This window comes from Thermus hydrothermalis (assembly GCF_022760925.1).
Classification (GTDB): domain Bacteria; phylum Deinococcota; class Deinococci; order Deinococcales; family Thermaceae; genus Thermus; species Thermus hydrothermalis.
On the sequence record NZ_JAKTNT010000006.1, the window covers coordinates 1 to 51937 of the forward strand.

Annotated in this window: 70 protein-coding genes and 1 other RNA gene (1 of these 71 cut by a window edge); 36 read left to right on the plus strand and 35 right to left on the minus strand. The window is 67.4% G+C overall.

Translation table 11 applies throughout. The features are described 5' to 3' along the window. Positions 1 to 381: 381 nt before the first annotated feature. Positions 382 to 852, plus strand: a complete 471-nt coding sequence (locus tag L0C60_RS04915) for a DUF488 domain-containing protein (RefSeq protein WP_234503285.1) — start codon at positions 382 to 384, stop codon at positions 850 to 852. On the opposite strand, the gene L0C60_RS04920 is transcribed toward L0C60_RS04915, so the two are convergent. From L0C60_RS04920 to L0C60_RS12970, 27 genes are all read right to left on the minus strand, one after another. Next, positions 812 to 1714 (minus strand): hypothetical protein, encoded by a 903-nt coding sequence (locus L0C60_RS04920; RefSeq protein ID WP_234503283.1) that lies wholly within the window; start codon positions 1712 to 1714, stop codon positions 812 to 814. The genes L0C60_RS04915 and L0C60_RS04920 overlap by 41 nt on opposite strands. A 15-nt stretch (positions 1715 to 1729) precedes the next feature. Then, positions 1730 to 2101, minus strand: an RNA gene (gene rnpB / locus L0C60_RS04925) — RNase P RNA component class A. 232 nt (positions 2102 to 2333) lie between these two features. Then, a complete protein-coding gene (locus L0C60_RS04930) occupies positions 2334 to 2624 on the minus strand; it encodes a hypothetical protein (RefSeq protein WP_243092554.1) in 291 nt (96 codons plus the stop codon). Next, a complete protein-coding gene (locus L0C60_RS12795; protein ID WP_326491115.1) occupies positions 2585 to 3772 on the minus strand; it encodes a phage head morphogenesis protein in 1188 nt (395 codons plus the stop codon). The genes L0C60_RS04930 and L0C60_RS12795 overlap by 40 nt, the downstream gene beginning before the upstream one ends. After that, positions 3756 to 5255 (minus strand): phage portal protein family protein, encoded by a 1500-nt coding sequence (locus tag L0C60_RS04940; RefSeq protein ID WP_234503280.1) that lies wholly within the window; start codon positions 5253 to 5255, stop codon positions 3756 to 3758. The genes L0C60_RS12795 and L0C60_RS04940 overlap by 17 nt, the downstream gene beginning before the upstream one ends. Further along, positions 5255 to 6535 (minus strand): terminase large subunit domain-containing protein, encoded by a 1281-nt coding sequence (locus L0C60_RS04945; protein WP_243092555.1) that lies wholly within the window; start codon positions 6533 to 6535, stop codon positions 5255 to 5257. Before L0C60_RS04945 ends, L0C60_RS04940 begins: the two co-directional genes overlap by 1 nt. After that, a complete protein-coding gene (locus tag L0C60_RS04950) occupies positions 6525 to 7079 on the minus strand; it encodes a phage protein Gp27 family protein (RefSeq protein WP_243092556.1) in 555 nt (184 codons plus the stop codon). Before L0C60_RS04950 ends, L0C60_RS04945 begins: the two co-directional genes overlap by 11 nt. Next, positions 7067 to 7249: a hypothetical protein gene (locus L0C60_RS04955; protein WP_243092557.1), complete on the minus strand. Its 183-nt coding sequence runs from the start codon at positions 7247 to 7249 to the stop codon at positions 7067 to 7069. The genes L0C60_RS04950 and L0C60_RS04955 overlap by 13 nt, the downstream gene beginning before the upstream one ends. Continuing rightward, a complete protein-coding gene (locus tag L0C60_RS04960) occupies positions 7249 to 7584 on the minus strand; it encodes a hypothetical protein (RefSeq protein ID WP_243092558.1) in 336 nt (111 codons plus the stop codon). Before L0C60_RS04960 ends, L0C60_RS04955 begins: the two co-directional genes overlap by 1 nt. A gap of 7 nt (positions 7585 to 7591) precedes the next feature. After that, positions 7592 to 7879 (minus strand): hypothetical protein, encoded by a 288-nt coding sequence (locus L0C60_RS04965; RefSeq protein WP_243092559.1) that lies wholly within the window; start codon positions 7877 to 7879, stop codon positions 7592 to 7594. Positions 7880 to 7899: 20 nt separating this feature from the next. Further along, a complete protein-coding gene (locus tag L0C60_RS04970) occupies positions 7900 to 8343 on the minus strand; it encodes a hypothetical protein (protein WP_243092560.1) in 444 nt (147 codons plus the stop codon). Further along, positions 8336 to 9151, minus strand: coding sequence for a helix-turn-helix transcriptional regulator (locus tag L0C60_RS04975; protein WP_243092561.1), 816 nt, complete (start codon positions 9149 to 9151; stop codon positions 8336 to 8338). The genes L0C60_RS04970 and L0C60_RS04975 overlap by 8 nt, the downstream gene beginning before the upstream one ends. After that, on the minus strand, positions 9148 to 9408 hold the full coding sequence (locus L0C60_RS04980; protein WP_243092562.1) for a hypothetical protein: 261 nt from the start codon (positions 9406 to 9408) through the stop codon (positions 9148 to 9150). The genes L0C60_RS04975 and L0C60_RS04980 overlap by 4 nt, the downstream gene beginning before the upstream one ends. Beyond that, a complete protein-coding gene (locus tag L0C60_RS04985; protein ID WP_243092563.1) occupies positions 9408 to 9638 on the minus strand; it encodes a hypothetical protein in 231 nt (76 codons plus the stop codon). Before L0C60_RS04985 ends, L0C60_RS04980 begins: the two co-directional genes overlap by 1 nt. Further along, on the minus strand, positions 9635 to 9826 hold the full coding sequence (locus L0C60_RS04990; RefSeq protein WP_243092564.1) for a hypothetical protein: 192 nt from the start codon (positions 9824 to 9826) through the stop codon (positions 9635 to 9637). The genes L0C60_RS04985 and L0C60_RS04990 overlap by 4 nt, the downstream gene beginning before the upstream one ends. After that, positions 9799 to 10011, minus strand: coding sequence for a hypothetical protein (locus L0C60_RS04995; protein ID WP_243092565.1), 213 nt, complete (start codon positions 10009 to 10011; stop codon positions 9799 to 9801). Before L0C60_RS04995 ends, L0C60_RS04990 begins: the two co-directional genes overlap by 28 nt. Further along, the gene (locus tag L0C60_RS05000) at positions 9995 to 10381 is read right to left on the minus strand and encodes a hypothetical protein (protein WP_243092566.1); all 387 of its coding nucleotides are present in this window, start codon (positions 10379 to 10381) and stop codon (positions 9995 to 9997) included. Before L0C60_RS05000 ends, L0C60_RS04995 begins: the two co-directional genes overlap by 17 nt. Beyond that, positions 10378 to 10731 (minus strand): helix-turn-helix domain-containing protein, encoded by a 354-nt coding sequence (locus L0C60_RS05005; protein ID WP_243092567.1) that lies wholly within the window; start codon positions 10729 to 10731, stop codon positions 10378 to 10380. The genes L0C60_RS05000 and L0C60_RS05005 overlap by 4 nt, the downstream gene beginning before the upstream one ends. Continuing rightward, complete coding sequence (locus tag L0C60_RS05010; protein ID WP_243092568.1) at positions 10718 to 10963, minus strand: hypothetical protein; 246 nt, start codon at positions 10961 to 10963, stop codon at positions 10718 to 10720. Before L0C60_RS05010 ends, L0C60_RS05005 begins: the two co-directional genes overlap by 14 nt. Beyond that, positions 10953 to 11231, minus strand: coding sequence for a gag protein (locus L0C60_RS05015; protein ID WP_243092569.1), 279 nt, complete (start codon positions 11229 to 11231; stop codon positions 10953 to 10955). The genes L0C60_RS05010 and L0C60_RS05015 overlap by 11 nt, the downstream gene beginning before the upstream one ends. Further along, positions 11228 to 11506 carry a hypothetical protein gene (locus L0C60_RS05020; protein ID WP_243092570.1) on the minus strand — a complete coding sequence of 93 codons (279 nt, stop codon included), beginning with the start codon at positions 11504 to 11506 and terminating at the stop codon, positions 11228 to 11230. The genes L0C60_RS05015 and L0C60_RS05020 overlap by 4 nt, the downstream gene beginning before the upstream one ends. Beyond that, positions 11496 to 11678 (minus strand): hypothetical protein, encoded by a 183-nt coding sequence (locus L0C60_RS05025; protein ID WP_243092571.1) that lies wholly within the window; start codon positions 11676 to 11678, stop codon positions 11496 to 11498. Before L0C60_RS05025 ends, L0C60_RS05020 begins: the two co-directional genes overlap by 11 nt. After that, positions 11678 to 12112, minus strand: coding sequence for a hypothetical protein (locus tag L0C60_RS05030; protein ID WP_243092572.1), 435 nt, complete (start codon positions 12110 to 12112; stop codon positions 11678 to 11680). Before L0C60_RS05030 ends, L0C60_RS05025 begins: the two co-directional genes overlap by 1 nt. Further along, positions 12096 to 12449, minus strand: a complete 354-nt coding sequence (locus L0C60_RS05035) for a hypothetical protein (protein ID WP_243092573.1) — start codon at positions 12447 to 12449, stop codon at positions 12096 to 12098. Before L0C60_RS05035 ends, L0C60_RS05030 begins: the two co-directional genes overlap by 17 nt. Continuing rightward, positions 12446 to 13228: an AAA family ATPase gene (locus L0C60_RS05040; protein ID WP_243092574.1), complete on the minus strand. Its 783-nt coding sequence runs from the start codon at positions 13226 to 13228 to the stop codon at positions 12446 to 12448. The genes L0C60_RS05035 and L0C60_RS05040 overlap by 4 nt, the downstream gene beginning before the upstream one ends. A gap of 24 nt (positions 13229 to 13252) precedes the next feature. Then, on the minus strand, positions 13253 to 15097 hold the full coding sequence (locus tag L0C60_RS05045; protein ID WP_243092575.1) for a DDE-type integrase/transposase/recombinase: 1845 nt from the start codon (positions 15095 to 15097) through the stop codon (positions 13253 to 13255). Continuing rightward, positions 15078 to 15368: a helix-turn-helix domain-containing protein gene (locus tag L0C60_RS12970; RefSeq protein ID WP_423247973.1), complete on the minus strand. Its 291-nt coding sequence runs from the start codon at positions 15366 to 15368 to the stop codon at positions 15078 to 15080. Before L0C60_RS12970 ends, L0C60_RS05045 begins: the two co-directional genes overlap by 20 nt. 32 nt (positions 15369 to 15400) lie before the next feature. On the opposite strand from L0C60_RS12970, the gene L0C60_RS05050 reads away from it, so the two are divergent. From L0C60_RS05050 to L0C60_RS05105, 12 genes are all read left to right on the plus strand, one after another. Then, complete coding sequence (locus tag L0C60_RS05050) at positions 15401 to 16051, plus strand: LexA family protein (RefSeq protein ID WP_243092576.1); 651 nt, start codon at positions 15401 to 15403, stop codon at positions 16049 to 16051. A gap of 88 nt (positions 16052 to 16139) precedes the next feature. Beyond that, entirely contained in the window at positions 16140 to 16415 is a 276-nt protein-coding gene (locus L0C60_RS05055; protein WP_243092577.1) for a hypothetical protein, read from the plus strand. Positions 16416 to 16495: 80 nt separating this feature from the next. Beyond that, positions 16496 to 17506: a phage protease gene (locus tag L0C60_RS05060; RefSeq protein WP_243092578.1), complete on the plus strand. Its 1011-nt coding sequence runs from the start codon at positions 16496 to 16498 to the stop codon at positions 17504 to 17506. A 3-nt stretch (positions 17507 to 17509) separates the two neighbouring features. Then, entirely contained in the window at positions 17510 to 17899 is a 390-nt protein-coding gene (locus tag L0C60_RS05065; RefSeq protein WP_243092579.1) for a capsid cement protein, read from the plus strand. Next, entirely contained in the window at positions 17899 to 18795 is an 897-nt protein-coding gene (locus L0C60_RS05070; RefSeq protein ID WP_243092580.1) for a Mu-like prophage major head subunit gpT family protein, read from the plus strand. Before L0C60_RS05065 ends, L0C60_RS05070 begins: the two co-directional genes overlap by 1 nt. Further along, entirely contained in the window at positions 18795 to 19232 is a 438-nt protein-coding gene (locus L0C60_RS05075) for a gp436 family protein (protein WP_243092581.1), read from the plus strand. The genes L0C60_RS05070 and L0C60_RS05075 overlap by 1 nt, the downstream gene beginning before the upstream one ends. Continuing rightward, positions 19232 to 19726: a phage virion morphogenesis protein gene (locus tag L0C60_RS05080; RefSeq protein WP_243092582.1), complete on the plus strand. Its 495-nt coding sequence runs from the start codon at positions 19232 to 19234 to the stop codon at positions 19724 to 19726. Before L0C60_RS05075 ends, L0C60_RS05080 begins: the two co-directional genes overlap by 1 nt. Next, positions 19705 to 20214, plus strand: coding sequence for a hypothetical protein (locus L0C60_RS05085; RefSeq protein WP_243092583.1), 510 nt, complete (start codon positions 19705 to 19707; stop codon positions 20212 to 20214). The genes L0C60_RS05080 and L0C60_RS05085 overlap by 22 nt, the downstream gene beginning before the upstream one ends. A 1-nt stretch (position 20215) precedes the next feature. Then, positions 20216 to 20416 carry a hypothetical protein gene (locus L0C60_RS05090; RefSeq protein WP_243092584.1) on the plus strand — a complete coding sequence of 67 codons (201 nt, stop codon included), beginning with the start codon at positions 20216 to 20218 and terminating at the stop codon, positions 20414 to 20416. Then, positions 20416 to 21831 carry a DUF2586 family protein gene (locus L0C60_RS05095; protein WP_243092585.1) on the plus strand — a complete coding sequence of 472 codons (1416 nt, stop codon included), beginning with the start codon at positions 20416 to 20418 and terminating at the stop codon, positions 21829 to 21831. Before L0C60_RS05090 ends, L0C60_RS05095 begins: the two co-directional genes overlap by 1 nt. A 12-nt stretch (positions 21832 to 21843) precedes the next feature. After that, positions 21844 to 22239 carry a hypothetical protein gene (locus L0C60_RS05100; RefSeq protein WP_243092586.1) on the plus strand — a complete coding sequence of 132 codons (396 nt, stop codon included), beginning with the start codon at positions 21844 to 21846 and terminating at the stop codon, positions 22237 to 22239. A gap of 8 nt (positions 22240 to 22247) precedes the next feature. After that, entirely contained in the window at positions 22248 to 22493 is a 246-nt protein-coding gene (locus L0C60_RS05105; protein ID WP_243092587.1) for a hypothetical protein, read from the plus strand. A gap of 260 nt (positions 22494 to 22753) precedes the next feature. Here the strand turns inward: L0C60_RS05105 and L0C60_RS05110 are convergent, their stop codons facing one another. Further along, entirely contained in the window at positions 22754 to 22957 is a 204-nt protein-coding gene (locus tag L0C60_RS05110) for a hypothetical protein (RefSeq protein ID WP_243092588.1), read from the minus strand. A gap of 1102 nt (positions 22958 to 24059) precedes the next feature. Here L0C60_RS05110 and mraZ point away from each other — a divergent pair. The 16 genes from mraZ to L0C60_RS05190 are packed head-to-tail and all read left to right on the plus strand — an operon-like array spanning position 24060 to position 38602. Further along, positions 24060 to 24494: a division/cell wall cluster transcriptional repressor MraZ gene (mraZ, locus tag L0C60_RS05115; protein ID WP_234503219.1), complete on the plus strand. Its 435-nt coding sequence runs from the start codon at positions 24060 to 24062 to the stop codon at positions 24492 to 24494. Positions 24495 to 24500: 6 nt separating this feature from the next. Beyond that, entirely contained in the window at positions 24501 to 25361 is an 861-nt protein-coding gene (gene rsmH, locus L0C60_RS05120) for a 16S rRNA (cytosine(1402)-N(4))-methyltransferase RsmH (protein WP_243092589.1), read from the plus strand. After that, positions 25358 to 25603, plus strand: coding sequence for a hypothetical protein (locus L0C60_RS05125; protein WP_234503215.1), 246 nt, complete (start codon positions 25358 to 25360; stop codon positions 25601 to 25603). The genes rsmH and L0C60_RS05125 overlap by 4 nt, the downstream gene beginning before the upstream one ends. After that, positions 25600 to 26919, plus strand: coding sequence for a peptidoglycan D,D-transpeptidase FtsI family protein (locus tag L0C60_RS05130; RefSeq protein ID WP_234504109.1), 1320 nt, complete (start codon positions 25600 to 25602; stop codon positions 26917 to 26919). Before L0C60_RS05125 ends, L0C60_RS05130 begins: the two co-directional genes overlap by 4 nt. Then, the gene (locus L0C60_RS05135) at positions 26903 to 28213 is read left to right on the plus strand and encodes a UDP-N-acetylmuramoyl-tripeptide--D-alanyl-D-alanine ligase (RefSeq protein ID WP_234503214.1); all 1311 of its coding nucleotides are present in this window, start codon (positions 26903 to 26905) and stop codon (positions 28211 to 28213) included. The genes L0C60_RS05130 and L0C60_RS05135 overlap by 17 nt, the downstream gene beginning before the upstream one ends. Further along, the gene (locus L0C60_RS05140) at positions 28201 to 28896 is read left to right on the plus strand and encodes a hypothetical protein (RefSeq protein ID WP_234503211.1); all 696 of its coding nucleotides are present in this window, start codon (positions 28201 to 28203) and stop codon (positions 28894 to 28896) included. Before L0C60_RS05135 ends, L0C60_RS05140 begins: the two co-directional genes overlap by 13 nt. Then, positions 28887 to 29744, plus strand: coding sequence for a phospho-N-acetylmuramoyl-pentapeptide-transferase (locus tag L0C60_RS05145; RefSeq protein WP_234503208.1), 858 nt, complete (start codon positions 28887 to 28889; stop codon positions 29742 to 29744). The genes L0C60_RS05140 and L0C60_RS05145 overlap by 10 nt, the downstream gene beginning before the upstream one ends. Beyond that, positions 29741 to 30994 (plus strand): Mur ligase family protein, encoded by a 1254-nt coding sequence (locus tag L0C60_RS05150; protein WP_234503205.1) that lies wholly within the window; start codon positions 29741 to 29743, stop codon positions 30992 to 30994. The genes L0C60_RS05145 and L0C60_RS05150 overlap by 4 nt, the downstream gene beginning before the upstream one ends. After that, positions 30973 to 32031 carry an FtsW/RodA/SpoVE family cell cycle protein gene (locus tag L0C60_RS05155; protein WP_234503203.1) on the plus strand — a complete coding sequence of 353 codons (1059 nt, stop codon included), beginning with the start codon at positions 30973 to 30975 and terminating at the stop codon, positions 32029 to 32031. Before L0C60_RS05150 ends, L0C60_RS05155 begins: the two co-directional genes overlap by 22 nt. Continuing rightward, positions 32019 to 33038 (plus strand): UDP-N-acetylglucosamine--N-acetylmuramyl-(pentapeptide) pyrophosphoryl-undecaprenol N-acetylglucosamine transferase, encoded by a 1020-nt coding sequence (locus L0C60_RS05160; RefSeq protein WP_234503200.1) that lies wholly within the window; start codon positions 32019 to 32021, stop codon positions 33036 to 33038. The genes L0C60_RS05155 and L0C60_RS05160 overlap by 13 nt, the downstream gene beginning before the upstream one ends. After that, entirely contained in the window at positions 33035 to 34375 is a 1341-nt protein-coding gene (murC, locus tag L0C60_RS05165) for a UDP-N-acetylmuramate--L-alanine ligase (protein WP_234503198.1), read from the plus strand. Before L0C60_RS05160 ends, murC begins: the two co-directional genes overlap by 4 nt. Then, positions 34365 to 35162 carry a UDP-N-acetylmuramate dehydrogenase gene (locus tag L0C60_RS05170; protein WP_234503188.1) on the plus strand — a complete coding sequence of 266 codons (798 nt, stop codon included), beginning with the start codon at positions 34365 to 34367 and terminating at the stop codon, positions 35160 to 35162. Before murC ends, L0C60_RS05170 begins: the two co-directional genes overlap by 11 nt. A 33-nt stretch (positions 35163 to 35195) precedes the next feature. Next, a complete protein-coding gene (locus L0C60_RS05175; protein WP_234503186.1) occupies positions 35196 to 35780 on the plus strand; it encodes an FtsQ-type POTRA domain-containing protein in 585 nt (194 codons plus the stop codon). Beyond that, positions 35777 to 37018: a cell division protein FtsA gene (ftsA, locus tag L0C60_RS05180; RefSeq protein WP_234503184.1), complete on the plus strand. Its 1242-nt coding sequence runs from the start codon at positions 35777 to 35779 to the stop codon at positions 37016 to 37018. The genes L0C60_RS05175 and ftsA overlap by 4 nt, the downstream gene beginning before the upstream one ends. A 26-nt stretch (positions 37019 to 37044) precedes the next feature. Further along, the gene (gene ftsZ / locus L0C60_RS05185; RefSeq protein WP_234503182.1) at positions 37045 to 38100 is read left to right on the plus strand and encodes a cell division protein FtsZ; all 1056 of its coding nucleotides are present in this window, start codon (positions 37045 to 37047) and stop codon (positions 38098 to 38100) included. Position 38101: 1 nt separating this feature from the next. Beyond that, on the plus strand, positions 38102 to 38602 hold the full coding sequence (locus L0C60_RS05190) for a crossover junction endodeoxyribonuclease RuvC (RefSeq protein ID WP_234503172.1): 501 nt from the start codon (positions 38102 to 38104) through the stop codon (positions 38600 to 38602). Here the strand turns inward: L0C60_RS05190 and L0C60_RS05195 are convergent. From L0C60_RS05195 to L0C60_RS05205, 3 genes are read right to left on the minus strand one after another with little or no spacing between them, the layout of a single operon-like run. Then, on the minus strand, positions 38599 to 39228 hold the full coding sequence (locus tag L0C60_RS05195; RefSeq protein WP_234503169.1) for a response regulator transcription factor: 630 nt from the start codon (positions 39226 to 39228) through the stop codon (positions 38599 to 38601). The two genes, L0C60_RS05190 and L0C60_RS05195, sit on opposite strands and share 4 nt — an antisense overlap. After that, positions 39225 to 40913: a sensor histidine kinase gene (locus tag L0C60_RS05200; RefSeq protein WP_243092590.1), complete on the minus strand. Its 1689-nt coding sequence runs from the start codon at positions 40911 to 40913 to the stop codon at positions 39225 to 39227. The genes L0C60_RS05195 and L0C60_RS05200 overlap by 4 nt, the downstream gene beginning before the upstream one ends. Then, positions 40910 to 41737, minus strand: coding sequence for a PhnD/SsuA/transferrin family substrate-binding protein (locus L0C60_RS05205; RefSeq protein WP_234503165.1), 828 nt, complete (start codon positions 41735 to 41737; stop codon positions 40910 to 40912). Before L0C60_RS05205 ends, L0C60_RS05200 begins: the two co-directional genes overlap by 4 nt. A gap of 141 nt (positions 41738 to 41878) precedes the next feature. Here L0C60_RS05205 and L0C60_RS05210 point away from each other — a divergent pair, with 141 nt between their 5' ends. The 6 genes from L0C60_RS05210 (at position 41879) to L0C60_RS05235 (ending at position 48493) form a co-directional block, all read left to right on the plus strand. Then, positions 41879 to 42718 (plus strand): 4Fe-4S dicluster domain-containing protein, encoded by an 840-nt coding sequence (locus L0C60_RS05210; RefSeq protein ID WP_234503163.1) that lies wholly within the window; start codon positions 41879 to 41881, stop codon positions 42716 to 42718. Positions 42719 to 42728: 10 nt separating this feature from the next. Continuing rightward, positions 42729 to 45914 (plus strand): molybdopterin-dependent oxidoreductase, encoded by a 3186-nt coding sequence (locus L0C60_RS05215; RefSeq protein ID WP_234503160.1) that lies wholly within the window; start codon positions 42729 to 42731, stop codon positions 45912 to 45914. Between the two features lie 148 nt (positions 45915 to 46062). Then, complete coding sequence (locus tag L0C60_RS05220; RefSeq protein ID WP_234503146.1) at positions 46063 to 46434, plus strand: hypothetical protein; 372 nt, start codon at positions 46063 to 46065, stop codon at positions 46432 to 46434. 10 nt (positions 46435 to 46444) lie between these two features. Beyond that, the gene (locus L0C60_RS05225; protein WP_234503145.1) at positions 46445 to 46888 is read left to right on the plus strand and encodes a hypothetical protein; all 444 of its coding nucleotides are present in this window, start codon (positions 46445 to 46447) and stop codon (positions 46886 to 46888) included. Between the two features lie 12 nt (positions 46889 to 46900). After that, entirely contained in the window at positions 46901 to 47455 is a 555-nt protein-coding gene (locus L0C60_RS05230; RefSeq protein ID WP_234503143.1) for a DOMON domain-containing protein, read from the plus strand. Between the two features lie 147 nt (positions 47456 to 47602). Beyond that, entirely contained in the window at positions 47603 to 48493 is an 891-nt protein-coding gene (locus tag L0C60_RS05235; RefSeq protein ID WP_243092591.1) for a DUF72 domain-containing protein, read from the plus strand. A gap of 5 nt (positions 48494 to 48498) precedes the next feature. Here the strand turns inward: L0C60_RS05235 and rimM are convergent, their stop codons facing one another. The 4 genes from rimM to ffh are packed head-to-tail and all read right to left on the minus strand — an operon-like array spanning position 48499 to position 50847. Then, positions 48499 to 48996, minus strand: coding sequence for a ribosome maturation factor RimM (gene rimM, locus L0C60_RS05240; protein WP_234503140.1), 498 nt, complete (start codon positions 48994 to 48996; stop codon positions 48499 to 48501). Positions 48997 to 49005: 9 nt separating this feature from the next. Then, entirely contained in the window at positions 49006 to 49224 is a 219-nt protein-coding gene (locus L0C60_RS05245; protein ID WP_071676348.1) for a KH domain-containing protein, read from the minus strand. A gap of 56 nt (positions 49225 to 49280) precedes the next feature. Beyond that, positions 49281 to 49535 carry a 30S ribosomal protein S16 gene (rpsP, locus tag L0C60_RS05250; RefSeq protein ID WP_071676349.1) on the minus strand — a complete coding sequence of 85 codons (255 nt, stop codon included), beginning with the start codon at positions 49533 to 49535 and terminating at the stop codon, positions 49281 to 49283. Positions 49536 to 49542: 7 nt separating this feature from the next. Next, a complete protein-coding gene (gene ffh, locus L0C60_RS05255; protein WP_234504106.1) occupies positions 49543 to 50847 on the minus strand; it encodes a signal recognition particle protein in 1305 nt (434 codons plus the stop codon). A gap of 207 nt (positions 50848 to 51054) precedes the next feature. Here ffh and mgtE point away from each other — a divergent pair, with 207 nt between their 5' ends. Beyond that, positions 51055 to 51937, plus strand: partial view of a magnesium transporter gene (mgtE, locus tag L0C60_RS05260; RefSeq protein WP_234503138.1) — the 5' portion only. Its footprint extends 467 nt past the window's final position; only the first 883 of its 1350 coding nucleotides appear in the window; it begins with the start codon at positions 51055 to 51057; the stop codon falls past the right edge of the window.

A 51937-nucleotide genomic window follows, 5' to 3' on the forward strand; every position in this document is an offset into this window, starting at 1 on the left:
CTACACCCCTTGGCCTCTCTCTTGGGGTGGTCCAAATTTGGGGCAGCACTTCATCTCGCCTTCACCCGACACGGCACGCCAGGCAAAACCTGGCCCAAGTGGTGCATACCCTGAGTTTTCGCCAGTAAAGCGAACCCCCGGTCATATGGCCGGGGAGCTCCTTTCAACGAGGAGAAGCGCTATGCGCCTACTTCCGGCTCAGAAAGCCCCCAAGCCAACCCAACAACCCGCTTAGGAAACTGGCCATCTTCTCGGGAACGGTCATTATAGCGAAAAAGACCGACCCCACAAGAAAGTGCTCAAATGGTATCGGCAAGAACTGAACCATCAGGCGTCAAGGGCTTGCCAACCTCCGTATTGGAGGAGTAGGATTTCCCCACAATGAGGGTTGTTTATACCATCGGCTACGAGGGCCTGAAACTTCCGGAGTTTATCAGCTTTCTTCGCGGGAAGGGGATCGTTGTCGTAGCCGATGTGCGGGAACTCCCTTTGAGCCGAAAACCCGGTTTTTCCAAAGTCAGCTTGAGAGCCGCCCTTGAAGACGCCGGCATCTACTACCGCCATATCCGCGAGCTCGGTGCTCCGAAACCTCTAAGGGACTATCTCAAGAGGACGGGAGACTGGCCCACTTATCGTCAGAATTACCTCCAGTTACTCCAACAGCGCCCCGGTGTGCTGGAGGAGTTGGGGATGCTCGCGTGCGAATACCCAACCGCGCTCTTGTGCTTTGAAGCAGACCCAGCGACTTGCCATCGGTCCATTATTGCCGAAGCATTGCTAGCCACTGGTTGGGTTCAGGAGGCCCTAGACCTCAGAAAAGAGGCGTACAAGCTTGCTTCTTCGGCCAGATGAACCCAATCACCGCGTAGAGGGTTGGGCGAGCATATCGGTAGTGGATACTCCCTACCACAAGGTAAGGTTCCCTTTCTAAGGAGAAGATTTCCCGCTCAACCTTTTGGCGCACGCTATTGACCGCCCTTTCCCTGCTACCAAGGCGTTGCTCCTCTTTGAAGTAAAGCCGGTAGATCTCCCAGTCCAAAACCACCTTCTCATACCTTTTCCCGGTGGCGTCCAGAAAGGAAAGGCGAAACTGGTAAGGGCAAAAGCGCAGTGGTGTTTTAGGCAAAGAAAAAGCCGGCTCTATATCTTCAAAAAGCCCCTCGGCGAGTATCTGAGGCACAGCCAACTTTGCCTTCTCCTTTTCGCTCCAATCTTCCCCTCGGTACTGAGCTACCAGCTCGGCACTACCCGGCACAGCCGCTACAACCCCGATCGTACGCCCCCAAACCCGTCGCCAAACTACCTCCCTTTGTTCCCCCGCGAAGAGGCTTTGTTCCTGGATCGGCTTTCTTTCCCTACGGATCATTTGTTCTTCAAAAGCCGCCAAGCTGGGAAATAGGGTGGGGCGGATAAACTCCATTCTTCTGTGCCAAGTCCCCTCATCCGTGCCGATGTGATCTACTTTCCGAATGCTCCGATGGTCCACCAGTCGGAAGCTTTCAGGGCGGGGGTCGTTTTGAGCCCGCTCTAAAGGCATCTCTAAGATGTCATACTTTTGGAACCTATAGTCTCCCTCTAACAAACGGAAAGGGTAGGGATAAATACGCACCCACTGTCCATCCCTGAGCCTTATTCCTGCCGTACAAGTGATCTCACCGTACTTCCGGCTCGGGCTAGGGTAGGTTTTAACAACCATCAAGACCCGCTCGGTCATAGCAGCGCTTTATAAGCCCCGGGACAGGGCGTAAGCCGGGTTCTGTTTCTGCGGTCATCTCTCTGGGACCGGTGTCGCCACCGGCCTCAAGCGGCCCATCCCAGGGGTTCTGGCGGGCCGGGCAAGCCCTTCCCCTCTACTGGGCCTTGCACCGGGTGGGGTTTGCCGTGCCCCAGCCTGTTACCAGGCCAGGCGGTGGGCTCTTACCCCACCGTTCCACCCTCGCCCGCACCGGGCCTTGGGCCCGGCCGCTCGCGGTCTCTTCTCTGTGGCACCTTCCGTCGGGTTACCCCGCCCAGCCGTTAGCTGGCACCCTGCCCTATGGTGCCCGGACTTTCCTCACCCAAGGGGGTTCGGACCCTTGAGCGCGACCGCACCCCTGACCCGGGGCACTTCCTATTGTGAAAGCATTGAGCGTTTCGGTCAAGTTCAGGGACAAAAATGGGCCATTTTCCCCATCCCCAAAGCCCAAGCACCTGCGAACGCACCCCAAAACGGGCCCTAAAACGGCCGATAAGGCGGGGGGTCCGAGGCGCAAAGGGGAAATCCGTGGCACCCCCCGCCAAAGCCTTCTAGGGGGGTTACAGGGGCTCAGAGACCCCTTCCGGGGACGCCATCCCTAGCCCGTAAGACCCAGCAGGGCCTCCAGGGTCTCGGGCACGCGGATGCCATGAGCCGAGAGGCGCTCCCGCTCGGCCAGGATTTCCCGCGCCAAGGCTAGGGCGGGCTCAGGGTCATCCTGATAAGCCCGCCTCAGGTAGCGCTTCAGGCAGGGGAACTCCTCTATGAGGGCCAGGACCTCATCGGGGTTGTAGTCCTCGGGATTGCCCAGAAAATCCTTGAGCTCCGACCACGACCAGGAGGCCAGCTCTAAGGGGGTAAATTCAACCAAGCGGGTTTCCTGAGCCATTTCACCTCGTTCCAGGGTATGTCCAGCTTGGAGAGGTCTTCCTCGGCGTATCCCGTGACCAAAGTTCCGCTCCAAAACGAGTATACCACGAACCAATACCCGCTGAGCGTGGGGCCGCGCAGGGGCTCGGGCACGGCCCACTCCACAGGGAGGAGCGCCGCCAAAACGGGCCCTGGGGCCCGCCGGTAGGCCATGAGCGCCGCTTCGGGGGAAAGAGGAGCGTGCTGGCAGATCCGCTCGTAGTCCTCGGCGGTGGCGTCTCCAGCCAGTTGCCCGTCGGCAATCCGCTTGAGCCTGTGGACCTCCAAGGAGCTCCCCCAAGTGATACCCAAGCGTTCCCGTTCCTCTTCGGGCACCTTCCGGGTCCAGCGGTTGAAGGGAGCCCGGCCCATTGCCCCGGCCGCCCAAAGCCAGTCGCGGGGCTCGGGCTCCGCCTGCCCCTCGGCTATGGCCCGCAAGCGGGCCAGCGCCTCAGGATGCGCCTGGGGCAAGGCGGTCACGTAGGCCCGCCACAGGGCGGGGTCGTAGTCCCTAGGGTCCGGGCTCCACTCCTCCTGGCCCGGGGGCCGGCCGAAGCCCGCCTGGGGCTCGTGCTCCGGCGCCTCCTTCCAGGCCCGGCGTTCCCCCTCCTCGCGGGTGTAGGTCACCAGGGCGGTGCGGCAGTTGTGGTGGAGGGGCGGGATATGGTTGCGCCAGAAGGGGTGGTCGGCGGGCAGGACCACCCCCGCCAGGGGGCGGCAGACGCCGGAGGTCCGCCCGTCCAGGACCACGGAGAGGCCCCAGTAGGGCCTGAGGGCCTTGGTCTCCTCCGCTTGCCGGTGCCGCCCCGCCCCATAGGCGAGCTGCAGGTTGGTGCGGAAGACGGTGTCCAGGCGGTGCCGGGTTCCCTCCCCCCAGGCGCCCCTCACCCGCTCGGAGAGGCGCTGGCGGAAGTCCTCAAAGGGCAGGCCCTTGGCCAGGGCCTCCTCCAGGGCGTCCTTCGCCTCCTGCACCATGTCCAAGGCGGCGAGGCCCGCCACCCAGAAGGCCCGCCTCCGGGCCTCCTCCCGCAGGGCCCGAAAGGCGGGGTCCGGCAGGGAGAGGCGGCGCCGGAACCAGGCGATGGCCTCGTCCGGGTTCAGGGGGTTGGGCTCAACCGTCCAGGCCACTGTCTTGGCGCTGGGCGAGGCGGCCCGCCAGCTCGGCGAGGGTCAGGGCGGCGTCCAAGAGCTCCGCCAGTTCGGCGAAGGGGATGTTGGGGAAGAGGGCGAGGAGGCGGCGGCGGAGGTCCTCGTAGTCCGCCGCCTCCTCAATCGCCTTCAGGAGCTGCGGGAGGCCAGGCATGGGCGCCTCCCGCAGGAGGCGGTCCCCCAGGGCGTCCACGAAGGCCTGGCCGGCCACCAGCCCCCTTCGCTTCCTCTCCTGGGGGGCCAGAACCGGGGCCTGCGGCTCGGGGGCGGGGACGCCGAACTCTTCCCTGAGCCATGCCTCCGGGATGGAAAGCCCCATCTGCAGGAGGGTCTGGAGGACGCGGGCCCGGGCCTCGAGGTCCTTCTCCTCCTCCACCTCGGGGACCACGTGGGGGGCCAGGTCCAGGTACTCGGGGCCGAAGTTGAAGGCCACGAAGGGCTTCAGGAGGCCCTCCCGCAGGGTCCGGGCCAGGGCCCGGGCGTCTGCCTTGAGGAGATCGATACGAACCCGCTCGTGGACCTTGGCCAGGGCGTAGCTCCCCCCTTCCCCCTCCGAGGAGGTGAGGGTCTGGCCCAGGACCGCCTGGGTCATCTCCCGATTGGCCAGGCGGATGAGGCGCTCGTAAACGTCGGGGCCCTGGCCCTTGGCGGCCTCCACGATCTCTATCTCGGTGTCCTTGGAGATGACCCCGGCGGCGTCCGCCCCCAGGCTCCTCACCGCCTCCTCCAGACGGCGGCGCTCCTCCTCCCCGGCGGCGGGGTCGTACTTGCCGATGCGGTAGGGCTGCCCGTACACCTCGGCGAAGACCACCCAGTCCTTGAGGGCGAAGTGCTTGAAGAGATAGAGCCAGGCCAGGCTCCGCATGAGCCCGGCCCGCGTGGGCAACCCCGAACGGGCCCGGTAGCGGTGCTCTATGGCCCCGCCGTAGGGGAAGGCCTCCTCCCGGCCGGGGCCCAACACCAGGTAGAAGCGGTCTTCGGGCTCGCGGTAGGCCAGGAGGCCGGGATGGACCCAGCGGAAGGCCTTGGGGCGCCACAGGAGGCCGTCCCACTCCCAGGCCACCGCCACCACGCTCACCCCCTGGGGGATGGCGGAGAGGAGGTCGGTCATCAGGTCCTCCAGGGGCAGGCCCCACCAGACCTCCTCCACCGCCCGCAGGATGCGCCGGGCGTCCCGGCCCTCCTCGGCGGGCTCCAGGCGCCAGTCCAGGCCCACCACCGCCAGCTTGCGCGTCTGCAGGAGGGAGAAGAGGAGGGCGTCCCGCTCCTCCATCTCCTCAAAGAGCTCGGCCTGCGCGCTGAGGTCGCCCGCGTCCGCCTCCCGCAGGATGCGGGCCAGGCGCTCGGGGGTGAGGCCCCGGGCGGGGTACACCCGGAAGGGGGCCTCCAGGGCCAGAGCGCCGCGGGCGGCGGGCGGGGGCTCCTTGGGGATGGGGTTCCCGTAAGGGTCCAGGATGGGCATCAGAAGGCTCCTTTCCAGCCGGCGAAGAGCCGCCGGGCCACGCTCCGGTACTCCACGGGGCCCCTACGGGTCTCGGCGGCGTGGAGGGCGAGGGCCAGGGCCCAGAAGCGGTCGGCGTGCCCCCGTTCGGAGCGCTCGGCGTCGTAGCGGACGTTCCCGCTCGGGGTCACGATCCGCCGCACGCTGTGGAGGTCCTCCCGCAGGGCGCGGTCGCTCGGGATGCGCACCCGGCGGTCCTCAAAGAAGAGCCGGAGGCGCTGCGCCAGGTCGGCCTTCACCTCGGGGGTGAACTTCACCGGCTCCACCTTGTAGCCGAACGCCCGGCGGGCGTTCTCCGCCAGCATCTCCCCGAGGCCGGTGGCGTCCACGCAGGCCCGGCGCACCCGGGGGAGGAGGGCGTGGAGCCGGGCCTCCTGGTGGGCGAAGGGGGTGCGCTCCAGGACCTCCAGGAGGCGGAGGTAGTACACGTCCCCCACCCGCTCCAGAACCGCTAGGACGGTGAGGTCCCGGTGCCGCCCCACGTCCATGCCCAGGTAGGCCCGGTCGGGGTCCCAGTCCCCCCGGGGGTCCTCCCGGGCCTCCGCCTCGAGGATGAGGCTCCAGGGCAAGAAGGCCTCCTCCTCGGAGAGGAACTCGCAGAGGTACTCCTGCCGCCAGACCCATTCATCGGCGAGGGCCTGGCGAAGCTCCTCGGGGTCCACGGGAAGCCCGTCCCGCACGGCGTCGTAGATGGTCACCTTGTGGCGGGACCACATCGCCCCCCCTTTCTCCCAAAGCTCGTAGAACTTCCCCTGGGGGCCGGCGGGGGTGCTCATGATCCGCAGCTTGAGGTCGGGGCGGCGGGTGACGATGGGGAAGAGGGCCGCCCAGATGGCGTGGGAGTCCTGGTGGAAGGCGAACTCGTCCAGGAAGACGTTCCCCGTGTAGCCGCGGGCGGTGCGGGGGTTGGCGGGGAGGAAAATGAGCCGGCTCCGGTTGGGGAGGCGGATCTCCAGCTGCGTCACCGCCTCGCCCCCCTCAAAGAAGCGGCTCTCCATCCACTCCCCCACCTGGCGCATGGCCTCCAGGTGGACCTTCGCCTTCTCCGCCAGCTCCCGGCTCTGCCGCTCGCCCGCGGAGAGCATCACCCAGAGGGTACCCGGGCGCTCCACGGCGTCTATGACGGCCTCGAGGGTCCCGGCGAAGGACTTCCCGGTCTGGCGCGACCAGAGACCGATCTTGAAGCGGCTCCTGTCCAGGAGCCAGCGCCTTTGGTAGGGAAGGAGCACCTCAGAGGCCATAGAGGTCCCGCTTAATGGCTTCGATCACCTCAGGCTCAATCTGCCGGGCCCGTAGGCGCTCCTCCACCACCTGGGCCGCCTCCTCCTTCACCCGGCGGTCCACCCGCTCCAGGCTCAGGAGGGTCTGGGCGGCGTGGAGGCCGATGCGGAGCATCTTCTCGGGCTCCACCTGGTCGGGAGTAAGCTCCACGGCGTCCAGGTAGCGGAGGGCCCGGTGGACCACGATGTTGGCCAGGGCGTGGGCGAAGGAAAGGCGCTTCCCCGTGGCCCGCTCCACGGCGTCCACGAGGCGCTCCATCTCCAGAGCCCGCTCCAGGGCTGGGGAGAGGTGGCGGACGTGGCGGCGGACGCTGGACTCGGAAACCTCGTACCCTCGCGCCTTGAGCCAGGCGGCGATGCCCGCGTGGGAATAGGGGCGGCCGTCCGCCTCCACCTCCTCCCCCAGGAGCATGTCGTCCACCCGGTCCCGCACCTCCTCGGGCAGGGCGCACACCTTGCAGAGCCGGTGCCGGGGGTACTGCCACTTCACGTTCACGGCCGCCACCACCCCATGAGCCCCACCGCCAGGGCCAGGATGAGGAGGGCCCGCTCCCAGAGGCGGGCCCGGGCCTCCCGTTCCCGCTCCTCCCGCAGGGCCCGGAGCTCCGCCAGGATCTCCTCCGTGTTGCGGCGGAGGGCCACGTGGAGAGCGGCGAGCTCCTCGCGGAGGTCCATCACGCCCTCGGCAGGAGGATGCCCTCGTCCCGGAGGGTCCCTTCCACGAGGTCAATCCCCCGGGTGGTGAGGCGCACCCGGGTGAACTCGCCCTCCTCGTCGTAGGCCGCCTCCAGGTAGCCCTTCTCGCTCAGGTAGCGCACGGCGGCGTTCAGCTCGCTCCGAACCGGTAGGAGGCCGTTGAGCTCCAGGATGCGGGCCAGGACGCCCCGGGGCAGGGTCATGGGGTCCTCGGCGTTGATGGGGGTCTCCGAGCCCATCACCGCCAGGTAGACGGTCCGCATCACCGCTCCGCGGAGCAGCTTGTGCTTTAGGGGGTCTGCGCGCCGAAACATCGTCTCCTCACGGGAAAAGCCGGTGGACGGGGAGCCCCATCAGGGCCCCGATTAGGGCCAAGAGGAGGGCCACCACCGTCCAGAAGAGGGGGCGGCTCCAGGGGGGCGTGGGGGGCGGGGTTTCCTGCCACATCAGCCGCGCCACGCGCAGGGCCCAGAGGCGCTCCCTGAGGGGCCGAAGGCGCTCTTCGGGGGCGCCCAGGCGGGCGAGCTCCTCCACCAGACCTTCCAGGATCTCCGCCACCAGCTTGTCCACATCCGGGAAAGGCGTGCCCCCGGGTTTCCCCGGGGGCACTTGCGCACCTTAGCCGCAGTTTAGCCCATATCTTGGGGCTTGTCCAGGGGCTCGGCCAGGCGCGCCACCCGCACCAGGACCCCCACCACGTCCTCGGGGAAGTTGAGGCGGAAGGTCTTGGAGGGGGCGTGCCAGTAGCAGAGGCGGGAGTGGCGGCCCCGGCCGAGGAAGGCCTCGAGGGCCATCCGCTCCCCGGGGCTCATCCCCCGCACCAGGCCCCGGTACGCCTCACGCCATAGGCGCAGGTCGTGCCCCGGTATGCCTGCTTCCGGCAGGGCCGGCACCCGAACCGGGAGGAAGGCGGGGAGGTCCACCCGCCCCCCCGAAGGGGGCGTGCCGGTCCACCCCCGGGGGGCGTCATGGGCCGTGGCCGGTACCCAGTCCGCCTCCCCCCGGGCCACCCGCCACAGGGCCAGGCCCACCCAGTTGGCCCGCCAGAGATCCAGGGGGGTCCACTCAGGCATGGGACACCCCCTCCGACCGGACGGCATGGTCCAGGTCTACCAGGCTCCACCCCTCCCCGGTCCGGCACACCACCCCAGAGGCCTCCAGGCGGTCCAACCACCGGCGGACCGTGGTTTTGGGCCAGCCCAGTTCCCGGGCTAGGGCCCCCAGGGTCACTGGGCCGCGGTGCTGCGAGAGGGCCGCCACGAGCTCCTCGCCCCGGCCCTCCACCCGCCACTCCACCGTGCGGGACTCGGTGTACCGCAGGGTAGCGCCCTCGGGCTCCGCAGGCGTAACACCCCCGCCCACCGGTACCGCCCCCTCCGGAACCCCTCGGGGCCTTTCGGTGGCCAGGGTGTTACCCCCCGGTGCCGCTTGAACCCCTTCGGCGGCACCCCCCGGTACCATCTGAACCGCCTCAGCGGTACCCGTGGGCGCCGCCCGGACCACGGGGGCGGAACCCCGCAGGAGCTCCCCCACCACCTTGCCCACCACGTAGGTCCCCACGGGGACGAAGAGGCTCATGGCGCCCACCTCGGCCCACGAGAGCCCTGGGGCCGAGCGCAGCATGGAGAGGGCGTTCCCCACCCAGACCAAGCCCAAGGCCGCCAGGGCCCCGCCCCCCGCCCAGGCCGAGCCCCGCAGGTAGGAGTTGGAAAGAAGGGAGAGGAGGAAGGCGGTGAACTCCAGACTGGCCGCCAGGCCCCAGGCCAGCCACCCGGGAAGCGCCCCCAGGGAAAGGGCGTACCACTGGGCGAGGTGGCCGGCGCTCATGGCCAAGGTGCTCACGTACGCTAGCAATAGCATCCCCACCAACGCGTTCCTCATAGCGACCTCCTGAATAGGCGCTCCGCCTCCACCAGCAACAGGTGCACCCGGCTACGGGTTTCCTCCAGGGCCCGCAGGCGGGCCTCCAGGGTGAGGAGGCGGGACTCCAGGGCGGCCAAAGCCCGCTCCTTGGCCTCCAGGTCCCGAATGGCCCCGGCTAGAACCTCCTCCGCGCGGTAAACCCGGAGGATGTCCCCACCGGACGCCCCGTCCAAAGCCGCCTGCACCAGCGCGGAAAGGGCCTCCCTCGCGTCCATCACTCCCCCGGCCGGAGGGGTTGCCACATCCAGTGGGCGCAGCCCCCCTCCTCCCGCCACCAAATGAGCCCCCCGGGGACCCGCAAGGCCCGGTCCAGCCGCCCCACCCCCGGGCAGTAGGGCCAGCCCTGGGCGGTGATGCCTCGGAAGATGGGGTAGCGCTTGGCCTCCCGTTTAACGAGGAGGCGGAGCTCCTCGCAGGTCAGGAAAAAGGGGACGAAGTGCGTCACACCCACCTCCAGGCCACGGCCAGGGCCACCCCGAGAAGGCCCACCAACGCAGCCAAAAGCAAGAGGCCCACCGAAGCCCCCTCGGGCAGGGGGCCCCGGCGGGCAAAGGCCAAATAGCCCAAAAGACCCAAAAGGCCCAACTGGGCCGCCAAAACGTAGATCAGGACGAGCTTGAGTAGCGCCGGCATACGCGCCACCTCACTTCCTCCGGGGAGAAATCCCAGTCCAGGTCCACCAGGACCCCCTCCAGGAAGAGCGCCCCCGTCCAACGGCCTTCCTCGTCCACGAAGAGGAGGAGCTCCCACCCGGGGGGCAAGGGGGAAGGCGAAAGAAAGCCCTCCAGGAAGGCCAGGACCTCATCGTCCTCCTCCACCGGGCACCTCCCCGAAGAGGTCGGGCTGCCGGAAGCAGGGCGCGCGGTGGGCCTTCCAGTACGCCCAGGCGTTGTCCAGCCCCCGCACCGCCTCGTGCAGCTCCTGGATGCGGGAGAGGAGGGAGCGGCGGAAGCTCTGAAACTCCTCCTCCGTCTTGGCCACCCGGTAGCACTCGTCCCCCGCCGGGGACTCGGCCACCACCACCGGGAGGATGCCCCGCTTCCTGAGCTCGGCCATCACCGCCCGGCCCCGGCGGTCCCCGCCGAAGTGGCGGTGGAACTCTTCCCGCCCCACCCCCCACTCCCCCCGCCGCAGGAGGAGTTCGGCCGCAAGCCTAAGCTCTGTTTCCGTGATCTGCACCCTCTTCACAACGGCACCTCCCCCACCAATTTCCGAGCCAGGGCGATCACCGCCCCCGTGGGGGTGGGGTCCGTGGCCTCCACACCTCCCGCCCGGGCCACGAACCCCTCCTCCATCGCCCCCAGCCGGGGGGAAAGCCCCGCCCGCTCCATAAGCCCCAGGAGGAGGCGGGCAACCTCCCGGGCCTCCACCACGGGGTTGAGGAAGGCCTCGAGGGAGGAGGCGGGCACGTAGAGGCGCCGCCCTACCCGCACGGCCTGCAAGCGGCCCGAGCGGATGAGCTCCTCCACCGCCGGGCGCCCCACCCCCAAGGCGAAGGCCACCTCTTTGGGCGTGAGGAGCGGCTTATCGGGCCCCATCCTCCCCCTCCAGGCGGACCTCCTGGATCCGCCACCCGCGCATCACCTCCAGGGCCCGGGGTTCGGACTGGGGCTCGGTCCACTCCCCCCAGGGGCGCACAAAGAAGCGCACGCCTCCCCCCTCCCACTTCAGGGCCAGGTGGTGCTGGGCGCCCCGGAAGTCCAGAACCCGCAAGGCCACCACCCGCCCGGGGTTGGACCGGGCGTAGCGGATCACCGCCTCAGGCGCCACGCCGCACCTCCCGCACCTTTCGCCCCGCCAGCTCCGGGTGGCAACGCCAGCAGGGGATGTCATCGGCGATCCGGCCGGTATCGCCGCAGAGGGCGCACGGATGGGCCACCCGCAGGGCCACCTCCTGGGCCTCCGCCTCGTCCAGGTAGAGCTGGGCCAGGAAGGCCTGGCCGTGGCGCTCCGCCAGGCGGGCCCTCTGCCGGAGCTCCGCCGGGGTGAGGCCGTGGCCCCGGATGGTGTCCAGGACGCTGCGAAACGGCCGCTTCACGGGCACTCCACCCCCCGCAGGCGATGGGGGTTTGCCAGGACCTCCCTGGCCCCCAGGTCCGTATCGGCGTGCAGGGCCACGTAGGCAGCGAAAAGCCGCCGCGTCAGCCGCGCCAGCTCCGCCTCGTCCACCTCCTGGGTGTCCTGGATCTCGTTGGCGAAGCGCACCAGGTCCCGCGAGAGGTCGTAGAGGTGGTAGGCGATGCGGGTGTGCCGCGGAAGGCCCTCCGCCAGTTCGTCCACAATCTCCTTTACCTCAGGCTTCCTATTCCTCATGGCGTGCCTCCTGTTTCCTGAGCCATTCCCTTTCCGCCTCGGCCAAGGCCTCGGCGATGCCCCTAGCCGCCACCTCCAGGGGGCGGGGGCGCACCCCCTGGAGGGCCTCCTGAAGGGCGGCCCGGACCTCCGGGTCCTCCCTGAGAAGCCGAATGAGCTCTTCCCGCGTCATCAGTTCCCCCTACCGGGCGCAGGCGGGAGGCCGTGGGGGGTGATGAACCGTTGGGCCAGGGCGGCCTCCAGCACCTCGGCGTGCCGGGCGACGATGGCCCCGTAGATGGCCTTCCGCTCGTGCTCCAGGGCCTCCCGCTCCGCCTGGAGCCGGTCAATGGCGGCGGCGAGCTGCTCCAGGCGGGTCTGCATCCGGTTCCACCCCGGATCGGCGGCGAGGGCGAGCCGAGCCTGGGCCTCCCGCAACTCCATCGCCTTCCCCGGGGCCTCGGCCAGAGCCCTCGCCCACGCCTCCGCCGCCCTACGTTCCAAGGCCCTGCGCTCCGCCCGCAGGGCGGTGAGCTGCCGGCTCACTTCCCCAATGAGCCCGGGGAGCTCCACCAGACGGCTCACCAAACGGGCGGTGTCCAAGCGCCGGTCAAGGTCTTTCGTCATCCTTCACCTCCAGCTCCGCCTTCACCGAAGCCTCCACCTCATGCCAATCCGGCACCCGGCATACCAACGCCCGGCGCCGGACCTGGCCGTAGAGGCCTCGAGGCTGGTGAAGCTCCACCTCGTACTCCACCTGCACGACCTGGTACAGGGCCTTCTCGCCTCGGCGGTTCAAACGGAACTCCCGCCCCTCCTCCACCCAGGACCCGTCGCCCAGAAGCATCACCAAAGGCTTCCGGCTCAGCAGGTTCCCCTCGGCGTCCACCTCGTACAGCTCCGTGGCCTCCTCTCGGCGTATAGGGATACGCTGGCCCTCGAAGTCAAAGAAGTGGCGCCTCACCGCACACCTCCCGCCAGGTTCAAGCGCCCCGCCACCCTACGGACATGAGCGGGCCGGAACGAGGCCTTGGGTACGCCGTTCTGTTCGGCAACCTGGTCCATGAGGCGGAGGAGCCGCACCACGTCTCGGAGGATGCCCCCCGTGAGGGCGTGGACCTCTCCCAGCACCTCCGGGGTGTAGCCCGCATCGGCGAATATGACCCGAAGCTCCTTGAGGGACACCGGGCCTATGGTGGCCACGGTGCCGATGCGGCTCTCAATGTCCCGGTGACGGCGGATGAGGGGCGCGAACTCCTCGGAGGTGATCAGGACGAAGGTGGAGCCCGTTTCATCCCCCAGGAACTTGATGGTCTCCAAGGTGGGGCGGTCGCAGAGCTGCGCCTCGTCCACAAACACCACCCGGGGGCGCAAGAGCAGGGCGTCCCGCACCATGCTGAGGAGCACCCGGAAGGTCTTCGTGCGGGTAATCCGCAGCTCCACGGCAAGGTCCTCAAGGAGCGCCGCCGGGCTGTAGCTGGGCTGCGCCCGCACCCACGGGGCCTCATGGGCCACCGCCCAGTAGCGGCAGGTATGGGTCTTCCCCACCCCCGCCGGGCCCACCACCAGGGCGAGGGGGAAGCGCTCGCGGGCGGCGAGCTCCAGGTGCCCGATGAGAGCCCGCGCGCCTTCCGTGGGGATGAAGCCATCCCGAGGGTCGCGGAGGTCCCACTCCCCCAGGAGCCCCGCCCCTAGGGCCTCGTCAATGAGCCTGCTGATGTCCTCTGGCCGGATCTCCGTCACGCTACCACCTCCCTTTCCACCCCCTCAGAGGAGCCCCTGCCGCCGCAGGAACTCGTCCCCGAGGGAGATGGGGTCCAGAACGAGGTCGTCGTCCCCGTCCAGCTCCTCCAGGGCCTGCCGCAGTTCGGTATCGGAAGGCTTGGGGAGCTGAGTCTGAGTGGGGGCTGTGGGAAGCACCCGTTCACGCCGCGCGAGCGGCGTGAGGCCGGAAAGGCGCTCCAAAACGGCTTCCAACCGCATGGCGGGGACCGCAAGCTCCTCCCGCAAGCGCTCCGCCTCCTCGTGCAGGGCCCGCATGGCCGCCCGGTCCAAACGGCGTTGCACCGCCGCCTCCAGGGAGTCCGCCCGAAGAGGCTCGGGGGCTAGGTTGCCGAGGACCTCGAGGGTGCCATCCGGGTTCTCCAAAGCCACCTTGAGGGGTTGGCCGGGGAGGACGGAAACCTCCAACACCCACACGGGCATCCCTTGCCAGGGGATGAGGCTCCCGCCCTCCAGCACGTAGGAGCGGTTTTTGTACTGGACAGCTCCGTTCTTGCGTACGATGCGCTTGGTTTTATACGCGGTGAGTAGATACAGGTCGCCCAGTTCGTACTGGATGAGCGTCCGCCGTGGGACGCACATCCGGAAAATGTCCACCCGCGAAAGCCCGTCCTCCAAGGGCCTCCGGTGCCAGTCCTCCAGAAACCACGCCAGGGCCTTGCGCTTGTACTCGTCCTCCAGGAGCAAACGGTTTGGGTAGGGGTCACGCTCAGGAGGCATGCCCTCCATCACCCATCGGCGGGTGTTCTCCAGGAGGCGCTGTAGCTCGCTGGAGTCTCGTTCGGTGGCGTCCTGGCCGGCGTAACCCGGTAGCGCCCGCTCAAACTCTTGGTGGAACACGCCGAAAAGGCGCTCCACCTTCCCCCGGGTGTGCGAGACCCGGGGCCGAGAGTAAACGAGCTCAATACCCAGGCGCTCGGCGATCTGCTCCGAAAGCTCCGAACGGTACACCCGGCCGTTGTCCCAGTAGATGCGTTCGGGGCGCCCCCACACATCCCAGCCCGGGACCAGGGCCTCTTTGGGGCTGAGCCCCAAGATCAGGAGCTGGTTCGTGGGGGCCTGCCCTTCCTCGCGGCTAAAGACCACACTGGGCACGGCCCCGCTGAACACATCCACCGCCAGGTGAATGCGTAGCCGCACCGCGCGGTCCTCCTCGGGCACGTACACGAAGGTGTCGCAGCGGGTCATGTCCACGATCCACATCTGGTTGGGGTACTCGGCCAGCACGTGCCCGTGCCAGGTGCGCATGGCTTCGCGCCGACCCTCCTCGGAAAGGAGGGCGTAGCGCAGGGCCGGGTTCCGCATGGCCCAGCGCAGGACTCGCCGCGCGGTGGCCTCTGAAACCTTGCCCATCCTCCACTGGAGGAGGTTGGGGTCGTTGAGCTCCATGATGCGCAAAAGCCGGCGCACACTGGCGTTGGGGTGGGCGAGGCGGAGGCCCACCAGAATGCGGCGGAACTCCGCCGGCACCCGAAAACCTCCCCGGTCCCGCCGGCGGCGCTGGAGGCCCGTCTGCCCGAACTCCCGAATGCGACGGGCCAGGTAGCCCTCAGTAACCCCGAGTTTGGGCGCCCATTCCCGCACAAGGTCCCACCGAGCCCCCCTAGGAAGGGTGGACCACTCTTGGTGGAGTTTCGGGAGGGTGGCCTCGAGGGTGGGGCGGTCTGTTGAACCCACCGCTTCCCCTTCGTCAAGCCAGACGTACGCCCGATAAACCCGCCCCTCCTTGCGTTTCTCCACTAGGTACTTGCCTTTGCTTGCGAAGCGCTCCAACGTGCGCCGGGATACACCCAAGCGCTTGGCAGCCTCGTCAATTGGATACCAAGGCATCGGGCTCCTCCCCACGTGTGGTGCCCACATTTGTTGTTTCTGCGGGCAAAAAATCACCCAAGAGGTCTTCCGGCCTCAATCCCAGCGCATTTGCAAGCGCCAAAATCACCGAAAATGACGGGCGCTTTCCGCGTGCTCCCGACAGATAGGCCCGGACAGTGCCACTACTCAAGCCCGCTTTGTGGGCTAGCTCGGCAGGCTTCAATCCTGCTCTTTCCATCGCCCGCCGAAGTTTCGCGGGATCCAATCGGGTTGTCAACATATGTCGCATCTTGTACTTTACCTTAGCAGGGGGTGCTACATATGTCAAGTGAGCTTAAAGGGCCTTTCAATGACCTCATCTTCAAAAAGATGAGGGAAATGGGCGTGCAAAGCCTGGAAGAGTTCGCCCGCCGAACCGGCATCTCTCGCGGAACGCTGTACTACCTCGTGAAAGGCAGGCAAACGGCGACCGGCACCTGGGTCAAACCCAGCGTGGATACCATCATTGCCCTAGCCAAGGTTTTAGATGTCCCCGCTCATGAGCTTTTGTACCGGCTAGATCCTGATGCCCCAGGTAGCGAAGTTAGGACCGAGAAGCACGTGCCCATCCTCGGCTACGTAGGGGGTGGCCCCTCCCAAATGGAGGCCATTGAGGAGCGCACCGTCCCCGTCCGGGTGAAGGGCAATGCCGCACACCTCGTGGCCTTTAAGGTGCGCGGCAACTCCATGTGCGCCGGACGCCGGCCCATCTGCGACGGCGACGTCGTGATCGTCAATACCCAGGACAAAGGGCATCCTGGGGCGATCGTGGTGGCCCGTCTGGAAAACGGGGAGTACGTGGTCAAACTTGTAAAAAACGGCATGCTCGTGTCCACAAACCTGGACGCCAACAACGGCCCCCCTGTGATCCCCGCCGACCAAGTGGCCGAGATCGTGGGCAGGGTGGTGGAGGTTCGGAGCCGGCTGGATTGACAAAGCCCCAAAACATGCCCTAGACTTGGGCTAAGGTGCGTAAGTGCCCCCGGGGAAACCCGGGGGCAAAGCCTTTTGGGAGGCGAGCATGCTAAAGCTCATCCGCATCGTATACTTCGCCACCGCCCTGGCGGTTCTGGTAACCGAGGACCTGATGGACGGCGTGCCGGGCATTCAGAAGAAGGAGGAGGCCATCAAGCGCATCCGAGACTTGGTCGCCTCCATCCTGGGCTTTTGGCCCGCGTGGCTGCCCGACAACGTGGTGGGCTGGGCCATTGACCTTATCGTGAGCATCTTCAACCGGGACGGCACCTTTCGCAAAGCAGAAGGCGCTCAAGGCGCCCCCGCGGGGGCAGGAGCCTAGCACCCCCTCCTGGCCCCTCTCCCCCGAAACCGCCCGCCTGGAAAACCGCGCCTACTGGGGAGTGAAGCTAGGGAGGCCCTATGCCGAATTTGACCGCCTTCCCCGCGAGTACCAGTACCTCCACCCCGACCTTTTCCGGCACGCTGCGCGCCGCCTTGCAAGAGGCGCCTGAACGCATCCCCCTCCACCCCTTTGGGGAGTTCGTGGGGAACGGGGTCCTCTTCCTCTTTGACGAGGCATCCCTGGCCCAGGTCCTGCGAGAGCTGGCGGAGAGGGGCGTGCCCTGGGTCCTGGACTTCCATCACCAGACGGTGCGGGTGGAGGAAGGGGAGGCCCAGGAGGCCCCGGCGGCGGGCTTCGTGGTGGGTATTGAAGTAGGGGAAGACGGCTTCGTCTATGGCCGTGTGGAATGGTCGGAAACGGGGCGGGAACGGGTCAGCCGGGGAGAGTACGCCTATGTGTCCCCGGTCTTCTACTACGACCCCACTCCCGACGCGTCAGGCCGGCACCGGGTGCTGGGCTACCACTCCTTCGCCCTCACCAACAACCCCGGCATCCGGTTCCAAAAGCGCATTGAAGCGGAGGCGGACATGCTGGAAAGGTTTAGGCAAGCGCTGGGGCTGCCGCCCCAGGCCGGTGAGGATGAAGTTTTCACCGCTCTGGAAAACCTGCGGCGGGAAGCGGATGTGGGCCGGGTGGTCCTAGAGCTCGGCCTCGGGGCAGGAGATGCCACGGAGCTCAAGGCCACGCTCCTCCGGCTCCTGGCAGCCCAGGAGGCCCTCGCGGAGCTGGAGCGCACCCGCCAAGAGCTCGCGGCGCTCCAAGCCCAGACCCGCGAGGAAAGGGCCCAAGCCCTGGTGCGGGCGGCGCTGGAAGAGGGGCGCATCCTGCCCCACCAGCGCGAGTTCTGGCTGGCCCAAGCCCGGGCGGATCTGGAGGCCACCGAAAAGGCCCTCGCGGGCCTGCCCCGACTGGTACCCACGGAGCTCCCTAAAGCGGAAGCGCGCTCCAGCCTAGAGCGCGACCCCGCCGAGGAGCTCCGGCGAAAGCTAGGGGTCAGCGACGAAGCGTGGAGGAAGTACGGAGGCTGAACCATGTTTGACACGGAATATTGGGCCGACGAGCGCGTTCTCTCCCTGCCGGTAAAGGCCGGCGCCGTCATCCGGCAGGGGGCTCTCGTCATGGTGAGCGGGGGCTACGCCGAGGAAGCGGGGCCCGGCACGGGGAAGATCGCCCTGGGCGTGGCCCAGGAGAGCGTGGACAACACCGGGGGCGCCGACGGGGCGAAAAAGGTCCTCGTGCGCCGTGGGGTCTTCCGGTTTGAAAACGACCCGGCGGACCCCGTGGGGCCCACGGAGCTGGGGAAGGACGTCTACGCTACCGGGCCCAACACCGTGGCCAAGACGGGCACCGGCCGTTCCAAGGCTGGGCGCCTCCTGCGGCTTGACCCGGACGGCGTTGGCGTTTGGGTGGAGGTGTGGTAATGCTCCTGAACCGCGAGAATCTGCAGTCCCTGAGCCGGACCCTACGCGCCCTGGTCTTCCAGACCCGGGACAGCTACACCCCCTTCTGGCCCCGCATCGCCCTGGAGGCGCGCACCGAGGGGCGGGTGGGCGTTTACTCGTGGATCGAGGACTTCCCCGTGATGCGGCCTTGGGAGGGGGAGCGCCAGGTGCAGAACCTCTCCCTGCGCACCGTGGAGCTCGTGAACGGCGACTGGGAGCTAACTTTCGCTGTCAACCGCAACGACGTGGAGGACGACCTACTGGACCAGATCAGTGCCAACGCCCGCGAGTACGCCTTCCGCTGGGCCCAGCATGACGACTACCTCATCACCACGCTCCTGGTGGAGGGATTCCAGCGCAAGGGACCGGACGGAGCGAACTTCTTCGGCACGCACCGGGTGGGTAAGGGGCAGTTCTCCAACGCTGGCACCGCGCCCCTTTCCCGGGAGTCCTTCCGCGCCGCCCTCACCCAGATGCGGTCGCTCACGGATAGCCGGGGCTACCCCTTGGGGTTCTTCTACGGCAAGCCCATCCTCATGGTGGGGCCCTCCCTGGAGTACGCCGCGAAGGAGATCGTGGAGCTCCCCACCCTGCCCCAGGGCGGGGCGAACCCCGACTACGGGGCGGCGGAAATCCTCGTGAACCCGTGGTTGGCGGGCCCCTACGCCAACTACTGGTTCCTGGTGGACGGCACCCGGCCCATCCGGCCCCTGGTCCTGCAGCGGCGCCGCGACCCCGAGTGGGTGGCCAAGGTGGACCCCGAGGACGAGAACGTCTTCAAGCACAACCAGTTCGTCTTCGGGGTGAGCGAGCGGAAGGCGGCGGGCTACCTCTACTGGCAGCTCGCCTACGGGTCCACGGGCGCCGGTAGCTGATGATCACCCTGGAGGACCTCCGCCACGCCTTACCTGAGGACGTCCTCCTCCAACTGGTGGACGAGGAGGGAGCGGGGGCCCTCACCCCCGAGGGGGAGGCCCGGGCCCAGGCCGCCCTCCGCGAGGCGTGGGGGGAGGTGGAAAGCTACCTGGCCCAGCGGTACGCTCTCCCCCTCCCTGCCTTGCCGGAGGTCCTCCGGGCCAAAGCGGTGGACATCGCCGTCTACCGCCTCATGATGCGGCGGGGCATCCGGCCCGGCACCGCCGACGAGGCGGTCATCGGGCGGTACCGGGACGCCGTGGCTTTCCTGAAGGACGTGGCCTTGGGCAGAGCCTCCCTCCCCTTACCGCCCGCCGGGGAGCCGGTGAGGCCCCGGGGAGGCGCCAGCCTCCGAGGGAAGCGGGTCTTCAGTCGGGAAAGCCTGGAGGACTTCTGATGGGCGTGCGGCTCACGGGGGACTGGCAGGAGCTCCACCGGGCCCTGCGGCGGGTTGTCCGCGGGGTGCCCGAGGAGGTGAAGCGGGCCATCGCCGAGGGCATCACGTCCCGGACCCTCCGGCGCTTTGACGAGCAACGGGCCCCCGACGGCTCCCCCTGGCCCCCCCTCTCCCCCGCCACCCTAATGGCGGAGGTGGGGCCCCGGGACCGCCTGAAGCGGGGAGGAATCTCGGCCCGGGCCCAGCGGCGCATGGCCTTGCGCAAGGCCCTCGTCCGCACCGGACGCCTGAAGAACTCCATCTCCTGGAAGGTGGCTGGGAACGCCATCGCCGTGGGCACGAACGTCCTCTACGCCCGGATCCACCAGTTCGGGGGACTGGCGGGACGGAACCGGAAGGTGCCCATCCCCGCCCGGCCCTTCCTGGGCATATCCCGTGAGGACCAGGAAGAGGCGGCGGAGCTCCTGCGGGCGTGGCTGAGGAGATCCCGATGATCGCCCCCGTGATCGGCTACCTGGCCGCGGCCTGCCGCCACGCCGGCCTCCCCCCGCAGCGGGTGCTGGTGGGGAAGACCCGGGAGGAGGCCTACCGCACCTCCCCCGCCGCCCTCATCCAGCCCATCACGGGGAGCCTCCGGCGGGACGGGAGCCGGGTGGTGGCCGGGCCTCCCCAAGCCCGGCGCCGGCTCTACCGCGGCCTAGCCCGCTTCCGGGTGGAGCTTTACGCCCGTACCCCGGAGGAGCGGGACCACATGCTGGCGGGGGTCCTCCACTACCTCTGGAACACCCCCCTGGTGGTGGGGGATGACCCCCAGGCCAAGCTGAACGACATCACCCTCTCGTTCATAGACGAGGAGGGCATTCTGGTGGGCGAAAACGCCGTGGCCTTGGAGGTCCCCGTGGAGATCGCCCTCTACGAAGACACCCCTTGGGTGCCCATCACCGTGGAAGTGGAGGAGATGGGCTTCGCAACGGAGGTCTAAGATGCCGGAAAAGGAGAAGGAACCGCCCGTGGAACACCCCACCGTGGAGGAGCACGCCGAGGCCCTGAAGGTGCCCGCTTGGGCCTTCGCCGGCCTCCGGGTGCGCATGGGATGGGCCGTGGGGACCCGCATCCCCCGCGCCCAGTTTGAACGGGCCCTGAGGGAGTTCCTGGAGGGGCCCACCGCAAAGGAGGGTAGCTGATGGCCCGTCTACCCGGCGTATACCCTGAGATCTTGGATGGCGGCCTGGGCATCGTGGCCCCGAGCGGCGAGGGGCAACGCGTGGTCGTGGGGGTGAGCGCCCAAGGACCCGTGGAGCAAATCCTGGGGTTCGCCGACCTGTCCCAGGTAGCCGCTACCCTGGGCTCGGGCCCGCTGGCCCGCGCCGTGGCCGACCAGCTCGCCTATGGGGGCGGACCCGTATACGCGGTGCGCGCCCGGGGCGACATCGCCGGTTCCGTGACGGCGGACAGCGCGAATCCCACCAGCCCCGGGGTGACCCTCACAGGGGACCCCCTGGACGCCTACGACATCGTGGTGAGGATCGTCCGGGGAGGGGCCCTGGGCACGGCCACCTTCACCTGGAGCCTGGACGGCGGGGATACGGTCAGTCTGGAAACCGTCACCGCCCCCACCTTCGCCCTGACCGGCACCGGGCTCACACTGAACTTCGCCACGGGCACCTACGCCGCCGGGGCCACCTACCGCTTCCGGACCACGGCTCCGAAGGCGAGCGTGGCGAGCGTCCAGGACGCCATTCGGGTCGCGCTGGACTCGCCCTTGAAGTACGAGTACATCCAGGTGGCTCAGCCCACGGACGCCGCCATGTGGGCGGCTTTGGACGCCCTCGCCCAGGAAGCCCTTAGCCGCTTCCGCTACATGTGGTTCCTCACGGAGACCGTTCCCCCCGGGAACGACGCGGACGCCTGGGTCAACGCTCGGCTCGCCGAGAAGCAGAACTTCACCTCGGACCGGGTCATGATCGTGGCCGCCTGGGCCGAGGTGGTGGACACCCTCACCGGCAGGCTGGAGGTGCAAAGCCTGGCCTCCCGGGTGGGGGCCCGCATCAGCAAAATCAAGCCCCACATCTCCCCCGCCTGGGTACGGCTCGGCCCCCTGCCGGGCGTGGTGCAGATGGCCCCCTTCGTGGAAACCTCCTTCGGCAAGCAGAGCCTTTTCAACAACGCCCACGCCCTGGCCTTGGACCAGGCCGGCTTCACCACCATGTACCGCCTGATCGGCCGCGACGGCTGGTACCTGGTGGAAGGGCGCATGGCCGCCGCGCCCACCAGCGACTTCAAACTGGTCCAGAACCGGCGCGTGATGGACAAGGCGGCTACCCAGGTCCGGGAGAGCCTCCTGGACTTCGTGCAGTGGCACGTGGACCCCTTGGTCCTGGACGCCAGCCTGGCCAGCCTCATCGCCCGGGCCTCCGCGCCCCTCCGCCTCATGCAGGCCGGTGGGGAGATCTCCCGCGGGCGGGTGGTGGTACCCCCCGGCCAGGATATCCTCGCCTCCCAACGGCTACGGCTTCAGGTGCGCATCGTGCCCCTCGGGTACCTGCGGGAGATCGAGGCCGAGCTCAGCTTCGAGAACCCCTTCCTCCAGGTGGCGTAAGGGAGGTGAAGCATGCCCATTAACGGCCGGTACTACGACTGGGAAAGCATTACCATCCAGGTGAACGGCGCCACCTTGGCGGACGTCCTTTCCATTGAGTACGAGGACTCCGAAAAGGTCAACGCCGTCTACGGGAAAGGCCGTACGCCGAGGGGCTACACCAAGGGGAACTGGGAGGGCTCTGGGAAGCTCACGCTCCTCCGGGAGGAGTACGAGCGGCTCGGGAACCCCTTCGCCCTAAAGCCTTTTGACATCGTGGTCTCCTACGCCAAAGAGGGGGGTACCAAGACCGATACCCTGAAGGAATGCCTCTTCACCAAGCGAAGCTTCAGCGGCGTGGAGCAGGATACCGAGCGCATCACCGTGGAGCTGGAGTTCACCATCCTGGGCGGCATTGAGCACAGCTAGGAGACGTTATGGCGCAAACCTTCTTTTCCCTCACCCACGGGGACCAGACCTACACCTTCCGCAAGCCCGACATCGCCCAGGTGGACCGCCTCCTGGCGCGCATGCCCAAGGCCCCCCTCTCCGCCGCCATTGACTTCACCCGGGAGTTGGCCTTGGAGCCCGAGGCCTGGGCCGCCGCCATCACCGCTTCCCCGGCCCTGGCCCTCACGGCCGCCAATGGCATCCTGGAGGCCCTGGGTTTCCAGGCCGGCTAGCTGAGCTGGAGCGGGACCCACCGCCCCTCGCCCAGCTCTCCGCCCTCATCCGGCACTGGCTACACCGCGAGCCCCCTGATGACCCCGAGGCCTTCCTAGAGCTCGCCCGCCAGGCCCTCTGGCTGGAAAGGCGCTACCACCCCCGCTCCTCTTAGGAGCGGGGTAAGGCTTTGCGGATTTGTGGCCAACCCCTTGGCCACAAATAAGCGCTCAGGCAGATCGGCCCCAGGCGCGTGGAGAACGGGGGAAAGCGCATAGGGCTAGTCAGTTACCCTCCGCCACTTCCTCCCCCTCGCCCGTTTCCGGGCCTCCTCGTGGACGGCCTCGAGGGGGAGCGTCCCATCCAAAAACCGCTCCACCACGTGCCCCGGCACCACGTACCGCTTGCCCAGCTTGAAGCCATAGACCTTGGCCAGGGCATAGGCCAGATGCGGGCTTATCTTGTCCCACCCCACCGCTTCCATCACCTCTGGTACCGTGTAAAGCTCCAGGATAAGGGTTCCCCACCCAAGAGGGGAGGGAGGCCTTCCCCCCTCGCCCTCCCTCCCCGCCGCGGGGGTAAAGGTGGTACAATATTAGTCCCCCAAAATCGCGCGCATCGTGGGGTGGAAGTCCTCGAGGACCGCCACGTAGCCGGCCTCGAGGAGGGACCGCCCGGGGTGAGTTGATGGAGAAAATATTTTAGCGACGTTCATTAGTATTGGATTAGCATATTTGTACCGCTACTTTAGATACCGTGTCGCAGCGTCATGACGCTGCGTCAATCCCATCCCCCTTTATGCAATGCATGCATAACCCTGTTTCTAACGATCTTCTCGCCACCTCCCATAGAAAATTTCAACTTGACAATGTGTGTCGCAACGTGAAACAAAGGGTGCGTTTCACGCCCCAACGCTCCGACACTGCTTTTGTCGCAGGTGAATACTGGGTTTTCTTGCTTGCTATCGCTATTCTTCACTCTCATCAACCTTGCGCCTCATCTTATCAATCAAGAACACTTTTTAAGCGTGCCACAGGGCACACATACCATCTCCCCATTACTGACCTCCAATTTGACGAATATGCACGCTTAATTTGACTGAACTTAGTTAATACAAGTAGCGGTCAGCCCTTCCTTATCGCCCGAATGAACTTGTCGCAGATTACCAAAGCCCTCCACAACGGCACTGACCGCATTTTACTGTACAAAAACGTGACGAACGCCTTCCTTCGCCTCATTTCACTTTCCGCCGCCTAAGCTTCGCCTTCCGCCGCGTCTAGGAGCGGGTTCCTTCGCCTCCTTCGCCTTCCGTCGGGTCGCCGGATCTACTGCACACCTAATTTGGCGCATTACAGCATTACAACCGCAGAAACAGAACCCGGCTTACGCCCTGTCCCGGACCCCGAGCTTCGGCTCGGGGGTTTTTTCTTGGGCGAGGTGGGATACAGGTGGGTGATAAGTGGGAGGTGGTGGAAAACTGTGGGACTTCCGTGGTATACTGCCGCCAGCAAAGCCTTCCATGGGCACGGTGGCCACATCCCCCGGCACCTTGGGCCTAAGCCCCGGAAGGTGGGAGCAGGTGGGAGATGCCCTTCGGCGAGTACCAGTACAGCCTGGACGACAAAGGGCGGGTGGTAATCCCCGGCCCTTTTCGCGATTTCCTCGAGGACGGCCTGGTGCTCACCCGGGGCATGGAGGGCTGCCTCTACGTATTCCCCTCCGACCGCTGGCGCAAGATTGAGGAGCAGCTGGTCAACCTGCCCCTCACCGACAAGGAGGCCCGGGCTTTCGTGCGCTTCTTCTACTCGGGCGCCCACAAAACCCGCATGGACAACGCCTCCCGGGTCCTCATCCCTCCCCCCTTGCGCCAGTTCGCCGGGCTTACGGAAGGGGGCGAGGTGGTCATCGCCGGTGCGCCGGGAAGGCTGGAGATCTGGAGCCTGGAGCGCTGGTGGAAGGCCATTGAGGAGATCCTGCACAACCCGCCGGCCCCCGAGGCCCTGCGGGGACTTATTGGCTAGGGATTTATGGAGGGCATTACCGCGCACGTTCCCGTGATGTACCAAGAGGCCTTGGACCTCCTGGCGGTGAAACCAGGAGAGGTCTACGTGGACGCCACCCTGGGCGGGGCGGGCCACACCCGGGGAATCCTGGAACGGGGGGGGCTGGTCATCGGCCTGGACCAGGACCCCGAGGCCGTGGCCCGGGCGGAAGCCTTGGGGCTTTCGGGGCTGAGGGTGTTCCAGAAGAACTTCCGCCACCTGGAGGAGGTCCTGAAAGAAGCCGGCGTGGGCCAAGTGGCGGGCATCCTGGCGGACCTGGGGGTTTCCAGCTTCCACCTGGAAGACCCGAAGCGGGGCTTTAGCTACCACAAGGAAGGGCCCCTGGACATGCGCATGGGGCTGGAAGGCCCCACGGCCATGGAGGTGGTGAACACCTTCCCCTTGGAGGAGCTTTACCGCATCCTGCGGGACCTAGGGGAAGAGAAGCAGGCCTACCGCATCGCCAAGGCCATCGTGGAGGCGAGGAAGAAGGCCCCCATCCGCACCACCACCCAGCTGGCGGAGGTGGTGCAAAGGGCCGTGGGCTTCCGCAAGGCGGGACACCCCGCCCGCAAGACCTTCCAAGCCCTGCGCATCTACGTGAACGACGAGCTTGGGGCCTTGGAAGACTTCCTCCACCAGGCCAAGAAGGCGCTAAAGCCCGGGGGCAGGCTGGTGGTCATCACCTTCCACTCCCTGGAAGACCGCTTGGTCAAGCGCTTCCTAAGGGAAAGCGGCCTCAAGGTGCTCACCAAAAAACCCCTCACCCCAAGCCCTGAGGAGGTGGCCCAGAACCCGCGGGCGAGGAGCGCCAAGCTGCGGGCAGGGGAAAAGGAGGCGGCATGAGGGCGGCGGTGCGCTTTGGCCTCCTTTACCTCCTCGCCCTCCTCCTCCTCTTTGCCCTGGGCCACCACAACCAAGCCACCCAGAAGGAGCTCGCCAAGATGCAGAAAAGGCTCGCCGAGCTCCAGGCGGAAGAGGAAGCCCTGCTCCAAGAAGCCTGGCGGGCAAGCCGCCCCTTGCGGGTCCTGGAGTGGGCCAAGAAGGAGGGGTTCATCCCCATGAGCCAAGGGAGGTGGGCGCCGTGACCACCGGGGTAAGCCGGGTACCTTTGGTCTTCGCCGGGCTTTTCCTTTGGTTTCTCCTCTTCGCCCTAGGGGTGTACACCCTCCTCGCCCACCCGCCCCGCCTGGCCCCTCCCCCGCCCTCCCCGCCCCCGCCTCGAGGGGCCCTGTACGCCCAAGACGGCACTCCCTTGGCCCTCACCCTCCAGGCAGGCCGCACCTACCCCCTAGGGGAAAGCGCAAGCCAACTCCTGGGCTTCGGCGAGCGGGGCTCGGGGAGAGGCCTGGAAGGGCTTGAGCGGGACCTGAACAGAGCCCTAACCGAAGGGCGCTCCTTCACCCTCACCCTAGACCCTTGGGTCCAGGCCATGGCGGAGCAGGCGCTTTGGCAGGGCCTGGCGAAGAGCCGAGGAAGCTTCGCCACCGCCCTCGTGCTAGACCGGGAAGGGCAGCTTCTCGCCGTGGCCAACGGCCCCGCCTTTGACCCCCTGGCCCCGCGCAAGGACCCGGAAAAGGACCTCTCTTGGCGCAACCACGCCTTCCTGGTGCCCTTGGAACCCGGGTCCACCATGAAGGCCCTCACCGCCGCCATGCTCCTGGAGGAAGGGGCGGCAAGCCTCACCACCCGGGTGGAGGCCCCCATGTACCGGGTGGTGGAGGGGTGGACCATCCGGGACGTGGTTCCCCACCCCCCCGTCCTCACCTTGGCGGAGGTGCTGAAGTACTCCTCCAACGTGGGCATTAGCCTGCTGGCCGAGGCCTTGCCCAAGGAGCTTTTCTTCCGGTACATGGAGCGCCTCCACCTCACCGACCCCGAACTCCTCCCCGGGATCCGGGTGGCCGCTCCCCTGGTCACGCCCCCCAGGGAGTGGAGCCGGGCCGCCTACGCCAACCACACCTTCGGCCAGGGCTTCCTAGTAACCCCTCTGCACCTGGCCGCAGCCTTCGGGACCCTGGTGGACGGGGTCTACCGCCCGCCCATCCTCCTCGCCGGAAGCCAGCGCCAGGGGGAAAGGGTGTTCTCCCCGGCCACGGCCAAGGCCGTGCGCCAGGCCCTTACGGATGGCCTTGCTCCCCGGGCCCACCTCCCGGGATACCGCCTGGCCGGCAAGACGGGCACCGCCCAGGTGGTGGTGAACGGGCGGTACTCCCGCGAGGTCTTCACCGCCTGGTTCGCGGGCTTCGTCCCCGGGGACGAACCCCTTTACACCGTGGTGGTGGCCGTGCACCACCCCAAGGGCGAGGTCCATGGGAGCCAGGTGGCGGCCCCCATCTTCCGGGAGATCGCTAGCCATCTCTTGGCCTACCGGGGCATCGCCCCCTATGCTGAGGAGCGGTGAGGGTATTGTGTATCTTGCTCATGTTAGGGAAGTGACGCCGGAGTGGGTGGCGGAGGCCGCCGGGGGGCGGCTCCACCCGGGGGGAGGGCCGGTGCGGGACCTCCACTGGGACAGCCGGGAGGTGACGCCCCAAAGCCTCTTCGTGGCCCTCCCCGGAACCCGGACCCACGGGCGCGCCTTCATCCCCGAAGCCCGGGCCAAGGGGGCAAGCCTCGTCCTGGCGGACACCCCCGGCGAGGCCACGGTGGAGGTGGAAGACCCTGGCCAAGGGCTTCTCCGCCTGGGGAACGCCCTGAGGCGGCTTTTCCCAGGGGTGGTGGTGGCGGTGGGCGGGAGTTCGGGCAAGACCACCACCAAGGAGGCCCTGGCCCAGGGCTTAGGGTTTCCCGCCCCCTTCGGCAACCAGAACACCGCCCCGCCTCTAGCCCGCTTCTTTTTCCACCTAGACCCCAAGGCGGAGGGAGCCGTGGTGGAGCTCGGGGTGGACCGGGTGGGGGAGATGGCGGAGCTCATGGCCCTGGCCGAGCCCACCCTTTCCGTCCTCACCGCCCTGGGGGAGGAACACCTTCTAGCCTTCGGGAGCCTGGAAGGCGTGGTGGCGGAAGAGGCCCAGCTCCTAAAGGCTCCCCAGGCCCTGGTGAGCCTCCAGGCCAAGGAGGTGCTCCTGGCCTTCCGCCGTTATAAGGGGGAGCCCACCTACGGCTTCGGGGAGGCCACCTTCTCCGGCGAAAGCCTGGAGCTTTTGGCCGGGAAGACCCGCTTCCGCTACCGCCACCTCCGGGTGGAGGTTCCCTATCCTGGCCTCGGCCCCGCCTTGGGGGCCCTGGCCGCCTTGGCGGTGGCGGAGCTCTTGGGGAAGGACCTGGAAGGGGTGGCGGAAAGGCTTGCCGCCTTGTGCCTGCCCCCAGGGCGCATGGAGCGGAGGGTCCTGGGAGGCGTGGTTTTCCTCAACGATGCCTACAACGCCAACCCCCTTTCCGTAAAGGCGGGGCTCGCCTGGCTCGCCGCCCAGCCTGGCCGGAAGTGGGTGGTCCTGGGGGAGATGCGGGAGCTTGGGAGCTTGGCGGAGCGCCTCCACCTCGAGGTGGCGGAGGAAGCGGCCAGGCTGGGGCTAAGGCCCCTCTACCTGGGCCCCCACGCCAAGGCCCAGGCCGCCCTTGGGGGCGAGGCGGCGGAAACGTTGGAGGAAGCCCTGGCCTGGCTCAAAGCCCGCGTGGCCCCGGGGGACCTCGTCTACCTGAAGGCCTCGAGGGCCGTGGGCTTGGAAAGGATCCTGGAGCTATGGGACGCCTAAGCCCCCTTCTCCTTCTCCTCGCCGCCTGCGCCCCCTTGCAGGCCGCCGCCCCCACGCTCCCCTACCCCGGGGGCTTCGCCCGTGGGGGCTTGGTGGAGGGCCGCTTCCAGGCCATCCTCCCCGGCCCACCCCTCTTCCTGGACGCAAGCGAAGAGGCCCTTTACGCCGCCTACCCCTACCAACTCTTGGTCCTCAAGGGAGGCGCTCTGGAAAGCCTTCCCCTCCCCGGCGTCCCCCGCTTCCTCCGCGCCCGCCCGAGGCCCGTGGTGGGCCTCGAGGGGGCGGTCTGGGTGGAAGGGAACCTCCTTCCCTACCCAGCCCAGGACGCCTTCCTCAGCGAGGAGGGGCTTTTCTGGGTGGGAAGGGAAGGGCTTTACCGGGAAAGGACCCTCCTCCAAAGGGGAGCCTACAGCCAGGTGGTGGCCTGGGAGGGGGCCGTGGCCCTGGGGAAGGAGGCCTTCTTCTACCCCGAGGGGAAGACCCTCCCCCTTCCCGCCCCGGCCCTAAAGGCCCAAGCGGGGGCCTGCGGGGTGGTGGCCCTTTTGGGGAAGGCGGTCTACCTGGTGCGCCCAGAAGGGGCGAAGCCCTTGGCCGAGGCCACGGACTTCGCCGCCTTTGGGGAAAGGGTCTACCTGGTGCCCGGGGAACGCATCCTCTCCTGTAAGGAGGTGGTATGGCCTTAGCCCTTCTCCTCTCCTGGCTCTTCACCGGCATCTGGATCACCTTCATGCGGGGCCTGGGGCTAGGCAAACGCGTGCGCCAGGACGGCCCCCAGTCCCACCTGGCCAAGGAAGGGACCCCCAGCATGGGGGGTGTGGCCTTCCTCCTCGCCGCCTTCCTGGCCTACTGGGCCTTGGGCAAGGACCCCTTCCTGGGGCTTTGGCTCTTGGGGCTAGGCTTCGCCCTCCTCGGGCTTTTGGACGACCTGGGCAACAGCCTCGCCCGCCCGCTCAAGGCCCGGGAAAAGCTCTTCTTCCAAGGGCTCATGGCCCTGGTCTTCGCCCTCTACGCCGCAAGGCAGGTGGCCTACACCCCTTGGCCCATCCTGGACGTCCTCCTCATCTTCCTGGCCGTGGTAGGGGCTGCCAACGCGTTCAACTTCACGGATGGCCTGGACGGGCTTCTCGCCAGCGTCACCGCCATCCTCCTCCTGCCCTTTTACCCTTACCCCTTCGCCCAAACCCTTCTGGGGAGCCTCCTCGGCTTCCTCTGGCACAACGCCCCCAAGGCGAAGGTCTTCATGGGGGATACGGGAAGCCAGGCCCTGGGGGCCATGGTGGCGGGGCTTTTCGCCCTAACGGGGCACCTTTGGCTCCTGCCCCTCGCCGCCATCGTTCCCGTGCTGGAGGTGCTTTCCGTGGTGGCCCAGGTGGCCTACTTCCGCCGCACGGGAAGGAGGCTTTTCCGCATGAGCCCCTTGCACCACCACTTTGAGCTTTTGGGCTGGGAAGAGGCCAAGATCGTCTTCCGCTTCGCCATCCTCACCGCCTTGGCCACGGCCCTGGCCTTTGGGCTTGGAGGTGGGGCGTGATCCTGGTCTTTGGGCTTGGCCGAAGCGGGCTTGGGGTCCTGCGCTTCTTGAAGGCGCGGGGCCTTCCCGCCCGCTTCTACGACGACCGCCCCAAGGAGGCAGAGGTGGAAACCGCCTTGGCCCTGGGGTTTTCCCCCGACTTCGGCCTGAAGGGCCGCTACGCCCAGGTGGTGGCCGCCCCCGGGGTACCCCTGGACCACCCCCACCTAAAGCGGTTACGGGAGGAAGGGGCCGAGGTGATGGGCGAGGCGGAGCTCGCCTACCGCCTAAGCCCCACCCCCATCGTGGGCATCACGGGCACCGCCGGGAAGACCTCCACCACCCTCTTCACCGCCCACCTCCTTAGGGGGCAAGGGCTAAGGGCCCTGGAGGGGGGCAACGTGGACCCCCCCCTGGTGAGCGTGGTGGACGAGGCGGAGGTGGCGGTGGCGGAGCTTTCCAGTTTCCAACTGGAACGGGTTTCCACCTTCCGCCCCCGGGTGGCGGTCCTCCTTAACCTGGGCGTGGACCACCTGGACCGGCACGGGAGCCTCGAGGCCTACCACGCCGCCAAGCTCAACCTCCTCAAGAACCTCACCCAAGAGGACGCCCTGGTCTACAACGCCCAAGACCCCAAGGTGCGGCAGGCGGCGGAGAAAAGCCCTGCCCGCCTCTACCCCTTTGACCCGGCGGAAGACCCCCGGGAGAGCAACCTAAGGGCGGCCCTGGCCGCCACCCGGGCCTACCTGGACCTCCTTGGAAAGCTCCTAGACGAAAAGGCCCTGGGGGAAAGCCTCCGCACCCTGCCCCACGCCCCCCACCGCTTCCAGACCTTTGCCCGGAAGGGCAAGGTGGTCTTTATTGACGACTCCATCGCCACCCGTACCCCCTCTGTGGCCGCCGCCCTCAGGGCCGCCCCCGCCCCCATCGCCTGGATTCTGGGCGGGGAGGACAAGGGCGCGGACCTCGGCCCCCTAAAGCCCCTCCTCTCCCGGGTGCGGGTCATCCTGGCCCTGGGCCGGGATGGCCCGCAGATGGCCCAAGCCCTGGGCGGCGGCACGGAGGTGGTGGTCATCGGGGAAAAGGACGGGTATAAGGCCATGCGGCAGGCCGTGGCCGAGGCCCTGGCCCGGCTGGAGGAAGGGAGCGTCCTCCTCGCCCCCTTAGCCGCCAGCTTTGACCAGTTCAAGGACTACAAGGACCGCGCCCAGGCTTTCCGGGAGGCGGTCTTCGCCCTGGGAGGTGAGCCGTGGACCCCGTCTTCCTCCTAAGCGGCCTTCTCCTCATGGCCTTTGGCCTTTTGGGCGTGGGGGTGGCGGAGCCCGACCTCCTCCAAGGCCACCTCCTGCGGGTGGGCTTAGCGCTCGCCGCCATGCTCCTTGGGCTCCTCTTACCCCCGGAAAGGCTTCTCCGCCACGCCCTTTTGCTCCTCGCCCTCACCCTAGGGCTTCTCCTTCTGGTCCTCTTCCTGGGGGATGGGCCTGGGGGGGTAAGGCGCTGGTTCTACCTGGGCCCCGTGGCCTTCCAGCCCTCGGAGCTGGCCAAGGTGGCCTTGGTGTTTTACCTCGCCTCCTTCGTGGGGCGGAAGGGGAGCGATACCCCCATCCTGGGGGCCGCCATCCTCTCGGGGGCTACCGCGGGCTTGGTTCTGGTGGAACCGGACTTCGCCACCGCCCTCTTCCTCGTCACCCTGGCCGCCCTACTCTTCATCCTGGCGGGGGTGCCCTGGCGGAGGCTTTTCATGGTGGGGCTCGCCGGGCTCCTCACCGTGGCCCCCTTTTCCGGCTACTACCTGAACCGCTTCCGGTATGTTTCCGAGCGCTTCACGAACTTCCTGGACTACCTGCAAGGGGAAGCTCACCCCGCCCACACCGCCTACCAGGTCCTGCAGGCGCAAAAGGCCATCCTCTTGGCGGGGCCCTTGGGGCAGGGCCCCGGGGGGAGGCTGCCCCACCTTCCCGAGGCCCACAACGATATGGTCTTCGCCAGCGTGGTCTTCGCCACGGGGTGGCTTGGGGGGTTGGTGGTCCTCTTCCTCTACCTCCTCCTTTTCCTGCGGGGGATTGCCCTGGCCCTCGCCCTAAAAGGGCCCCTAAGCCTCCTCGCCTTGGGCCTCACCCTCTACCTCACCCTGCAAGCGGCCATCAACATCGGGGTTACCGTGGGCTTTCTGCCCGTGACGGGGGTACCCCTGCCCTTCGTGTCCTATGGGGGGAGCTCCCTCCTCGTTTCCGGTTTCGCCCTAGGGGTGCTCCTGCGCCTGGCCAAAGAGGCCAAGGGAAAGGGGGTGGAAGCGTGGTCCTCCTGACCGGGGGCGGCACGGGGGGGCACCTCTTCCCCGCCTTGGCCTTGGCGGAGGAGCTCAGGAGGCGGGGGCATGCCGTCTTCTACCTGGGAAGCGAGGAGGGCCTCGAGGCCCGCCTCCTCCCGCAAACCTCCATCCCCCACGCCCTCATCCCCGCGGGGAAACTGGACCGGAGCGCCCTGAGGCCCAAGGAAGGCCTGAAGCTCTTCCTTGGGCTTTGGGCCGCCCGGCAGGTCCTCAAGGCGCACCCCCCCAAGGCCGTCCTCTCCACCGGGGGGTACGCCGGCTTCCCTGGGGCCTTCCTGGCGGGGCTCAAGGGCATTCCCCTCCTCCTCCATGAGCAGAACGCCAAGCTGGGCCTGGCCATAAGGGCCCTTTCCCCCTGGGCCAAGGGCCTCGCCCTAAGCGTCCCCACGGGCCTTCCCCCTTGGCTCGCCAAGAAGGCCCGGGTCCTCGGCTACCCCGTGCGGGAGGTGCGCTACCCCCAAGGGGAAGCCAAGGCCCGCCTGGGCTTTGACCCCAAAAAGCCCCTCCTCCTCGTCCTGGGGGGGAGCCAGGGGAGCCTGGAGCTAAACGAGAAGCTTCCCCCCCTCCTAAAACCCTTGGGCCTCCCCGTGCTCCACCAGGTGGGGGAGCGGTGGGTGGAGCGCTACCGCTTCCTGGAGGCCCAGGACTACCGCATCGCCGGCTTCGTGGATACCCCTTTGGCCATGAGCGCCGCCGACCTCCTCCTCTCCCGGGCGGGGGCGGGCACCTTGGCGGAGGCCGCCTTCCACCGCCTGCCCGCCCTCCTCTTCCCCCTTCCCCCAAGCCTGGACGGGGGGGCGCAGGCGGCCAACGCCCGGGCCTACCAGAAGGCGGGGGCGGCGGAGCTTGGGGATTACGGAAGGCTGGCCCACCAGGTGATGGGCGTCCTGGAAAGGCGGGAAGCCTACCAAGGGGGCATGGCCCGCCTCTCCCCCGAAGGGGCGGCGGGCCGCATCGCGGACTGGCTGGAGGCGTTCTTATGAAACGGGCACACGTCATGGGCATTGAAGGGGTGGGAATGAGCGCCCTAGCCCGGCTCCTCCGGGCGGAAGGGGTGGAGGTCACGGGGTGCGACCTGGCCCCGGGGAAGCGCGCCCTTGCCCTCGGGGTTCCCGTCTACCCGGGCCACGACCCCGCCCACCTGGGGGCGGAGGACACCCTCATCGTCCCCACCCCCATCCCCCTGGACCACCCGGAGGTCCTCGAGGCGAGGCGGCGGGGGATGCGCGTTCTCAGGCGGATGGAGCTCCTCGCCCACCTCCTTGCGCAAAAACCCTCTCTGGGCGTCACGGGCACCCACGGCAAGACCACCACCACGGGGATGCTGGCGAGCATCCTGCTGGAGGCTGGGCTAGACCCCTGGGTGCTCCTTGGCGGGGAGCTTTCCCTCCTTCCCGAGAACGCCCGCTTCGGCCTGGGCCCGCGGCTCGCCGAGGTGGACGAGTCGGACCCCCTCTTCCAGGAGGTGCGGGTAGGCATAGCGGTGGCCACCAACCTGGAGAAGGAGCACGTGGCCCCCGAGGGGAAGAAGGCCCCCAACTACCACGAGAGCCTCGAGGCCCTCCTCTCGGCCATGGCGGGCTTCCTGAGAAAGGCGGAGGTGGCCGTCCTCCCCGTCCATGACCCCCTCCTGGCGGCAGCAGCCCATGGCCTCACTCCCCTCCGCTTTGGCGAAGGGGGGGACCTGTGGGCGGAAGGGGTGGCGCTTTCCCCCACGGGAAGCCGGTTCCGCCTGGTCCACCGGGGAAAGGCCCTGGGGGAAGCGGAGCTCAAGGTGCCCGGGGCCCACAACGTGAAAAACGCCCTGGCCGCCGCCTTGGCCGCCTTGGCCTTGGGCGTGCCCGAAGGGGCCATCCTCCGGGGCCTCGCCCGCTTCCCCGGAGTGGGCCGGCGGTTTGAGCGCCTGGGGGAGGTGCGGGGAGCCTTGGTGGTGGACGACTACGCCCACCACCCCACGGAGGTGCGGGCCACCCTAAACGCCGCCAAGCTTCTGGGCCGCCGGGTGCGGGTCCTCTTCCAGCCCCACCGCCTCTTCCGCACCCTGGAGCTTTGGGAGGAGTTCGCCAGGGCCCTCGAGGCGGCGGAGGAAGTGGTGGTCCTCCCCGTCTACACCGCAGGGGAAAGGGGCGAGGTCTCCCCCGAAGCCCTCTCCCAAAGGATCGCCGAACGCCTTGCCGCTTCGGGCAAGGAAGCCCGTTTCCTCCCTCCGGAGGAGGCCCTGGCCTACGCCAAGGCCACGGCAAGGCCTGAGGACCTCTGGCTTGCCCTAGGGGCGGGGGACGTTACCGAACTTGCCCGGAGGCTCGTCCGTGAAGGTTGAGCGGGTGCTCCTAAGGGACTACACCACCCTGGGCGTGGGGGGGCCGGCGGAGCTTTGGACGGTGGAAACCCGGGAAGACCTCAAGCGGGCCACCGAGGCCCCCTACCGCATCCTGGGCAACGGCTCCAACCTCCTGGTGATGGACGAGGGGGTGCCGGAAAGGGTGATCCGCCTAGCCGGCGAGTTCCAGGCCTACGACCTAAGGGGATGGGTGGGGGCGGGCGCGCTCCTCCCCCTCCTCGTCCAGGAGGCAGCCCGGGCCGGGCTTTCGGGGCTAGAGGGGCTTCTCGGCATCCCCGCCCAGGTGGGAGGGGCGGTGAAGATGAACGCCGGCACCCGCTTCGGCGAGATGGCGGACGCCCTGGAGGTGGTGGAGATCTTCCACGACGGGGCCTTCCACCTCTACCGGCCGGAGGAGCTCGGCTTCGGCTACCGGCAAAGCCGCCTGCCCCCTGGGGGCATCGTGACCCGGGTGCGCCTCAGGCTCAAGGAGCGGCCCGTGGAGGAAATCCTCAAGCGCATGGCCGAGGTGGACGCCGCCCGCAAAGGGCAGCCCAAGCGGAGGAGCGCGGGGTGCGCCTTCAAGAACCCTCCAGGCCAGTCGGCGGGGCGGCTCATTGACCAAAGGGGCCTTAAGGGCCTACGGGTGGGGGACGCCATGGTATCCCTGGAACACGGCAACTTCATCGTCAACCTGGGACAGGCCACGGCCAAGGACGTGCTGGCGCTTGTGCAACGCATCCAGGAAGAGCTTCCCCTGGAGCTGGAGTGGGAGGTGTGGCCTTGAAGGCTAAGCCTTGCGTAAGGCCAAGGGGGTAAGATGAAGCTAGTGCGCGCCCTCTTCCTCCTCCTTCTCCTCGGCACCCTCCACGTGGGAAGCCTGGTCCTATTCCCGGTGGAGGAGGTGGAGGTGGTGGGCTTACGCCACCTCGAGGAAAAAGCCGTTTTGGCCAAGGCCCGCCTCCACCCGGGAGACCCCTGGCTTTGGGTCCTCCCCTCCCGCCTCTCCCCTCTCCTCCAGGACCCCTGGGTGGCGGAGGCCCGCCTGGAGAAGCCCAAACCCGGGGTGGTGCGCCTTTTCCTGCGGGAGCGGGAACCCTTCCTCCCCCTGGCAGGGGGCGCCGCCTTAGCCACGGACGGCACCCTCCTCCCGGGCGGGGCCCCGTACGCCCCGGGGCCTCGGGTGGAGGGAAAGGGTCCCTTGCCCACCCAAAGCCTCTTGGCCCTGGCCCGGGCTTACCCGAAGGCCAAGCGCATCCGCTATACCCCGGCAGGCTTTTACGTGGAGCTTCCTGGCACCACCCTCTTTGCCGCAAGCGCTGAACTTCTGCTAGAGTATGCGCAAGCGACCTGGCCCCAGGGCCACGTGTACCTGTATTCTTGGGGGGTGAGTTTACGCCCATGATTATCGCAGGATTGGACGTCGGCACCAGCAAGGTTACCACCGTCATCGGGGAGCTCGCCCCCGATGGCGTCCTGGACATTATCGGCGAGGGCACCGCCCCTTCCCAGGGCATGCGGCGGGGCGTGGTGGTGAACCTGGAGCGCACCACGGAGGCCATCCGCCAAAGCGTCCACCAGGCGGAGCGGGTGGCCGGGGTACGGGTGGAACGGGTGGTCCTCTCCGTGGGAGGGCCCCACCTAAGGAGCGTCACCAGCCACGGCCTGGCCGCCATCCGCCGCGGGCAGAGCATCACGGAGGCGGACGTGGAGCGGGCCGTGGAGCAGGCCAAGGCCTACCCCTTTGACGCCGAGCAGGAACTCCTCCACGCCCTGCCCCTGGAGTTCAAGGTGGACGGGCAGGAGGGGATCCGGGACCCCGTGGGCATGGCGGGGGTGCGCCTCGAGGTGGACGTCCACCTGATCGCCGCCGGGCGGGGGCCTTTGGCCAACCTCCGCCGGGCGGTGGAGGCGGCGGGGCTAGAGGTGGAAGCCCTGGTGGCCCAGCCCCTGGCGAGCGGCCTGGGCGTCCTAGGCCCCGACGAGGAGCACATGACCGTCCTCCTCTTGGACGTGGGCGGGGGGACCACGGACGTGGCCGTCTTCCGGGAAGGTAGGCTCGCCCACTCCGCCGTCTTGCCCCTCGGGGGGGACCACGTGAGCCAGGACATCGCCCAGCTCCTCAAGATCCCCTTTGAGGAGGCGGAGAGGGTCAAGCGCAAGTACGGGGCGGCGCTTCCGGAGCTCGCCGACCCCGAGCTCGTCTTGGAGATTAACCAGGAAGGGGGCTCCTTGGGCGAGGTGCCGGCGCCGGAGCTTGCCCGCATCATCCGGCCCAGGCTCCGGGAAATCCTCCACCTGGCCCGCCAGTCCGTGGACGAAGCCATAGGGCCTTTGGAGATCAAGGTGAACCGCGTGGTCCTCACGGGGGGCACCGCCCTTCTCCGGGGGTTTGACCTTTTGGCCCGGCAACAGTACAGCCTCCCCGTGCGCCTGGGCAAACCCCAGGGCGTCTCCGGCCTCACCGACGTGGTGGCCACCCCCGCCCACGCCACCGCCGTGGGCCTGGTCCGCCACGGAGCCACCTTGCCCGTGCGCATGGCGGAGCCCAAACGCCCGCAGAAAAAGGAAAAACGGCAAGAAACCGGCAAATCCGAGGGCCTCTGGGCCCGCATCAAGGAAATTCTCAACAATCTATTTTGAATCGCAATTTGGGAGAGGAGGCAGAGATGGAGGGAGCGGTCATCAAGGTCATCGGGCTCGGGGGGGCGGGGAACAACGCCGTGAACCGCATGATTGAGGCAGGGCTTCAGGGGGTGGAGTTCATCGCCGCCAACACCGACGCCCAGGTCCTGGCCAAGAGCCTGGCGGACGTGCGCATCCAGCTTGGGGAGAAGCTCACCCGGGGCCTGGGGGCGGGGGCCAACCCCGAGATTGGGGAAAAGGCGGCCCAGGAGGCGGAGGACCTCATCGCCGAGGCTTTGGAAGGGGCGGACCTGGTCTTCATCACCGCCGGGATGGGGGGCGGCACCGGCACGGGAAGCGCCCCCGTGGTGGCCGAGATCGCCAAGCGCCTAGGCGCCCTCACCGTGGGCGTGGTCACCCGCCCCTTTAGCTTTGAGGGCCCCAAGCGGCAAAAGGCGGCGGAAGAGGGCATCCGGCGCCTCAAGGAACGGGTGGACGCCATGGTGGTGGTGCAAAACGACCGCCTCCTCTCCGCCGTGGACAAGAAGATGACCCTGAAGGACGCCTTCCTCATCGCCGACCGGGTCCTCTACCACGGCGTCAAGGGCATCACCGACGTCATCAACCTGCCCGGCCTCATCAACGTGGACTTCGCCGACGTCAAGGCGCTCCTGGAAGGGGCCGGCCAGGTCCTCATGGGCATCGGCGCCGGCCGCGGGGAAAACCGGGTGGAGGAGGCGGCCAAAACCGCCACCCACAGCCCCCTGCTGGAACGCTCCATTGAAGGGGCGAGGAGGCTCCTCCTCAACGTGGTGGGCTCGGAGGAGCTTTCCCTCATGGAGGCGGCGGAGGTGGTGGAGAGGATCCGCGAGGCCACGGGCAACGAGGACGTGGACATCCTCTACGGCGTCACCTACGACGACCGTGCCCAGGACGAGCTTAGGGTCATCCTCATCGCCGCGGGCTTCGGGGAAAGCACCGTGGTGCCCAAGCCCATCCGCCCCGTGGACTTCCCCACCCACGCCGACCCCTACAACTTTGACATCCCCGCCTTCATCCGCTACGGGGACGGGGACTATCCGCCCAAGCGGGGCAACTGACGTGGTGGTGGCGGGCATTGACCCGGGGATCACCCACCTGGGCCTTGGCGTGGTGGCCGTGGAGGAAAGGGGAGCCCTCAAGGCCCATCTCCTCCACGGGGAGGTGGTGAAGACCTCCCACAAGGAAAAGGCGGAGGCGCGGGTGGGCCGGATCCACGCCCGGGTCAAAGAAGCCCTTCTCCGCTTCCAGCCCGAGGCCTTGGCGGTGGAGGAGCAGTTTTTCTACCGGCAAAACGAGCTCGCCTACAAGGTGGGCTGGGCCTTGGGGGCGGTGTTGGTGGCGGCCTTTGAGGCCGGGGTGCCCGTCTACGCCTACGGGCCCATGCAGGTGAAGCAGGCCCTGGCCGGGCACGGCCACGCCGCCAAGGAGGAGGTGGCCTTGATGGTGCGGGGGATTTTGGGCCTCAAGGAACCCCCAAGCCCAAGCCACCTGGCGGACGCCTTAGCCATCGCCCTCACCCACGCTTTCTACGCCCGGCTCAAGGCCGCCAAGCCCCTTTAGCCCGAAAGCCAGCCCCGGCGCACGGCGTAGCGCAAGAGGTCGCTCCGGGTTTTGAGGCCGAGCTTTTCCATGCCCCGCTCCCGGTAGGTGGCCACGGTCTTCTCCGAGATGGCCAAGCGCTCGGCCACCTCCTTGTGGGAAAGGCCTTGGGCGAGAAGGCGCAAGACCTCCTCCTCTCTGGGGGAGAGGCCCTCTTCCTTCACCTCTCCCTGGACCATCTCCATGGCAAGGCGCATGGCGAGGCTCGGATTTAGGTACCGCTCCCCCCGGGCCACGGCCAAGACGGCGTCCAAAAGCTCGTGGTCCACCGCCGCCTTGCTCACGTACCCCTCGCCCCCCGCCTGCAAAAAGCCCCGCACGTACTCGGGGTCCTCGTGCATGGAAAGGGCGAGGAGGCGCAGGCGGGGAAAACGGGCCTTAAGGGTTCGGCAGAGGTCAATGCCGGTGCAGTCGGGTAGGGAAACGTCCAGGATGGCGAGGTCGGCCTCGAGGCCCTCCAAAAGGGCCAAAGCCTCCCGGCCACTTCCCGCCTCCCCCACCACCCGGATGGGCCCCCGGGCTTCCAGAAGATGGCGGATGCCCGAGCGCACCAGGATGTGGTCCTCCACCAAAACCACCCGGATCACGCCACCACCTCTAAAGGAAGCCTAACCTGGACCCGGGTGCCCTCGCCAGGGGCGCTTTCCAAGAAAAACCTTCCCCCCAAAAGCTCCACCCGCTCCCGCATCCCCAAAAGGCCCTGGTGCCCGGGGCCCACCGCCTTGGGGTCAAAGCCCCGGCCCTCGTCCTCCACGAAAACCCGCACCTCCCCTTCCGCCTCCAAGACCCCCACCGCCGCCCGGGGGCTTCCCGAGTGCCGGGCCACGTTGGTGAGGGCCTCCTGCACCACCCGGTAGACCACGGTTTCCAGCTCCTTGGACAAGGGCCGGCGGAGGTGGAAGGAAAGGTCCACCTCAATCCCCGTGCGGTCGGCGAACTCCCGCACATACCGCACCAAGGCGGCTTCCAAACCCAGGTGGTCCAGCACGGAAGGCCTAAGGTCCAGGGCCAGGCGCCGCACCTCGGCCAGGGTATAGCGGGCCAGCTCCTTGAGCGCCTGGGCCGCGTCCCCCGGAAGGCCTTCCAGGCCCAGGATCAGACCGGTGAGGGCCTGGCCCACCTCATCGTGGAGTTCCCGGGCGATGCGCGCCCTTTCTTCCTCCTGGGCCCGAAGCCAGGCCTTCAAAAGTTCTGCCCGCTGCCTCTCCTTTTCCTCCAGGAGGCTGTAAAGCCGGGCGTTCTCCAAGGCGGTGGCCAAGGGGCCGGAAAGGGCTTTCAGGAAGCCCACAAGCCACGCCTCCTCCACCTTGGGTTTTCCGTAGAGGACCAGGGCCCCTCGAGGGGGCACCGGCACCCCCACCCCCCCTTGGGCCACCACCACCCGCCCCTCCCGCAAGGCTTCCTCCGCCAACCCCTTCACACCCCCCAAGGGGCAAGCGGCTTGGCAGGCGCGGCAGTGGACGACCCGCCCCTCCACCCACAGGTCGCCGCAGGTAAAGCCGAGTTCCCGCACCAACAGGGAAAGCACCCGCTCCGCCAGCTCTTCCAGCCTCAGGGCCTGGCTTTCCGCCAGGAGGCGGTTTAGGAGGGTGAGTTCCCGCTCCCGCCTTTCCACCTCCTCCCCCATGCGGTTGAGGGCCCGACCCAAGGCACCGAGCTCGTTCCTGGGCTCCGGAAACGCCACCTTCCCCCCTTTCCCCAGGAGGGCAACCCGCTCCGCCATCCCCTTGAGGGGTTCCAGGACCCGCTCCAGGAGAAGGTAGCCGAGCCCCACCCCAAGCCCCACGGCCCAAAGCAAGCCAAAAGCCCCGGTGCGCAGGACCTGGGCCAGTTCCTCCCTTAAGGGGTCCTGGGCCAGGGCCAAGCGCACCACCCCCGCCGCCCCCCCATACACCGGGGCCTCCCCCTGGTACACCAGCCTTCCCCCTAACCGCAGGGTCCTCTCGCCCCCCAAAGCCAGAAGGGCTTCCGGCACCCCCTCGGCGAAGGTATGGGCCAGGACCTCCCCCTTCGGGGAGAGGACGTAGGCGTAGGCGAACCCCGGATAGCGTTCCTTGGCGGCCCCCAGCTTCTCCCACACCGCCAAGCGGTCCTGGAGCAGGAGGTCATCGGTGAGCAGGGTGGCGAGGTCCCAGGCGGCCGAGCGGGTTTGCTGCCACAAGGCCCGTTCCCCCTCGGCGTAGAGAAAGGCACCCCCGCCCAAAAGCAAGGCCCCGCCCGTGGCGGTCGCCGCCAGGAGGACGGTGAGAAGAAGCTGGGTCCCAAGCCTCACGGCAACACCTCCCGCGCCCTCCGGTAGACGACCCGGTAAGGAGCGTCTTCCGACCGGCGGAACCCCTTTAGGCCCAAGGCCCTTAGGGCCTTTGCGTTTTCCGGTTTTTTCACCAGGGCAAGGAGTGCCTGCATGAGCCTTTCCTTTTCGGGAAGACTTTTGCGTGCCACCACGGGCGGAGGGGGGTCGGCGGGACCCCTAGCCAGGACCCTAAGCCCCTTCACGCCCAACGTGGCGTAGACCACCCCATCCACCGCCGCCCCTTCCGCCAACCCCTCCCGCACAGCCCCAAGGGCCCGGTCGTGGCTGTAGGTGAAGAAGGCTTGGGCAAAGAAGCCCTCCCCTAAATCCCTGGCCAAAAGGCGAGGCCAGGCATGGCCGGTGTTGGATAGGGAGTCCGTGAAGGCAAAGGGGCGCCCCTTTAGCTCAGCCAGGCTTTGGTAAGGAGCGTCCTCCCGCACCACGATGAGGCTCTGGTAAGGCACCGCCGTATCCGATGCCAAAAGCACCTCTAAAAACCCCTCCTCCACCCCAAGCCCCGCCGCCAGGGTGCAAAGGAAGCCCAGGTCCGCCTCTCCCTGGCGCAAGGTCTCCAAGACCTCCCAGTAGGTGCGGCGCCCAAACACCTCCACCCGCTCGCCCAAAAGGGCCTCGAGGCCCTGCAAGAACTCCCGGTATGGCCCCGCCTCCACGGGGGAACGCATCCCCGCCACCACGATGCGCACCCCACCCCTTTCCGCCTCCTTGGCGTAGGGAGGCCCGAGGGCCACCTCGGGTGGCCTGGCGCAGGCGGCAAGGAGAAGGAGGGCCAGGAGCTTTCGCATCTACCCCAGGATAGGTAAGGCCAAGGGGTATAGATGTCCCAGGCCCTGTCGGGAGGTTTTCCGACAGCCCCGTCCGCCACCCTACCGCTACCCGTCGCCCTACCGGGGTCCTAGTTTGGGAGGCGAAAGGAGGTGGGGCAGATGGAAAAAGAACCCCTCACCAGCGCGGAGGACCGCCGGCGCTTTCTCGCCAAAATGGCAAGCGCCATCTTCGCCTCCATGGTGGCCCCGGGCCTGGCCCAGGGCGTGCCCCAGGCGGCCCCGCCCGAGGACGGGGCGGCGGAGGACGTGCTTTTGCGCATGCAGAAAGACCTGGAGCGGGCGCTCAAAAACCCCAACCGCAAGTGGGGCATGGTCATTGACCTCAGGAAGTGCGTGGGCTGCCACGCTTGCACCGTGAGCTGCATGGCGGAAAACCGCCTGCCCCCGGGCGTGGTCTACCGCCCGGTAAGCGAGGAGGAGGTGGGCACCTACCCCAACGTCACCTACCGCTTCGTTCCCCGGCCCTGCATGCAGTGCGACGAGCCCCCGTGCGTGCCCGCCTGCCCCTACGACGCCACCTGGAAGCGCAAAGACGGCATCGTGGAGATTGACTACGAGCTCTGCGTGGGTTGCGAGAAGTGCGTGCCCGCCTGCCCCTACAACTCCCGCCACAAGGACGACGGCTACTTCTGGACGGAAAACACCCCGGGCCAAGGCAAGATGCCCTACGAAACCCTTCCCGTTTACGAGTGGGGCAAAAAGGTGGACCGGGAAGACGAGGCGGGCCCCATGGACAAGGTGCGCAAGTGCCACTTCTGCCTGCACCGCATTGAACAGGGGCTCTTGCCCCAGTGCGTGGTGACCTGCATCGGCCGGGCCACCTACTTCGGCGACCTGGAAGACCCCAACTCCCTGGTGGCCGAACTGGTTAAGAAGCCCAACGTCATGCGCCTCAAGGAAGAGGCGGGGACCAAGCCCCGGGTCTACTACCTGGTGTAGGAGGTGCCTCATGGAAAAGCTTTCCCGGCGTGAACTCTTGAAGCTTTCCGGCGCAGGCGCCCTGTTGGGCCCCTTGGCCCTGGGCCTTCAGGAGGCCAGCGCCCAGGGCATGGAGGCTTACGAGATCCAGCTTCCCGAAAACACCATCTACTCCTCCTGCCTCCAGTGCAACACCGGCTGCCCCATCAAGGTGAAGCTCTACGAGGGCGTGGCCAGCAAGATTGACGGCAACCCCCTCTCCCCCTGGACCTTCCGCCCCCACCTGCCCCTGAATACCCCCGTGGACGTGGTGGCCAAGGTGGACGGGGCCCTTTGCCCCAAGGGCCAGGCGGGCATCCAAACCGCCTACGATCCCTACCGCATCCGCAAGGTGCTCAAGCGGGCCGGGCCCCGGGGAAGCGGCAAGTGGGAGGAAATCCCCTTCCACCAGGCGGTGAAGGAGATCGTGGAGGGGGGCAAGCTCTTCGCCCACCTGGGGGACGAGCGCCACTACCCCGGGCTCAAAGAGCTCTGGGCCCTTAAGGACCCCGAGGTCATGAGCCGCATGGCCCAGGCGGTGCGGGCCATCTGGGCGGAAAAGGATAAGGAAAAGAAGAAGGCCCTGGTGGCCAAGTTCAAGGAAGACTTCAAGGACTACCTCCCCGCCCTCATTGACCCCGACCACCCCGACCTGGGCCCCAAGAACAACCAGGTGGTCTTCGCCTGGGGCCGGCTCAAGGCGGGCCGCTCCGACTTCATCCGCTGGTTCTTCGGGCAAAGCTTCGGCACCGTCAACCTCCACGGCCACACCACCGTCTGCCAGGGCTCCATGTACTTCACCGGCAAGGCCATGAGCGAGCAGCCCACCTTTGACGCCACGGGCAAGCTCTCCTGGTCGGGCGGGGCCAAGTTCTACTGGCAGGCGGACCTCTCCAAGGCGCGCTTCGTGGTCTTCGTAGGGGCCAACGTCTTTGAGGGCAACTACGGGCCGCCCCTCCGCGTGGGCTGGATCACGGAGCGGGCAAGCCGCGGCGAGCTGGAGTACGCCGTGGTTGACCCGCGGGCGCAGAAAGCGGTGAAGGGCGCAAGCCGCTGGATCGCCCCCAAGCCGGGGCACGACGCCGCCATCGCCTTGGGGGTTATCCGCCTCCTCCTGGAGTGGGGTAAGGTGGACACCCGCTTCCTCTCCGCCGCCAACAAGGCCGCCGCCAAGGCCATCGGCGAGGCCAGCTGGACCAACGCCGCTTGGCTTGTGAAGCTGAAAGACGGCAAGCCGGAAAGGCTTGTGCGGGCAAGCGACCTGGGCCTTCCCAAGCCCAAGGCCAAGGTGGGGGACAAGGAGGTGGAGCTGGACGCCCCGGTGGTCCTGGTCCAGGGCAAGCCCGTGGCCTTCAACCCCAACGACGAAAACCAGGCGGTGTTCGGCGACCTCTTTGTGGACACGGTCCTCCAGGGTATCCCCGTGAAGAGCGCCCTCACGCTCATCAAGGAGGAGGCCTTCCGCCACCAGGTGAAGACCTGGGCCGCCTTGGCCGGGGTAAGCGAGGAGGACATCCGCTTCCTGGCGGAGAAGCTCGCCCAGTACGGCAAGAAGGCGGTGGTGGATGTACACCGGGGGGCCAGCCAGCACACCAACGGCTTTTACAACTGCTTCGCCTGGTTCACCGTGAACGTCCTCTTGGGCAACGTGGACCACCAGGGCGGCTTCGTCCAGGCCAGCACCTACGACATCACCGGTGGCAAAGCGGGAGGGCCTTTCGTCCTCAGCAAGCTCCACCCCAAGCCCCTAAGCCCCTTTGGCATCTCCATCATCCGCCACGAGGTGAAGTACGAGGACACCACCCTCTTCCAAGGCTTCCCCGCCAAGCGCCCCTGGTACCCCCACGCCTCCGACGTCTACCAGGAGATCCTCCCCTCCGCCGCCCAAGGCTACCCCTACCCCATCAAGATCCTCTTCCACTACATGGGCTCCCCCGCCTACGCCCTGCCGGGCGGCCACGAACAGATCCGGGCCATGCTGGACCCGGACAAAATCCCCCTCATCGTGGCCTTTGACATCGTGGTGGGGGACTCGTACCTCTACGCCGACTACATCATCCCCGACCTTTCCTACCTGGAGCGCTGGGAGTTCCACGGAAGCCACCCCTCCATCCTCTGGAAGGTGCAGCCCGTGCGGCAGCCCGCCATCCCGCCCATCCCCGAGGAGGTGGAGGTCTTCGGGCAAAGGATGCCCATCTCCCTGGAAAGCTTCCTCCTGGCCTTGGCCGAGCACCTGGGCCTACCCGGCTTTGGGCCCAAGGGCTTTGCCAACGGGATGCCCTTCACCCACCCCGACCACTTCTACCTGAAGCTCGCCGCCAACCTGGCCTACGGGGAGAAGGCCGACGGCTCCGAGGCCCTGCCTGAGGCGGACGAGAGGGAGCTCGCCGTCTTCCGCCAGGCCCGCCGCCACCTTCCTCCCTCGGTCTTTGACGAGAAGCGCTGGCGGGAGGCGGTGGGGGACGAGGGGCTTTTCCGCCGTACCGTCTACCTCCTGAACCGGGGCGGCCGGTTCCAGGAGTTTGCCAAGGCCTACGCCGCCAACGACCTGGTGGCGAACCGGTATGGCCGGCAGATTAACCTCTTCCTGGAAAAGCAGGCGCTTTCCCTCCACCCCATGACCGGGAAGCCCTACTGGCCCCTTCCCGCCTACTTCCCGCCCTACCAGGACGTCTTGGGGCGGCAGCTCCGGGACCCCGGCTACGGCCTAACCCTCCTGACCCACCGGAGCATCCTGCAAACCAAGAGCCGCACCATCAGCAACTACTGGCTCCTGGCGGTGAAGCCGGAAAACGAGATCCTGGTGAGCGCCCTGGACGCCGAGCGGCTTGGGCTTAAGGACGGGCAGAGGGTCAAGGTGGTTTCCGCCACCAACCCCAAGGGCGAGTGGGACCTGGGCCCCTTTGGCAAGAAGCCCATGGTGGGCCGGGTGAAGGTGGTACAGGGCCTGAGGCCAGGGTGCGTGGCCTTCCCCTTGGGCTGGGGCCACTGGGCGTATGGGGCGAGCGACCTCGTCATCAACGGCCAGGTGGTGAAGGGCGACCCCAGGCGGGCTGCAGGGGTGCACGCCAACGCCGCCATGCGCCTTGACCCGTACCTCAAGGACACCGCCCTGACGGACGTGGTGGGCGGGAGCGTGGTCTTCTACGAAACCAAGGTGAACCTCTTGCCGGTGTGAGGCCGTCCCCCCGGGTTACCCCGGGGGGACAAACCTCCCGAATACCTGTGATAAGGTCATGATGGGGGTAAGGAGGTGAAGGGTGATACCCGCCTTTAGAAGCGCAAGCAACCCGACCCAGTGGGCGCTAGAGTTCATCCGCTTGGCGATGCTTCTCCTCTGCCTGGTGGGCTGGGTGATGTACCCCTTAGAGCTCCTCCTCTTGGGGCACTGGACGGAGAGCTGGCAGAGCAAGATCCCCTTCTTGGTGGCCGTGCCGGGCTTTGTGTTTACCCTTTGGGTGCTTTTTGACCGCAAGACCCCGTGGGTGCGCCTTGCCTTCATCCTCACCATGTGGGCCTCGGTCTTCACGGGAATTCTCGGGGCCTACTTCCACCTGCTTTGGAACTTTGAGGGCGAGGTGGTTTGGGAGTTTGAAGCGGCCATGGAGGCCATGGCGGGAAGCCGTCCGGTGCTGGCGGCCCTGGCCTTCACCCACATGGGGGTGACGGGGCTCCTTTCCGTCTACCGGGCCCGTTAGGAGGTGTGCCGTGATTGAAGCCCTGATCCGCGCCAAAACCGAGGAGGAGCGGGTTTTGGAGTTCTTGCGCTCCACCTTCCTCCTGATCGCCCTGGTGGGGTTTGCCTTCTACGGCATGGAGCACTGGGTGCTGGACCACTGGACGGAAAGCTGGCAGAGCAAAATCCCCTTTTTCGTATCCTTGGTGGGCTTCCCCCTCACCCTCCTCATGTTCTTCCACCGAGGGAAGTGGGTGCGCTATCCCTTCCTCTTTTGGATGCTGGTGAGCGTGGCCACCGGGGTGGCGGGGGCCTACTTTCACCTGCTTTGGAATGCGCAGGATGCGGAGGTGAACCTCTTCACCCTTCGGGGCTTCTTGGAGGCCTTTGAGGGGAGTCGGCCGGTTCTAGCGGCGTTGGCCCATACCCACGTGGGCGCTGTGGCCTTCGTGGTGGGAATCACCATAAGGGACTAAGGGAGGTGCAGGATGAGGCGAGGCATCGTAGGACTCATGGTTTTGGCCCTAAGCGTGGCGTTGGCGCAGGCGCCCAAGGTGGACGGGAAGATCGCCCCTGGGGAATACGCCAAGAGCTACAAGCACGAAAAGAGCGGGATCACGCTCTACTGGAGCGTGGTGGGGGACACGCTCTACCTGGCCCTCGAGGGCGAAAGCAAGGGCTGGATTGGCATCGGCTTCCTGCCAGAAAAGAGCGACAAGAAGAAGGGCGCTGACCAGTACCTCTTCTACATGGAGGGCGGCAAGCTGGTGGCCTTGGACATGTACCAGGTGAAGCGCACCGGCGCCCCTTCCCCGGACGAGAAGGAGGGCGGGAAGAACTCCATCCTGGCCGCCAGCGCCACCTACGAGGGCACCAAGTGGACCGTGGAGTTCAGCCGGAAGCTGAAGACCGGGGAGCCCACGGACGTGGAAATCGCCCCGGGGCGGAAGCTCCTTGTCCTCTTGGCCCACTCGGAGAAGATGGACCCCAAGGAGGAGCACAAGAAGACGGAGCGCTGGTACCTGGAAGACTTCGCCTTCTAGGCTAGGCGGAAAACAACCCGGGGGGTTCCCCGGGTTGTTCCTTTTTGGGCTTCTACCGCGCCCCTCGCGCCCTAGGGTCCAGGGCGCTTAAAGCCGCATACCGCTAGGGAAGCCCTAAGGTTCCCTGATAGGGCTTACCATGGGGGCATGGCGGAGATCCGGGTGGGCACCGCCAGCTGGACGGACGAAACCCTCTTGGCCTCGGGCTGGTACCCGCCCGAGGTGCGGGGAAACCCGGAAAAGCGCCTCCGCTACTACGCAAAGCACTTTGACACCGTGGAGGTGGACAGCACCTTCTACGCCCTGCCCCGGCCCGAGGTGGTGCAGAAGTGGGCGGAGAGGACCCCAGAAGGCTTCCTCTTTCACATCAAGGCCTACTCCGCCTTCACCGGGCACGGCCTCGAGGCCCAGGCCCTCCCCAAGGACCTCCGCGCCCTCCTACCCCGCCAAGAAGGCCACCTGGCCCAACGGGAGGTACCCGAGGAGGTGGTGGAGGAGGCTTGGAACCGCTTTTTCGCCGCCATAGAACCCCTTAGGCGGGCGGGCAAGCTGGGCTACCTCCACTTTGGCCTCCCCCCGTGGACGGAGCCCAAACCGAGGAGCTTTCAGTATTTAGAGCGCTTGGCGGAAAGGGCCCAGGGCTACTGGGTGGCGGTGGAGTTCCGCAACCCCAAGTGGTACGTGGCCTGGGGGTTCGTGAAGAAGGAGCTCCTGCGCCTGGGCCTCATCCACGTGAGCGTGGACGCCCCGCCCCACCCCGAGGCTCCCCCGAGGGTCCTCGAGCCCACCCACCCCGTGAGCGTCCTTCGCTGCCACGGCCGGAACGCCGAAACCTGGAAGGGCCCGCACGCCAAGCCCTACGAGCGCTTCAACTGGCGCTATTCCGAGGATGAGCTCCAGGACCTGGCCCAGGCCACCCGGACCCTGGCGGAAAGGGCCGAGAAGGTCTTCGTGATCTTCAACAACAACTACGGCACCCAAGGGGTGGAGGCTGCCTTGGGGCTTAAGCGGCTTTTAGGCCTCGGCACAAGCCCTTAGGCCCCCTAGACCTCCTCTTCAAAAAGGCCGGGGATGGGCTCCACGTATATCCCTCCCGCCTCCACGCGGACGTAGGGGGCCTGCAGGGGGATGAGCCTTTCGGCCCGGTCCCTCAGCCTCTCCCCCACCCCCCGCACCACCAAGACGTCCTGGGCCCCGGCGTCCAGGATGTCCACCACCTCCCCCACCTGCTTCCCCTCCACGAAAACGGGAAGGCCCATGAGGGCGAAGTAATAGTACTGGCCTTCCTCCAAGGGAGGGAGGTCTTCCACCTTGGCGTAGACCCTGAGGCCTACCAAGGCCTCCGCCAGTTCCCGGGTGGTGACCCCCGCCAGGTGGACCACCACCTCCCCGGCCACCTGGTAGAGGTCCTCCACCGCCCGCCAACCCTGCCCCTCCACGTAGACCCGTTCCAGGTGGGCCACCACGGGCTCCCCCCGGAACTTTAGCCCTCCCTGAAGGGCGTAGGGCGCGCCGAACCGACCGATCTCCACCAGGCGCATACCCCTAGTTTAGCGCACCTCCACCCCCACCTTGCGCTTGGCGTAGGCCCGCACCAGGGTGCGGATGGCCTCAATCACCCGGCCCTGTTTGCCGATAAGCCGCCCCTTGTCCTCCTGGGCCACCTCCACCAGGTAGACGAGGCCCTCCCGGGTGCGCCGCTCTTGGACCCGCACCGCCTCCGGGTGGTCCACCACGCTCCTTGCCAGGTACTCCACCAGGTCCTTCATGGCTCCATGGTACGGGAAAAGGGCGGGGGAGTCCCCGCCCTCGGAAGGGGCCTACCCTACGCTTCCTGCCGGAAAACCCCCGCCTGGCGCAGGAGGCGGCGAGCGGTGTCCGTGGGCTGCGCCCCCACGGAAAGCCAGTACTTGGCCCGCTCCACGTCCACCTTGAGCCAGTCCGGGGTGGTCTTGCGGGGATCGTAGTAGCCGATCTTCTCAATGTACGCCCCGTCCCGCTTCCTGCGGCTATCGGTGACCACGATGCGGTAGTGGGGGTTGTGCTTGGAGCCAAACCGGGAAAGCCTGATCTTGACCATGCTTCTTTTACCTCCTGAAGATTCCCATGAGTCCCCGGCCTTTGCGTTTTTCCAGGGACTTCATCAGGGCCTTGGTTTCCTCAAAGGACTTGATGAAGCGGTTCACCTCTTGGACGGTGGTGCCGCTCCCCTTGGCGATGCGCTTGCGCCGGGAGCCATTCAGGATGCGGGGGTCCTTGCGCTCCTCCGGGGTCATGGAGAGGACGATGGCCTCCAGGCGCTTGATGGCCTTCTCGTCCACCTGGACCCCCGGGGGGAGGGCCTTCCCCATACCGGGGAGCATGCCGAGGATCTCGGAGAAGGAGCCCAAGCGCCGAAGGTTTTGCAGTTGCTTGAGGAAGTCCTCCAGGGTGAGGTCCTTGGCGGACTTGGGAGCTTCCGCCTCGAGGCCCGCCTGCCGCACCCTTTCCGCCAGGGTGGCCACATCCCCCATGCCCAGGATGCGGCTCGCCAGGCGGTCCGGGTAGAAGGGCTCCAGACCTTCCGGGCGCTCGGAAACCCCGGCGAAGTAGATGGGCTTGCCCGTGACGTGCCTCGCCGAAAGGGCCGCCCCGCCCCGGGCGTCCCCGTCCAGCTTGGTGAGGACGAGGCCCGTGACCCCGATGCGCTCGTCAAAGGCCTTGGCCACCCCCAAGGCCTCCTGGCCGGTCATGGCGTCCAGGACCAGGAGGACCTCATCCGGGCGCAGGACCTCCTTGAGGCGGAAGAGCTCGGCCATGAGGGGCTCGTCAATCTGGAGGCGGCCGGCGGTGTCCACCAGGACCAGGTCCCGGGCCTCGAGGCGGGCCTTCTCCTCCACCCGGCGGCGGATGGACTCGGGGGACTCCCCGTCCATCACCTCCAAAACCGGCACTCCCACCTTTTCCCCTAGGAGGCGGAGCTGCTCCCGGGCGGCGGGACGCTGGGTGTCGGCAGCCACCAGGAGGGGGCGGCGCCCCTTGCCCTTGTAGTAGAGGGCGAGCTTGGCGGCGGTGGTGGTTTTGCCCGAGCCCTGAAGCCCCACCAGGAACCATAGGTTCCTGTCCTTGAGGACAGGGAGCCTCGCCTCACCCCCTAGGGCCTCCTTCAGGGCCTCGTACACCGTGGCCAGGATGACCTCCGCCGGGGTGAGGCTTTCCAGGACCTGCTGGCCCAGGGCCCTTTCCCGGACCATTTCCACAAAGCTCCGGGCCACCTCCAGGTTGACATCGGCGTCCATGAGGGCCCGGCGGATCTCCCGGAGGGTGGACTTGAGGTCCTCCTCCGTGATCCGGCCCCGGCCCCGGAGCCGGTCTATGGCTTCTTGCAGTCTTGCCGCTAGCTGGGCAAACATGGCGTGGCGGCCCCCAGGCCGGGCTCCAGGATAGGCCATGCCCCTTGAGCGTGTCAACCTCAATTTTTCCTACATTTCTAGCGGGCTAGGTTGACGGGGCGGGGGCCAGGGAATACCCTGGAAAAGGTTATGTTAGGGCCCTTGCCCTCGAGTCCTTGGCGCTGAGGGCCGCCCACGGGCGGCCTTCAGCCGGAAAGGAGGCCGCCTGTGGAAACCACCCTTTCCCCCCTGCTTCAAGCCCTGGAAGAGGGCGATACCCTGAAGCTCAAAAGCCTCCTGGAAGAGGCCCACCCCCAGGACCTTCTGGCCCTTTGGGACGAGCTCAAGGGCGAGCACCGCTACGTCCTCCTCACCCTCTTGCCCAAGGACAAGGCGGCGGAGGTCTTCTCCAACCTTCCCCCGGAAACCCAGGCGGAGTACCTCAAGACCCTCCCCCCCTGGCGCACCCGGGAGCTTCTGGAGGAGCTCTCCCTAGACGACCTGGCCGACGCCCTCCAGGCGGTGGAGGAGGAGGACCCCGAGCTTTACCGCAAGCTCGTGGAGGGGCTGGACCCCAAGACCCGGGCCGAGGTGGAGGAGCTCACCCAGTACGAGGAGGACGAGGCGGGCGGCCTCATGACCCCCGAGTACGTGGCGGTGCGGGAGGGGATGACGGTGGAGGAGGTCCTCCGCTTCCTGCGCCGGGCGGCACCCGATGCCGAAACCATCTACTACCTCTACGTGGTGGACGAGTCGGGCCGGCTCAAGGGGGTGCTCTCCCTGCGGGACCTCATCGTGGCTGACCCCAGGACCAGGGTGCGGGAGATCATGAACCCCAAGGTGGTCCACGTGCGCACGGACACCGACCAGGAGGAGGTGGCCCGCCTCATGGCCGACTACGACTTCACCGTCTTGCCCGTGGTGGACGAGGAAGGGCGCCTGGTGGGTATCGTCACGGTGGACGACGTCCTGGACGTGTTGGAAGAGGAGGCCACGGAGGACATCCACAAGCTCGCCGCCGTGGACGTGCCCGACCTCGTCTACAGCCAAGCCTCCCCCATCGCCCTGTGGCTTGCCCGGGTGCGTTGGCTCGTCATCCTCATCCTCACGG

Excerpts from the sequence above, each read along its gene's own strand:
- L0C60_RS04915 (WP_234503285.1), top strand. The coding sequence starts at position 382 with ATGAGGGTTGTTTATACCATCGGCTACGAGGGCCTGAAACTTCCGGAG.
- L0C60_RS04920 (WP_234503283.1), bottom strand. The coding sequence starts at position 1,714 with ATGACCGAGCGGGTCTTGATGGTTGTTAAAACCTACCCTAGCCCGAGC.
- L0C60_RS04930 (WP_243092554.1), bottom strand. The coding sequence starts at position 2,624 with ATGGCTCAGGAAACCCGCTTGGTTGAATTTACCCCCTTAGAGCTGGCC.
- L0C60_RS04940 (WP_234503280.1), bottom strand. The coding sequence starts at position 5,255 with ATGCCCATCCTGGACCCTTACGGGAACCCCATCCCCAAGGAGCCCCCG.
- L0C60_RS04945 (WP_243092555.1), bottom strand. The coding sequence starts at position 6,535 with ATGGCCTCTGAGGTGCTCCTTCCCTACCAAAGGCGCTGGCTCCTGGAC.
- L0C60_RS04955 (WP_243092557.1), bottom strand. The coding sequence starts at position 7,249 with ATGGACCTCCGCGAGGAGCTCGCCGCTCTCCACGTGGCCCTCCGCCGC.
- L0C60_RS04960 (WP_243092558.1), bottom strand. The coding sequence starts at position 7,584 with ATGTTTCGGCGCGCAGACCCCCTAAAGCACAAGCTGCTCCGCGGAGCG.
- L0C60_RS04970 (WP_243092560.1), bottom strand. The coding sequence starts at position 8,343 with ATGCCTGAGTGGACCCCCCTGGATCTCTGGCGGGCCAACTGGGTGGGC.
- L0C60_RS04975 (WP_243092561.1), bottom strand. The coding sequence starts at position 9,151 with ATGAGGAACGCGTTGGTGGGGATGCTATTGCTAGCGTACGTGAGCACC.
- L0C60_RS04980 (WP_243092562.1), bottom strand. The coding sequence starts at position 9,408 with ATGGACGCGAGGGAGGCCCTTTCCGCGCTGGTGCAGGCGGCTTTGGAC.
- L0C60_RS04990 (WP_243092564.1), bottom strand. The coding sequence starts at position 9,826 with ATGCCGGCGCTACTCAAGCTCGTCCTGATCTACGTTTTGGCGGCCCAG.
- L0C60_RS05005 (WP_243092567.1), bottom strand. The coding sequence starts at position 10,731 with ATGGGGCCCGATAAGCCGCTCCTCACGCCCAAAGAGGTGGCCTTCGCC.
- L0C60_RS05020 (WP_243092570.1), bottom strand. The coding sequence starts at position 11,506 with ATGAGGAATAGGAAGCCTGAGGTAAAGGAGATTGTGGACGAACTGGCG.
- L0C60_RS05025 (WP_243092571.1), bottom strand. The coding sequence starts at position 11,678 with ATGACGCGGGAAGAGCTCATTCGGCTTCTCAGGGAGGACCCGGAGGTC.
- L0C60_RS05030 (WP_243092572.1), bottom strand. The coding sequence starts at position 12,112 with ATGACGAAAGACCTTGACCGGCGCTTGGACACCGCCCGTTTGGTGAGC.
- L0C60_RS05045 (WP_243092575.1), bottom strand. The coding sequence starts at position 15,097 with ATGCCTTGGTATCCAATTGACGAGGCTGCCAAGCGCTTGGGTGTATCC.
- L0C60_RS12970 (WP_423247973.1), bottom strand. The coding sequence starts at position 15,368 with ATGCGACATATGTTGACAACCCGATTGGATCCCGCGAAACTTCGGCGG.
- L0C60_RS05050 (WP_243092576.1), top strand. The coding sequence starts at position 15,401 with ATGTCAAGTGAGCTTAAAGGGCCTTTCAATGACCTCATCTTCAAAAAG.
- L0C60_RS05055 (WP_243092577.1), top strand. The coding sequence starts at position 16,140 with ATGCTAAAGCTCATCCGCATCGTATACTTCGCCACCGCCCTGGCGGTT.
- L0C60_RS05060 (WP_243092578.1), top strand. The coding sequence starts at position 16,496 with ATGCCGAATTTGACCGCCTTCCCCGCGAGTACCAGTACCTCCACCCCG.
- L0C60_RS05065 (WP_243092579.1), top strand. The coding sequence starts at position 17,510 with ATGTTTGACACGGAATATTGGGCCGACGAGCGCGTTCTCTCCCTGCCG.
- L0C60_RS05070 (WP_243092580.1), top strand. The coding sequence starts at position 17,899 with ATGCTCCTGAACCGCGAGAATCTGCAGTCCCTGAGCCGGACCCTACGC.
- L0C60_RS05075 (WP_243092581.1), top strand. The coding sequence starts at position 18,795 with ATGATCACCCTGGAGGACCTCCGCCACGCCTTACCTGAGGACGTCCTC.
- L0C60_RS05080 (WP_243092582.1), top strand. The coding sequence starts at position 19,232 with ATGGGCGTGCGGCTCACGGGGGACTGGCAGGAGCTCCACCGGGCCCTG.
- L0C60_RS05090 (WP_243092584.1), top strand. The coding sequence starts at position 20,216 with ATGCCGGAAAAGGAGAAGGAACCGCCCGTGGAACACCCCACCGTGGAG.
- L0C60_RS05095 (WP_243092585.1), top strand. The coding sequence starts at position 20,416 with ATGGCCCGTCTACCCGGCGTATACCCTGAGATCTTGGATGGCGGCCTG.
- L0C60_RS05100 (WP_243092586.1), top strand. The coding sequence starts at position 21,844 with ATGCCCATTAACGGCCGGTACTACGACTGGGAAAGCATTACCATCCAG.
- L0C60_RS05105 (WP_243092587.1), top strand. The coding sequence starts at position 22,248 with ATGGCGCAAACCTTCTTTTCCCTCACCCACGGGGACCAGACCTACACC.
- L0C60_RS05110 (WP_243092588.1), bottom strand. The coding sequence starts at position 22,957 with ATGGAAGCGGTGGGGTGGGACAAGATAAGCCCGCATCTGGCCTATGCC.
- mraZ (WP_234503219.1), top strand. The coding sequence starts at position 24,060 with ATGCCCTTCGGCGAGTACCAGTACAGCCTGGACGACAAAGGGCGGGTG.
- rsmH (WP_243092589.1), top strand. The coding sequence starts at position 24,501 with ATGGAGGGCATTACCGCGCACGTTCCCGTGATGTACCAAGAGGCCTTG.
- L0C60_RS05125 (WP_234503215.1), top strand. The coding sequence starts at position 25,358 with ATGAGGGCGGCGGTGCGCTTTGGCCTCCTTTACCTCCTCGCCCTCCTC.
- L0C60_RS05135 (WP_234503214.1), top strand. The coding sequence starts at position 26,903 with ATGCTGAGGAGCGGTGAGGGTATTGTGTATCTTGCTCATGTTAGGGAA.
- L0C60_RS05140 (WP_234503211.1), top strand. The coding sequence starts at position 28,201 with ATGGGACGCCTAAGCCCCCTTCTCCTTCTCCTCGCCGCCTGCGCCCCC.
- L0C60_RS05145 (WP_234503208.1), top strand. The coding sequence starts at position 28,887 with ATGGCCTTAGCCCTTCTCCTCTCCTGGCTCTTCACCGGCATCTGGATC.
- murC (WP_234503198.1), top strand. The coding sequence starts at position 33,035 with ATGAAACGGGCACACGTCATGGGCATTGAAGGGGTGGGAATGAGCGCC.
- L0C60_RS05175 (WP_234503186.1), top strand. The coding sequence starts at position 35,196 with ATGAAGCTAGTGCGCGCCCTCTTCCTCCTCCTTCTCCTCGGCACCCTC.
- ftsA (WP_234503184.1), top strand. The coding sequence starts at position 35,777 with ATGATTATCGCAGGATTGGACGTCGGCACCAGCAAGGTTACCACCGTC.
- ftsZ (WP_234503182.1), top strand. The coding sequence starts at position 37,045 with ATGGAGGGAGCGGTCATCAAGGTCATCGGGCTCGGGGGGGCGGGGAAC.
- L0C60_RS05205 (WP_234503165.1), bottom strand. The coding sequence starts at position 41,737 with ATGCGAAAGCTCCTGGCCCTCCTTCTCCTTGCCGCCTGCGCCAGGCCA.
- L0C60_RS05210 (WP_234503163.1), top strand. The coding sequence starts at position 41,879 with ATGGAAAAAGAACCCCTCACCAGCGCGGAGGACCGCCGGCGCTTTCTC.
- L0C60_RS05215 (WP_234503160.1), top strand. The coding sequence starts at position 42,729 with ATGGAAAAGCTTTCCCGGCGTGAACTCTTGAAGCTTTCCGGCGCAGGC.
- L0C60_RS05220 (WP_234503146.1), top strand. The coding sequence starts at position 46,063 with ATGCTTCTCCTCTGCCTGGTGGGCTGGGTGATGTACCCCTTAGAGCTC.
- L0C60_RS05230 (WP_234503143.1), top strand. The coding sequence starts at position 46,901 with ATGAGGCGAGGCATCGTAGGACTCATGGTTTTGGCCCTAAGCGTGGCG.
- L0C60_RS05235 (WP_243092591.1), top strand. The coding sequence starts at position 47,603 with ATGGCGGAGATCCGGGTGGGCACCGCCAGCTGGACGGACGAAACCCTC.
- rimM (WP_234503140.1), bottom strand. The coding sequence starts at position 48,996 with ATGCGCCTGGTGGAGATCGGTCGGTTCGGCGCGCCCTACGCCCTTCAG.
- L0C60_RS05245 (WP_071676348.1), bottom strand. The coding sequence starts at position 49,224 with ATGAAGGACCTGGTGGAGTACCTGGCAAGGAGCGTGGTGGACCACCCG.
- rpsP (WP_071676349.1), bottom strand. The coding sequence starts at position 49,535 with ATGGTCAAGATCAGGCTTTCCCGGTTTGGCTCCAAGCACAACCCCCAC.
- ffh (WP_234504106.1), bottom strand. The coding sequence starts at position 50,847 with ATGTTTGCCCAGCTAGCGGCAAGACTGCAAGAAGCCATAGACCGGCTC.